The organism is Herbaspirillum autotrophicum, assembly GCF_001189915.1.
In the GTDB taxonomy this organism is placed as follows: Bacteria; Pseudomonadota; Gammaproteobacteria; order Burkholderiales; family Burkholderiaceae_D; genus Herbaspirillum; species Herbaspirillum autotrophicum.
This window is the reverse complement of record NZ_LFLS01000018.1, coordinates 56,543-113,943: the sequence shown is the minus strand read 5'-3', so window position 1 is coordinate 113,943 and position 57,401 is coordinate 56,543. Positions and strand designations below refer to the sequence as shown.

55 protein-coding genes (1 of these 55 cut by a window edge) are annotated in these 57,401 nt (G+C 59.4%); 27 read left to right on the top strand and 28 right to left on the bottom strand.

The window, feature by feature from the left end; all coding sequences use genetic code 11:
* From AKL27_RS15325 to AKL27_RS15235, 19 genes are all read left to right on the top strand, one after another.
* On the top strand, positions 1-347 hold the final stretch of the coding sequence (locus AKL27_RS15325) for an ABC transporter substrate-binding protein (protein WP_050463716.1). Its footprint begins 637 nt before the window's first position; 347 of the gene's 984 nt are visible here — the last part of the coding sequence; its start codon lies off the left edge, out of view; its stop codon occupies positions 345-347.
* Positions 347-1,195 (top strand): ABC transporter permease, encoded by an 849-nt coding sequence (locus tag AKL27_RS15320; RefSeq protein WP_050463715.1) that lies wholly within the window; start codon positions 347-349, stop codon positions 1,193-1,195. Before AKL27_RS15325 ends, AKL27_RS15320 begins: the two co-directional genes overlap by 1 nt.
* A 12-nt stretch (positions 1,196-1,207) precedes the next feature.
* Entirely contained in the window at positions 1,208-1,966 is a 759-nt protein-coding gene (locus AKL27_RS15315) for an SDR family oxidoreductase (protein ID WP_050463714.1), read from the top strand.
* A gap of 43 nt (positions 1,967-2,009) precedes the next feature.
* A complete protein-coding gene (locus AKL27_RS15310; protein ID WP_050463713.1) occupies positions 2,010-2,549 on the top strand; it encodes a cupin domain-containing protein in 540 nt (179 codons plus the stop codon).
* A 1-nt stretch (position 2,550) separates the two neighbouring features.
* Positions 2,551-3,423 (top strand): alpha/beta fold hydrolase, encoded by an 873-nt coding sequence (locus AKL27_RS15305; protein WP_050463712.1) that lies wholly within the window; start codon positions 2,551-2,553, stop codon positions 3,421-3,423.
* Positions 3,424-3,426: 3 nt separating this feature from the next.
* Positions 3,427-4,263: an IclR family transcriptional regulator gene (locus tag AKL27_RS15300; protein ID WP_050463711.1), complete on the top strand. Its 837-nt coding sequence runs from the start codon at positions 3,427-3,429 to the stop codon at positions 4,261-4,263.
* Positions 4,264-4,268: 5 nt separating this feature from the next.
* The gene (locus AKL27_RS15295; protein ID WP_157056940.1) at positions 4,269-5,060 is read left to right on the top strand and encodes an SDR family oxidoreductase; all 792 of its coding nucleotides are present in this window, start codon (positions 4,269-4,271) and stop codon (positions 5,058-5,060) included.
* Entirely contained in the window at positions 5,053-6,753 is a 1,701-nt protein-coding gene (locus tag AKL27_RS15290) for a thiamine pyrophosphate-binding protein (protein WP_050463710.1), read from the top strand. The genes AKL27_RS15295 and AKL27_RS15290 overlap by 8 nt, the downstream gene beginning before the upstream one ends.
* A 10-nt stretch (positions 6,754-6,763) precedes the next feature.
* Entirely contained in the window at positions 6,764-7,570 is an 807-nt protein-coding gene (locus AKL27_RS15285; RefSeq protein ID WP_050463709.1) for an aspartate dehydrogenase, read from the top strand.
* 12 nt (positions 7,571-7,582) lie between these two features.
* Entirely contained in the window at positions 7,583-9,058 is a 1,476-nt protein-coding gene (locus AKL27_RS15280; protein WP_050463708.1) for an aldehyde dehydrogenase, read from the top strand.
* Between the two features lie 54 nt (positions 9,059-9,112).
* Positions 9,113-10,075 carry a VOC family protein gene (locus AKL27_RS15275; protein WP_050463707.1) on the top strand — a complete coding sequence of 321 codons (963 nt, stop codon included), beginning with the start codon at positions 9,113-9,115 and terminating at the stop codon, positions 10,073-10,075.
* A 25-nt stretch (positions 10,076-10,100) separates the two neighbouring features.
* Positions 10,101-11,264, top strand: a complete 1,164-nt coding sequence (locus AKL27_RS15270) for an FAD-dependent monooxygenase (RefSeq protein ID WP_050463706.1) — start codon at positions 10,101-10,103, stop codon at positions 11,262-11,264.
* A gap of 3 nt (positions 11,265-11,267) precedes the next feature.
* Positions 11,268-11,603 (top strand): hypothetical protein, encoded by a 336-nt coding sequence (locus AKL27_RS15265; protein ID WP_050463705.1) that lies wholly within the window; start codon positions 11,268-11,270, stop codon positions 11,601-11,603.
* Positions 11,603-11,836, top strand: a complete 234-nt coding sequence (locus AKL27_RS15260) for a recombinase-like helix-turn-helix domain-containing protein (protein WP_050463704.1) — start codon at positions 11,603-11,605, stop codon at positions 11,834-11,836. The genes AKL27_RS15265 and AKL27_RS15260 overlap by 1 nt, the downstream gene beginning before the upstream one ends.
* A gap of 39 nt (positions 11,837-11,875) precedes the next feature.
* Positions 11,876-12,913 (top strand): aromatic ring-hydroxylating oxygenase subunit alpha, encoded by a 1,038-nt coding sequence (locus AKL27_RS15255; protein ID WP_050463703.1) that lies wholly within the window; start codon positions 11,876-11,878, stop codon positions 12,911-12,913.
* Positions 12,910-13,377: a RidA family protein gene (locus AKL27_RS15250; RefSeq protein ID WP_232311002.1), complete on the top strand. Its 468-nt coding sequence runs from the start codon at positions 12,910-12,912 to the stop codon at positions 13,375-13,377. Before AKL27_RS15255 ends, AKL27_RS15250 begins: the two co-directional genes overlap by 4 nt.
* 44 nt (positions 13,378-13,421) lie before the next feature.
* On the top strand, positions 13,422-14,372 hold the full coding sequence (locus AKL27_RS15245; protein WP_050463702.1) for a PDR/VanB family oxidoreductase: 951 nt from the start codon (positions 13,422-13,424) through the stop codon (positions 14,370-14,372).
* A gap of 231 nt (positions 14,373-14,603) precedes the next feature.
* Entirely contained in the window at positions 14,604-15,668 is a 1,065-nt protein-coding gene (locus AKL27_RS15240; protein ID WP_050463701.1) for a porin, read from the top strand.
* A 132-nt stretch (positions 15,669-15,800) separates the two neighbouring features.
* Positions 15,801-17,345: a methyl-accepting chemotaxis protein gene (locus tag AKL27_RS15235; protein ID WP_083439079.1), complete on the top strand. Its 1,545-nt coding sequence runs from the start codon at positions 15,801-15,803 to the stop codon at positions 17,343-17,345.
* Positions 17,346-17,390: 45 nt separating this feature from the next.
* On the opposite strand, the gene AKL27_RS15230 is transcribed toward AKL27_RS15235, so the two are convergent.
* Entirely contained in the window at positions 17,391-18,269 is an 879-nt protein-coding gene (locus tag AKL27_RS15230) for an alpha/beta fold hydrolase (protein ID WP_050463700.1), read from the bottom strand.
* A gap of 302 nt (positions 18,270-18,571) precedes the next feature.
* On the opposite strand from AKL27_RS15230, the gene AKL27_RS15225 reads away from it, so the two are divergent.
* Positions 18,572-20,053: a collagen-like triple helix repeat-containing protein gene (locus AKL27_RS15225; protein ID WP_050463699.1), complete on the top strand. Its 1,482-nt coding sequence runs from the start codon at positions 18,572-18,574 to the stop codon at positions 20,051-20,053.
* A gap of 150 nt (positions 20,054-20,203) precedes the next feature.
* Here AKL27_RS15225 and AKL27_RS15220 read toward each other — a convergent pair whose 3' ends face one another.
* From AKL27_RS15220 to AKL27_RS15130, 19 genes are all read right to left on the bottom strand, one after another.
* Positions 20,204-20,911, bottom strand: a complete 708-nt coding sequence (locus AKL27_RS15220; protein ID WP_050463698.1) for a DUF2968 domain-containing protein — start codon at positions 20,909-20,911, stop codon at positions 20,204-20,206.
* Between the two features lie 66 nt (positions 20,912-20,977).
* Entirely contained in the window at positions 20,978-22,351 is a 1,374-nt protein-coding gene (locus AKL27_RS15215; RefSeq protein WP_050463697.1) for a sigma 54-interacting transcriptional regulator, read from the bottom strand.
* 9 nt (positions 22,352-22,360) lie between these two features.
* The gene (locus tag AKL27_RS15210) at positions 22,361-22,735 is read right to left on the bottom strand and encodes a DUF4282 domain-containing protein (RefSeq protein WP_050463696.1); all 375 of its coding nucleotides are present in this window, start codon (positions 22,733-22,735) and stop codon (positions 22,361-22,363) included.
* Between the two features lie 28 nt (positions 22,736-22,763).
* Positions 22,764-24,881, bottom strand: a complete 2,118-nt coding sequence (locus AKL27_RS15205; protein ID WP_083439073.1) for a pilus assembly protein TadG-related protein — start codon at positions 24,879-24,881, stop codon at positions 22,764-22,766.
* Positions 24,882-24,891: 10 nt separating this feature from the next.
* Complete coding sequence (locus AKL27_RS15200) at positions 24,892-25,224, bottom strand: DUF3613 domain-containing protein (RefSeq protein WP_050463694.1); 333 nt, start codon at positions 25,222-25,224, stop codon at positions 24,892-24,894.
* 19 nt (positions 25,225-25,243) lie between these two features.
* Positions 25,244-26,029 (bottom strand): tetratricopeptide repeat protein, encoded by a 786-nt coding sequence (locus AKL27_RS15195; RefSeq protein WP_050463693.1) that lies wholly within the window; start codon positions 26,027-26,029, stop codon positions 25,244-25,246.
* A gap of 3 nt (positions 26,030-26,032) precedes the next feature.
* Positions 26,033-26,974, bottom strand: a complete 942-nt coding sequence (locus AKL27_RS15190; RefSeq protein ID WP_050463692.1) for a type II secretion system F family protein — start codon at positions 26,972-26,974, stop codon at positions 26,033-26,035.
* A 1-nt stretch (position 26,975) separates the two neighbouring features.
* Positions 26,976-27,914 (bottom strand): type II secretion system F family protein, encoded by a 939-nt coding sequence (locus AKL27_RS15185; RefSeq protein WP_050463691.1) that lies wholly within the window; start codon positions 27,912-27,914, stop codon positions 26,976-26,978.
* Positions 27,914-29,233 carry a CpaF family protein gene (locus AKL27_RS15180; RefSeq protein WP_050463690.1) on the bottom strand — a complete coding sequence of 440 codons (1,320 nt, stop codon included), beginning with the start codon at positions 29,231-29,233 and terminating at the stop codon, positions 27,914-27,916. The genes AKL27_RS15185 and AKL27_RS15180 overlap by 1 nt, the downstream gene beginning before the upstream one ends.
* A 68-nt stretch (positions 29,234-29,301) precedes the next feature.
* On the bottom strand, positions 29,302-30,549 hold the full coding sequence (locus AKL27_RS15175; RefSeq protein WP_050463689.1) for an AAA family ATPase: 1,248 nt from the start codon (positions 30,547-30,549) through the stop codon (positions 29,302-29,304).
* A 47-nt stretch (positions 30,550-30,596) separates the two neighbouring features.
* Positions 30,597-31,907 (bottom strand): type II and III secretion system protein family protein, encoded by a 1,311-nt coding sequence (locus tag AKL27_RS15170; RefSeq protein WP_083439078.1) that lies wholly within the window; start codon positions 31,905-31,907, stop codon positions 30,597-30,599.
* Between the two features lie 80 nt (positions 31,908-31,987).
* Positions 31,988-32,944: a Flp pilus assembly protein CpaB gene (gene cpaB, locus AKL27_RS15165; protein ID WP_050463688.1), complete on the bottom strand. Its 957-nt coding sequence runs from the start codon at positions 32,942-32,944 to the stop codon at positions 31,988-31,990.
* 31 nt (positions 32,945-32,975) lie between these two features.
* Positions 32,976-33,446 (bottom strand): TadE/TadG family type IV pilus assembly protein, encoded by a 471-nt coding sequence (locus AKL27_RS15160; RefSeq protein ID WP_050463687.1) that lies wholly within the window; start codon positions 33,444-33,446, stop codon positions 32,976-32,978.
* A gap of 16 nt (positions 33,447-33,462) precedes the next feature.
* Positions 33,463-34,008 carry an A24 family peptidase gene (locus AKL27_RS15155; RefSeq protein ID WP_157056939.1) on the bottom strand — a complete coding sequence of 182 codons (546 nt, stop codon included), beginning with the start codon at positions 34,006-34,008 and terminating at the stop codon, positions 33,463-33,465.
* A gap of 65 nt (positions 34,009-34,073) precedes the next feature.
* Positions 34,074-34,253 (bottom strand): Flp family type IVb pilin, encoded by a 180-nt coding sequence (locus AKL27_RS15150; RefSeq protein WP_050463685.1) that lies wholly within the window; start codon positions 34,251-34,253, stop codon positions 34,074-34,076.
* 118 nt (positions 34,254-34,371) lie between these two features.
* Entirely contained in the window at positions 34,372-36,057 is a 1,686-nt protein-coding gene (locus tag AKL27_RS15145; RefSeq protein ID WP_050463684.1) for a ShlB/FhaC/HecB family hemolysin secretion/activation protein, read from the bottom strand.
* A gap of 527 nt (positions 36,058-36,584) precedes the next feature.
* On the bottom strand, positions 36,585-37,295 hold the full coding sequence (locus AKL27_RS15140) for an aspartate/glutamate racemase family protein (protein WP_050463683.1): 711 nt from the start codon (positions 37,293-37,295) through the stop codon (positions 36,585-36,587).
* Positions 37,296-37,314: 19 nt separating this feature from the next.
* Positions 37,315-38,511, bottom strand: a complete 1,197-nt coding sequence (locus AKL27_RS15135; RefSeq protein WP_050463682.1) for a DUF917 domain-containing protein — start codon at positions 38,509-38,511, stop codon at positions 37,315-37,317.
* 14 nt (positions 38,512-38,525) lie between these two features.
* The gene (locus AKL27_RS15130) at positions 38,526-40,778 is read right to left on the bottom strand and encodes a sigma-54-dependent transcriptional regulator (protein WP_050463681.1); all 2,253 of its coding nucleotides are present in this window, start codon (positions 40,776-40,778) and stop codon (positions 38,526-38,528) included.
* Positions 40,779-41,450: 672 nt separating this feature from the next.
* Here AKL27_RS15130 and AKL27_RS15125 point away from each other — a divergent pair.
* Positions 41,451-42,206: a substrate-binding periplasmic protein gene (locus tag AKL27_RS15125; RefSeq protein ID WP_050463731.1), complete on the top strand. Its 756-nt coding sequence runs from the start codon at positions 41,451-41,453 to the stop codon at positions 42,204-42,206.
* Positions 42,203-45,322, top strand: a complete 3,120-nt coding sequence (locus AKL27_RS15120) for a bifunctional diguanylate cyclase/phosphodiesterase (protein WP_050463680.1) — start codon at positions 42,203-42,205, stop codon at positions 45,320-45,322. The genes AKL27_RS15125 and AKL27_RS15120 overlap by 4 nt, the downstream gene beginning before the upstream one ends.
* Positions 45,323-45,422: 100 nt before the next feature.
* Here the strand turns inward: AKL27_RS15120 and AKL27_RS27775 are convergent, their stop codons facing one another.
* The gene (locus AKL27_RS27775; RefSeq protein WP_157056938.1) at positions 45,423-45,674 is read right to left on the bottom strand and encodes a hypothetical protein; all 252 of its coding nucleotides are present in this window, start codon (positions 45,672-45,674) and stop codon (positions 45,423-45,425) included.
* 38 nt (positions 45,675-45,712) lie between these two features.
* Here AKL27_RS27775 and AKL27_RS15115 point away from each other — a divergent pair, with 38 nt between their 5' ends.
* Genes AKL27_RS15115 through AKL27_RS15105 form a run of 3 tightly spaced genes read left to right on the top strand, consistent with a single transcriptional unit; the run spans position 45,713 to position 49,657 of the window.
* Positions 45,713-46,429, top strand: a complete 717-nt coding sequence (locus tag AKL27_RS15115; protein ID WP_083439071.1) for a fimbria/pilus chaperone family protein — start codon at positions 45,713-45,715, stop codon at positions 46,427-46,429.
* Between the two features lie 35 nt (positions 46,430-46,464).
* Positions 46,465-49,044 (top strand): fimbria/pilus outer membrane usher protein, encoded by a 2,580-nt coding sequence (locus AKL27_RS15110; RefSeq protein ID WP_232311001.1) that lies wholly within the window; start codon positions 46,465-46,467, stop codon positions 49,042-49,044.
* Positions 49,034-49,657, top strand: a complete 624-nt coding sequence (locus tag AKL27_RS15105) for a DUF1120 domain-containing protein (protein WP_157056937.1) — start codon at positions 49,034-49,036, stop codon at positions 49,655-49,657. Before AKL27_RS15110 ends, AKL27_RS15105 begins: the two co-directional genes overlap by 11 nt.
* A 33-nt stretch (positions 49,658-49,690) precedes the next feature.
* On the opposite strand, the gene AKL27_RS15100 is transcribed toward AKL27_RS15105, so the two are convergent.
* The 4 genes from AKL27_RS15100 to AKL27_RS15085 all read right to left on the bottom strand — a co-directional run bounded on the left by AKL27_RS15100 (position 49,691) and on the right by AKL27_RS15085 (position 53,637).
* On the bottom strand, positions 49,691-50,395 hold the full coding sequence (locus AKL27_RS15100) for a DUF1120 domain-containing protein (protein WP_157056936.1): 705 nt from the start codon (positions 50,393-50,395) through the stop codon (positions 49,691-49,693).
* 22 nt (positions 50,396-50,417) lie between these two features.
* On the bottom strand, positions 50,418-51,035 hold the full coding sequence (locus AKL27_RS15095) for a DUF1120 domain-containing protein (RefSeq protein WP_050463677.1): 618 nt from the start codon (positions 51,033-51,035) through the stop codon (positions 50,418-50,420).
* A 234-nt stretch (positions 51,036-51,269) separates the two neighbouring features.
* Positions 51,270-52,769 carry a SulP family inorganic anion transporter gene (locus tag AKL27_RS15090; RefSeq protein ID WP_050463676.1) on the bottom strand — a complete coding sequence of 500 codons (1,500 nt, stop codon included), beginning with the start codon at positions 52,767-52,769 and terminating at the stop codon, positions 51,270-51,272.
* A 217-nt stretch (positions 52,770-52,986) separates the two neighbouring features.
* A complete protein-coding gene (locus AKL27_RS15085; protein WP_050463675.1) occupies positions 52,987-53,637 on the bottom strand; it encodes a DUF1120 domain-containing protein in 651 nt (216 codons plus the stop codon).
* A gap of 382 nt (positions 53,638-54,019) precedes the next feature.
* On the opposite strand from AKL27_RS15085, the gene AKL27_RS28165 reads away from it, so the two are divergent.
* Positions 54,020-54,196 carry a hypothetical protein gene (locus AKL27_RS28165; protein WP_198155980.1) on the top strand — a complete coding sequence of 59 codons (177 nt, stop codon included), beginning with the start codon at positions 54,020-54,022 and terminating at the stop codon, positions 54,194-54,196.
* A 150-nt stretch (positions 54,197-54,346) separates the two neighbouring features.
* Here the strand turns inward: AKL27_RS28165 and AKL27_RS15080 are convergent, their stop codons facing one another.
* Complete coding sequence (locus AKL27_RS15080; protein ID WP_050463674.1) at positions 54,347-54,601, bottom strand: hypothetical protein; 255 nt, start codon at positions 54,599-54,601, stop codon at positions 54,347-54,349.
* A gap of 188 nt (positions 54,602-54,789) precedes the next feature.
* On the opposite strand from AKL27_RS15080, the gene AKL27_RS28455 reads away from it, so the two are divergent.
* The gene (locus tag AKL27_RS28455; RefSeq protein WP_232311000.1) at positions 54,790-55,260 is read left to right on the top strand and encodes an aconitase family protein; all 471 of its coding nucleotides are present in this window, start codon (positions 54,790-54,792) and stop codon (positions 55,258-55,260) included.
* Positions 55,261-55,273: 13 nt separating this feature from the next.
* Here AKL27_RS28455 and AKL27_RS15070 read toward each other — a convergent pair whose 3' ends face one another.
* The gene (locus AKL27_RS15070) at positions 55,274-56,830 is read right to left on the bottom strand and encodes an MDR family MFS transporter (RefSeq protein WP_050463672.1); all 1,557 of its coding nucleotides are present in this window, start codon (positions 56,828-56,830) and stop codon (positions 55,274-55,276) included.
* Positions 56,827-57,261, bottom strand: a complete 435-nt coding sequence (locus AKL27_RS15065; RefSeq protein ID WP_050463671.1) for a MarR family winged helix-turn-helix transcriptional regulator — start codon at positions 57,259-57,261, stop codon at positions 56,827-56,829. The genes AKL27_RS15070 and AKL27_RS15065 overlap by 4 nt, the downstream gene beginning before the upstream one ends.
* Between the last annotated feature and the right edge of the window lie 140 nt (positions 57,262-57,401).

Sequence of the window (57,401 nt, the reverse complement as noted above, 5' to 3'; positions counted from 1 at the left end):
CGCAGGCAATTCTGGCTTCCGACGAAACCATCAAGACCAAACCTGAATTGCTCAAGCGTCTGGTGCGCGCCACCCTGCGCGGCATGGAAGACATCATGAAGGATCCGAAGGCAGCGGCTGCCGCTTACGTGGAAGCATTGCCCGCCTACAAGGGCAAGGAAGCCAGCATCGAAGCGACCTTCAACATGTACAAGAAATACGTCTACGCCAACCAGAAGGTACTCGGTCAGATCGATGCCAAGCGCATGGAAAGCGTTCAGCAGTTCTATGTCAGCGAAGGCATCGTGACCAAGGCAACACCGGTCAATGAACTGTTCACCAATCAATTCGTCGGAACCGCACGATAATGGAAACCACAACTAACGTGAGCAGCCTCGGCTCACCCGTCAGCGCGGTATCGGTGCCGCGGCGGCCGATGCTGAGCGAAAAGACGCGCACCGTCTGCGGCAGCCTGGTACTGCTGGTGATCTTTCTGGTGCTGTGGCAATGGGGCCCGGGCTGGCTCGGCATGCCGGAATACATCTTGCCGAATCTGTCGCGCGTATTGCGCGAATCGGTGGTGATGTGGAACAACAGCGATTTGCTGACCCACTTCGGCATTACCGCACTGGAAGTGGTATTCGGCTTCCTGTTCGGTGCCTTGCTCGGTCTGGGCGTCGGCGTCGCACTGGGTTTGTCGCCCCGCGCCGAAGCCATGTTGTCGCCGTACATCCTGGCCTTGCAGATCGCACCGAAAGTCGCATTCGCACCGCTGTTCGTGATGTGGCTCGGTTACACCATCTATCCGAAGATCATCGTCGCTGTCCTGATCGTATTTTTCCCGATCATGATCAACGTCCTGTCCGCCATTCGCACGGTCGATCCTGACATGGTCAATCTGGTGCGCACGCTGAATGCCGGTCGCTGGCAAATCTTCCGTCTGGTGGAATTCCGTTCGGCGATGCCGGCCTTGTTCTCCGGTTTGCGTATTGCGTCCACCTTGTCGGTGATCGGCGTAACGGTCGGTGAACTGGTCGGTGGCAACCAAGGCCTTGGTTATCTGCTGGTAGATGGCGAAGGCCAGGGCAACACGGCCGCAGTATTCGTCGCCATTTGCGCGCTGACCCTGATCGGTATCGTCACTTACGGTCTGGTGGTGTGGGCCGAACGCCGGGTATTGCACTACATGCCCAAAGCGGCAACCAGCACGGTTTAACGGGGCACCGACATGAGCAATCAATTATTGGCAGGACGCCGGGTATTCGTTACCGGTGCGGCACGCGGACTCGGACTGGCATTCGTCACGGCGATTGCCGAAGCCGGCGCCAGTGTGGCAATGGCCGATATCTTGCAAGAGACATTGACCCAATCGGTAACCGGCTTGCAGCAACGCGGCCTGAAGGTCGAAGGCTTTGCACTCGACCTGGCAGATCCGCAATCGGTCAAGCAATGTGCCGCCGCTGCCATCGACTGGCTGGGCGGACTGGATGGTCTGGTCAACAACGCCGCCGTCACCAACTCCGGCGGCCGCACTTCCGAAGAACTGGAAGTGGACATGTGGGATCTGGTCATGAATGTCAACGTCCGTGGCACCTGGCTCATGACCAATGCCTGTCTGCCGGCATTGCGCGCATCGGGTCGCGGCAGCATCGTCAATCTGTCGTCGGATACGCCGCTGTGGGGCGCGCCGAACCTGTTGGCCTATGTCGCCAGCAAGAGTGCAGTGATCGGCATGACGCGCTCGCTGGCACGCGAACTCGGTGGCGACAACATCACCGTCAATGCGGTGGCGCCGGGCCTGACGCTGGTGGAAGCGACTGCTTATGTACCGCAGGCGCGCCATCAGACCTATCACGACCGCCGTGCGATTCAGCGTGAACAGTTGCCGCAGGATGTGTGCGGTGCAGTGGTGTTTGCCTTATCCGACATGTCCCGCTTCTATACCGGACAAGTGATGGCCGTCAATGGCGGCTTCGTCATGAACTGATGTCTTACCTGTCTTATTTCTGAGAGAAAGCAAGGAGAAAACGATGACTGATTTATCCGAACAACAGAACGTCAAGCGCAGCTGGGATCAAGCCGAAGGCAGCAGCTTCAGCGAATGGATGGATACCCGTGTCGCACGCTTTTCCAGCCGCAAGTATGACTGGGACGCGCTGAAGTTCCAGGCTGACTACGATCCGAAATTCCGTCGCGCGCAAATGCGCTACATCGGCACCGGCGGCACCGGTGTTACCAACGACAGCAGCGTGATTCCATCGGAACATTTCACCTTTTCCACCATGATCATTCCGGCCGGTCACGAAGGCCCGCCGCACCTGCACGTGGATGTCGAAGAAGTGTTCTTCGTGCTGCGCGGCAAGCTCAAGCTGGTATTGGAAAAAGATGGCGAACGTTACGAAACCATCCTGACCGACCGTGATGTGGTGTCGATTCCGCCCGGCGTCTATCGCGAGGAAATCAATATCGGTGAAGAAGATGCACTGATGTGCGTGATGCTGGGAGCGAAGAAGCCGGTGACCCCGACTTACCCGGCCGATCATCCGCTGGCCAAGATCAAACGCGGTTGAGATGAGCATGACCGATTCCCTGTTGCAGACGGATGACATGAGCGCCGCCAGCCGCTTGCTCGACGCCGGCTTTGCCGAACGCAGCGTCAGCGTCGGCGACGCCATGGTGTCGTATCGTCAGTGCGGCAGCGGACCGGTCATCGTGTTGTTGCATGGTATCGGTTCGGGCGCGGCATCGTGGTTGCATTGCGGCATGGAACTGGGACGCGAAGCGCAAGTGGTGGCATGGAATGCACCCGGTTACGGCAACTCCACCGGCTTGCCGATGGCGCAGCCGAGCGCCGCCGATTATGCCGTTCGTCTGGAGCAGTTTCTGGCGGCACTCGGCATTCAGGAATGTCTGCTGGTCGGACACTCGCTGGGCGCGATGATGGCAGCGGCGTATGTCGCCGCCGGCCGGCGACGTGTTGCGCAACTGTTGTTGCTCAGTCCGGCACAGGGTTATGGCAGCGAAGCATTGCGTGAACGCGGCGCCACCATTGCCAGTGAACGCTTGCAGGCACTGGCCGCACTGGGGCCGCAAGGCATGGCGCAAAACAGTAGCGGTCGCATGTTGTCGCCGCAGGCAGGCGAAGCGGCCCGCGCCATGGTGCGCTGGAACATGGCGCGCCTCAATCCGGACGGCTACACACAGGCGGTGCACATGTTGTGCGGCGATGACATCCACCGTTACGTGCCGGCAGCAGTGCCCGCTGCGGTATATTGCGGCGCAGCCGACGTCGTTACCACGCCGCAGGCAAGCAGCACGCTGGCAGAGGCATTCCATTTGCCGTTCGGTCTGATCGACGCCGCAGGTCATGCCTGTTACGTGGAACAACCGGCAGCAGTGGCAGCGGTGATACGTCAACATCTTAAACAACTTTTCCAAGACTAGATCATGAACAAACCAGAACAGCCAGAAGAAGAATCCCAGGAAAAATATCTCGTGCCCGGACTGGAGCGCGGATTGCGTCTGCTGTGTGAATTCAGCCGCCAGGACAAGAGCCTGTCGGCGCCGGAACTGGCGCGTCGCCTGGATGTGCCGCGTTCCACCGTATTTCGCTTGCTGGCCACGCTGGAACGCATGGGCTTTGTCGAGCGCAACGAAGGTGGTCGCGACTATCGCCTCGGCATGGCGGTATTGCGTCTCGGCTTCGAATATCTGGCATCGCTGGAACTGACCGAAATCGGTCGCCCGTTGCTGGATCGTCTGCGCGATCAGATTTCCTATCCGTGCAACCTGGTGGTGCGCGATGGCCGCTCGATCGTGTATGTCGCCAAATCGGTGACGCCAACCGCGTTCGTCAGCTCGGTCAATGTCGGTACCCGTTTGCCGGCGCACGCCACCGTACTCGGCCGCGTCCTGCTGGAAGATCTGTCGCTGCCGGAATTGCGCGCCCTGTATCCGGAAGAACATCTGGAAGTGTTCTCCAGCAATACGCCGAAGACCGTGGTCGAACTGTTCGACATGGTGCAACAAGATAAACAGCGTGGTTATGTCTTGCAGGAAGGTTTCTTCGAAACCAGCATTTCCACCATCGCCGCGCCGGTCCGCGATCATTCCGGTCGCGTAGTGGCTGCCATGGGCGCCACCATCCCGTCGCCGCATATCGATGCCGGCCAGTTGGATCAGATCGTCGGTCTGGTTCGCGAAACCGCAGACGAATTGTCGCGTCTGCTTGACCATGCTCCGGAAAGCGCCGGTGCCAAGGTCGTCAACATGTGGCGGGAGTAATCAGCATGATCCGACTCGATACCAAGGTTGCGGTGGTTACCGGCGGTTCGTCCGGCATTGGCCTGGCAACGGTGGAACTGTTGCTGGAAGCCGGCGCTGCAGTGGCCTTTTGCGGCCGCAGCCAGGAACGTCTGCGTGCAGTGGAAGCGACACTGCGCGAGCGTTTCCCGCAAGCGCGTCTGTATTGCGCCACCTGCGATGTGCTGGATCAGGCGCAGGTGCAAGCCTTCGCCCACGCGGTGGAACAGCAGCTCGGCCCGGTATCGATGTTGGTCAACAACGCCGGGCAAGGCCGGGTATCGACTTTTGCCGATACCGAAGATGCCGCCTGGGCTGACGAACTGCGTCTCAAATTCTTTTCCGTGATTTATCCGACCCGGGCCTTCCTGCCACAACTGCAACGCACGAGCGAGGCGGCGGTGGTGTGCGTCAATTCGCTGCTGGCGATCCAGCCCGAACCGCACATGGTAGCCACCTCGGCCGCGCGCGCCGGGCTCCACAACCTGGTGCGCTCGCTGGCCACAGAATTCAGCCCGCTGGGCATTCGCGTCAACGGCATCCTGATCGGACTGGTCGAGTCCGGTCAATGGCGCCGGCGCTACGAAGCGCGTACCGAGCGCGAGCAGTCCTGGGAGCAATGGACGCAAGCGCTGGCGCAAAAAAAACATATTCAACTCGGCCGTTTGGGCCACCCACTGGAAGCCGCTCGCGCAATCGTCTTTCTCGCGACGCCGCTTTCGTCGTACACAACTGGTAGTCATATAGATGTTTCCGGAGGACTTTCACGCCATGCCTAAGCAAAATCAAGTTACCGTCGGCTGCGCCATCGCAGCTTTTCTCGAACAATGCAATGTCAAGGCAGCGTTTGGTGTCATTTCGATCCACAACATGCCGATCCTTGACGCCTTCGGCGAGCGCGGCAAGATCCGTTTCATTCCGGCGCGCGGCGAAGCCGGCGGTGCCAACATGGCCGATTCGTATGCACGTACCACCGGCGGTCTCGGGGTTTGCCTGACCAGCACCGGTACCGCAGCCGGCAACGCTGCCGGCGCCATGGTCGAAGCATTGACCGCCGGTACGCCATTGCTGCATCTGACCGGCCAGATTGAAACGCCGTACCTCGATCAAAGCCTGGCGTACATCCACGAAGCGCCGGACCAGTTGAGCATGCTCAAGGCCGTGTCCAAAGCCGCGTTCCGGATTCGCAGCACCGATACCGCCATCAGCACCATCAAGCTGGCGGTACAAACCGCACTGACGCCGCCGATGGGTCCGGTCAGCGTGGAAATTCCAATCGACATCCAGGCTGCCCTGATTCCGATGCCATCCGATTTGCGACCGCTGGAAATTCCGGTGCAGACGCCATCGGCACACGCGCTCGATGAACTGGCAAAACGCTTGCTCAAGGCCAAACGGCCATTGCTGTGGCTCGGCGGCGGTGCACGTCAGGCCAGCAAGCAGGTCAAGCGGTTGCTCGATCTCGGCTTCGGCGTGGTCACCAGCACCCAGGGTCGCGGCATTGTGCCGGAAGATGAACCACGTTCGCTGGGCGCCTTCAATCTGCACAAGCCGGTAGAGAATTTTTACCAGACGTGCGACGCCATCGTGGTGGTCGGCTCGCGTCTGCGCGGTAACGAAACACTGAAGTACGAACTCAAATTGCCGCGTCCTCTGTATCGCATCGATGCCGATCCGTCCGCCGAAGGCCGTTGCTATAACAGTGACCACTTTGTCTGCGGCGATGCGGCGCTGGCGCTCGAAGGTCTGGCAAATCGCTTGCAGGCGATGCAAGTCGATCCGTCGTTCATCGGCGATTTGCAGGCAGCACGCGAGAAAGCCGTAGCCGGCCTGATCGATGGCCTCGGTCCATACAGCGCGCTGGTCGAGCAAGTGCAAAAAGCGGCCGGTCGCAAGTTCAACTGGGTGCGTGACGTTACCGTATCCAACAGTACCTGGGGCAACCGTTATCTGCGCATTTTCGATCCGCTGGCCGGCGTGCACGCACTCGGCGGCGGTATCGGTCAGGGTCTGGCGATGGGTATCGGTGCTGCGGTCGGTGCTGCGGTGACGGCCTCGGGCAAGAAGACGTTCTGCCTGGCCGGCGACGGCGGTTTCATCCTCAACCTGGGTGAGCTGGCGACGGCGGTGCAAGAACGCGCCGACATGGTCATCGTGCTGATGAACGACAAGGGTTACGGCGTGATCAAGAATATTCAAGACGTGCAATACGGCGGTCGTCGTCACTACGTCGATCTGCACACACCGGATTACGCCCAATTGTCGGCTTCGCTCAAACTGCGTCACGCCCGTATCAGCAATCTGGCCGATGTCGAAGCCGGACTGCAAACAGCTTTGTCCGAACCCGGACCGTTCCTGCTGGAAATCGACATGCTGTCGATCGGCAGTTTCAAGACGGCATTCGCCGGTCCGCCGGTGACGGAAGAAGCGGCAGCCAAAGCGGCCGAAAAATCTGCCGTCACGACAAGCTGAGGAGAACTACATGCTGCATGTTTCGATGATTGGCTGCGGAGCGATCGGTATCGGCGTGATGGAGTTGCTCAAGAGCGACCCGGAAGTCACGTTCGATCTGATCATCGTGCCCGAAGCGCATATGGAATCGGCGCGCACTGCGGTGTCGGCACTGGCGCCGCAAGCGCGGGTGGTGGATCGCCTCAATGCGCAAGACCGGCATCCGGACTTGCTGGTTGAATGCGCCGGTCACCATGCGATTGAAGAACACATCATCCCGGCCTTGCAGCGTGGCATTCCTTGTATGGTGGTGTCGATTGGTGCGTTGTCGGAACCGGGTCTGGTGGAACGGCTGGAAGCAGCAGCGCGCGCCGGCAAGACCCAAGTGCAATTGCTGTCAGGTGCCATCGGCGCCATTGACGCCCTGTCGGCGGCGCGTGTCGGTGGTCTGGACTCGGTGGTGTACACCGGACGCAAACCACCGGGCGCATGGAAAGATACGCCGGCCGATGGTCCGTTCGATCTCGATCACCTGCAAACCGCGACCGTGATTTTCGAAGGCACTGCGCGCGAAGCGGCGCGACTCTATCCGAAGAATGCCAACGTCGCTGCCACCTTGTCGCTGGCCGGTCTCGGACTGGACCATACGCAAGTGCGTTTGCTGGCCGATCCGGCAGTCACCGAAAACGTGCATCACGTGGAAGCCAAAGGCGCATTCGGCGGTTTTGAATTGACCATGCGCGGCAAGCCGCTCGCGGCCAATCCGAAAACCTCGGCGCTGACCGTGTTCAGTGTGGTGCGGGCACTCGCCAATCGCGCTCACGCCTTATCCATTTAAGTGAAGACAGACATGAATCCAAACGACACTTTGCAGATTTGCGTGGCCGGCAACTGGCGTCTCGGCCAGGGTGACCGCTATGCCAGTCTTTATCCGGCGACCGGTGAACCGATTGCCTGGCTCAATGCCGCCAGCGTGGCGGACGTGGAAGAAGCCATCGTCGGTGCCGACCTGGCGTTTCGTACCAGCGGCTGGGCGCAGCGCAAACCGCATGAGCGCGCCGCCGTGTTGTACCGCGTGGCACAACTGATCCGTGAGCGTTCGGAAGTGCTGGCGCAACGGCAGCGTCTCGACAACGGCAAACCGATCAGCGAAACGCGTGGACTGGTCGCCAGCGCCGCCGCCACGTTTCAGTTTTTTGCCGCCGCGTGCGAAACGCTGGAAGAAACCATCACGCCGATGCGTGGCGATAACCTGACCATGAGCGTGTATGAAGCCATGGGCGTGGTAGCCGCGATTACGCCATGGAATTCACCGATTGCCAGCGAAGCACAGAAGATGGCGCCGGCGTTGGCGGCAGGCAATGCGGTGGTGGTCAAGCCGGCGGAAGTCACGCCGCTGATGGCGCTGGAACTGGCACGCATCTGCGATGAAGCCGGTGTGCCGAAAGGCTTGATCAGCGTGTTGCCGGGCAAGGGTTCGGTGATCGGCGATGCGATTACATTGCATCCGCTGGTGCGACGCGTGTCGTTCACCGGCGGTACCACTACCGGCAAACATATCGCGCATATCGCAGCGGACAAGATGATGCCGGTGTCGCTTGAACTCGGCGGCAAATCGCCGACCATGGTGTTCGAAGATGCCGATCTGGATCATGCAGTGGCCGGTGTGTTGTACGGCATTTTCAGTTCCTCGGGTGAATCCTGTATTGCAGGCTCGCGCTTGTTTGTGGCGCGCGGCATTTACGACACCTTCATGGAACGTCTGGCCGCCGGTGCCGCGGCACTGCGCGTTGGCGATCCGGCCGATGAGCGCACCCAGGTCGGCCCGCTGATCACTGCCCGTCATCGTGATTCGATTGAATCGTATGTGTCGATGGGCGTGGCTGACGGCGGCCGCATTCGTACCGGTGGCACACGTCTTGCTGGCGATGTCTTTGCGCGCGGCTATTACTACTCGCCGACCATCATCGAAGGCGTCACCAACGATCAGCGCATCTGCCAGGAAGAAATTTTCGGACCGGTGCTGGTGGCGATGCCATTCGACAATGAACAGGATTTGATCGCGCAAGCCAACGACAGCGTATATGCATTGGCAGCCGGTATCTGGACCCGCGATTACAAGAAGGCATGGCGTTTCGGGCGTGCGGTGCAAGCCGGCAATGTCTGGATCAACACCTACAAGCAATTCTCGATTTCGACACCGTTCGGCGGCTGGCGTGACAGCGGTCTGGGACGTGAAAAGGGACGCCTCGGCATTCTGCAATACATGGAGCAGAAGAGCATGTACTGGGGCTTGAACGAACAACCGTTGCCGTGGAGCGCCTGAGCGGATCACATCGGCCGCAGCAGCTTCCATTCAATGTAGTACCAGGAGAACAGCATGGATGTATTGGGTATTGATGAAATCACGTATGGCGCAGATGATCTGCCGGCGTGCAAAAAGTTTTTTTCCGACTGGGGCATGACGCTGGTGCAAGACAGCGATGCCGCACTGGTATTTGAAACCCAGAACGGCTGCCGCGTGATCGTCCGCCGCAGTGATGATCCGGCGTTGCCGCCAGCCATCGAAGCCGGTCCGACGTTGCGTGAAGTGGTGTGGGGCGTATCCGCCACCGACGTGCTGGAACGTTTTGCCTTGCGCATTGCCGGTTTGCCCGGTTTCGTGAATGACGGCCAGCGTCTCGGCTGTACCGATCCGAATGGTCTGGCAGTGCGCTTCCAGGTCACGCGCAAGCGCGAGATTGAAGTCGAGTGCGCCGAGATGAATACCTGGAATGAAAAGAACCGCATCAATCAGCGCAGCCCGGTGTATGACCGCGCCACGCCGATTGAAGTCGGCCACGTGGTGTTCTTCGTCAAGGATGTGCAAGCCTGCGAACGCTTCTACTGCGAAAACTTCGGTTTCGTGCCTTCCGATCACTATCCGGGTCGCGGCGCATTCCTGCGTTGCGCTGCCGATGGCGGTCATCACGACATCTTCTTGCTGCAACCGCCGGAAGCACGTTCCGGCCTCAATCACGTGGCATTTACCGTGCGCGACATCCACGAAGTCTTCGGCGGCGGCATGAACATGTCGCGTCAGGGCTGGGATACCCAGCTCGGCCCGGGACGGCATCCGATTTCGTCAGCCTATTTCTGGTATTTCAAGAATCCGGCCGGCGGCCTGATCGAGTATTACGCCGACGAAGATCAGCTCAATGAAGCGTGGGAGCCGCGTGATTTCGAGCCGGGTCCGACCGTGTTTGCCGAGTGGGCAATTGACGGTGGTATCGATGGCAACACCCGTCGCCAGAAAAATGCCGACGGTCCAAGCGGCAAGTTCCTGACCGATCGCAAATCCTGAAATCCTGATGCAAGGTTGACTCACCATGGCAAATTTTAAAATCGGTATTCTCGGCGCCGGCATCGGCGGACTGACTGCTGCCATCGCATTGCAGCGCGCCGGACATGAAGTGGTTGTCTATGAACAATCGAAACAATTCTTGCGCGTCGGCGCCGACATCAATCTGACACCGAATGCCGTGCGCGCACTCGACGGTCTCGGCATTCAGGAAGCCGTGCGCCGCACTGCCGCCCGTCCTACGCACCGCATCAGCCGGACCTGGGACAGCGGTGAAGAAACCTCGCGGCTGGCGATGGGCGACACGGCCGAAGAAAAATACGGCGCACCGCAACTGACCATCCATCGCGCCGATTTGCTGGCGGCACTGGCAGAAGTCTTCCCTGCCGAACAAGTCCGCTTCGGCAAGCGCGCCGAACAGATCACCGAAGGTGCCGACGGCATCACGCTCAAGTTCACCGATGGCAGCAGCGACCGCGTCGATGTACTGATCGGCGGCGACGGCATCCACTCGGCAGTACGCACGGCGATGTTCGGTGCCGAAAGCCCGCGCTTTACCGGCGTCGTCGCATTCCGTGCCGTGATCCCGGCCGGGCGCGTTGCCAACGTGCCGAATCTGCAAGCCTTCACCAAATGGTGGGGCCCGAATCCGGAAAGCCAGATCGTCACTTTCCCGCTCAATCGCGGCCAGGATATTTTCATCTTCGCCACCACCGCGCAGGAAAGCTGGCACCTGGAATCGTGGACGACTCAGGGCAGCGTGCAGGAATTGCGCGACAGCTATGCCGGCTTCCATGACGATGCGCGTGCCTTGCTGGCGGCTTGTGATGAAGTATTGAAGACCGCCTTGTATGAACGCGATCCGCTGCCGTACTGGTCCAAGGGCAACATGACGCTGCTCGGCGACGCCAGCCATCCGATGATGCCATTCATGGCGCAGGGTGCCGGCATGGCAATTGAAGATGCCGTGGTGTTGGCGCGTTGCCTGCAAGACGTCAGCGATATCGCCGACATCCCCGGCGCATTGCAGACCTATCAGGCATTGCGTCTGGAACGTACCAGCAAGATTCAGATCGGCTCGCGCGGCAACAACTGGTTGCGCGAAGGCGGCAATGCCGACTGGGTGTACGGCTACGACGCCTGGAGCGTGCCGCTGAGCGCCGCCACTGAAACTGCAACGGCAGCGGTGTAAGCCATGAGCGAACTTCAGGCAGCGCCGGAAACCATGTTGCTGACGATTGTGCTCAAGCACGATCAGTCAAAGAATCTGGCCGATATTCAGGCGCAGATGAAGCAGGTTGACTGGTGGGAGCGTTTTCCCATCGAAGGTTCGCGCGTGGTGTCGTGGACCGTGGCCATGGGGCTGGGGCAGATTGTGACGCTGGAACTGCCGCCGTCATTGCTGCCGCTGGTCAACGTCGAACTCGAACGTTCTGCCTGGGGCGTGTTTCGCACCGAATGTTATCCCACTTACGATTTTGTACCTGTGCGTGAGCGTATCCGCGAACGCGTTAGAAATGGAGGCCAGTAATGAGTGCAGCAAGCCAGGAAGTTTATCTCAATCCGCATCAGGCGCGACGCCGTCAGCCGACCCAGTATGAAGATTTGCTGGGCGATACCATCGAGCGCGCCTACGCCGCCGGCATTCACGATTTGCCGGGACTGGTGGCGCAACTGAATCGCACCGGGCCGAGTTGCCCGCATAACGGCGGGGTCTGGACCGAAGCCGTGTACCAGGAAGAAATCGCCCGCCTGGCCGCGTGATCCTACGCCGCCCAGCCAGTCAATTTTCAGGAGAATATGATGAGAACGACAGCCAATGATCCAGTCGATGCGGTACTCGCCGCTGGATTGAAAGATTTGTGGTATCCGATTTGCCCGTCCGATTTTGTGGCCGAACGTCCGGTCTCGCTGCGCCGTCTGGGGCGCAAGTTCGTGCTGTGGCGCGAAACTTCAGGCACGTTGCACGCACTGGAAGATCACTGCCCGCATCGCGGCGCGCCGCTGTCGATGGGAATCGCACTCGGTGATCGTATCGCCTGTGGTTATCACGGCGTGCAAGTGCGCTTTGACGGCGTCGTCACCAGCGTGCCCGGCAGCCCGGGCTGCAAGCTGGAAGGCGCCAAGGCGACACGGTCGTTCCATGTGACCGAAGCGGCCGGCGCAATCTTCTTGTACAACTCCACCCACGATGTCGCGGAACCGCCGCCGTTGCGCTTGCCGGAACAATTGACCAGCGACGAGTATTCGAATTTCCTGTGCTACACCGAATGGAAAGGCGACTACCGCTACGTGCTGGACAACGTCATGGATCCGATGCACGGCACCTTCCTGCACAAGCAGTCGCACTCGATGGCCGAAGGCGATAACACGGCAGCCTTCCGGGTCAGTGAAACCGATCTCGGCTTCGTGTTTGAAAAAGAAGGCCAGCGTGACGTCAACTTCGACTGGACCGAATGGGCCAGTACCGATCTGCACTGGATGCGTCTGGCAATTCCTTATCCGAAAACCGGCGGCCCGGGCGGCAGCTTCTACATCATCGGCAGCTATACCCCGATCACCGAAAACGTGGCAGCAGTATTTCACTGGCGTTGCCGCAAGCTGACCGGCTGGCAGCGCGACACCTGGCGCTTCCTCTATCGCAACCGTCTGGAAGCGCGTCACTGGGCGGTGCTGGAGCAAGACCGGGTGGTGCTGGAATTGATGGAACCGGATGCCAATCAGCGCGAGATGCTGTACCAGCATGACATGGGCATCGTGCGTCTGCGTCGCCACATGCGCAATCTGGCCAAGGAACAACTGGCCCGTGAAGAGCAGACCGCACAGGCCAGGACGGCATGACGCCGTACGCTAGCGCGAATGCCGCCGCCAAGTCTGTCGTGATGCAGAAAGTGCAGCACGTGCAGACGGACAAGGTTGCCGAACTGGCGACGGCGACCTGGTCGAATTGCCTGCGCATCGGCAATGAAATCAGCATGTCGGGCATGACCGCGCATCCGGCATCGCGCCAGGCACAACTGGACACCTACCAGCAGACGCTGGTGGTGTTGGGCAAAGTACGCGATCTGGTATTGGCGGCCGGCGGCAGTGTGGGCGGTATTTACAAGCTGGTGATTTATGTCCGTGACATCAATGACAAGGATGAAGTCGGACGCGCCCGGCGCGATTTTTTCCAGGCGCCGTATCCGTGTTCGACACTGGTCGAAGTCAGTGCTCTGGTGTTCCCGGAACTGACCGTCGAGATCGATGCGTTTGCCCGTCTCGACATCGACTTGCAACAAGCTGATGTGATGGTTGCGGCCTGACTGTCACGTCATTTTGAAATAGCTTCACTATTTATTTTTCAGCCATGAACAGCTCTCTCATTTCGGTCCGGGTCCAGGCCATGCGCTTTGAAGCGCAAGGCATTCTCAGTGTGGAACTGACAGCGCCGGACGGTACTGCCTTGCCGGCGTTCGCAGCCGGTTCGCATATCGATCTGCATCTCGGCAACGGCGTGGTACGCAGCTATTCATTGTTGAACCCGCCGACCGAGCAGCACCGCTATGTGGTGGGGGTACTCAATGATCGCAACAGTCGCGGCGGTTCGCGTTATGTGCATGAACAATTGCGGGTGGGCACAACGCTGACGATTTCGGCGCCGCGCAATAATTTCCCGCTCGATGAGTCGGCCGCGCATTCGGTACTGATCGCCGGCGGCATCGGTATCACGCCGATCTCTTGCATGCTGAATCACTTGCGCAGCCAGAACAAATCAGCGGAGTTGCTGTACTGCGCCCGCTCCCGCGCCGAGGCCGCATTCTCGGCGACGCTGCTGGCGCAGCCGGATGTCAGCGGCCATTTCGACAATGAACGCGGGGCACCGCCTGATCTCCGTGCCTATCTGGCGAGCAAGCCGCGCGACGCGCATTTTTACTGCTGCGGACCGACGCCGATGCTCAATGCCTTCGAAGCCATTTGCGCCGAACTGGATTTACCCAATGTGCACATCGAACGCTTTGCCGCCGCCGAACAGGTCGACGCCGTGCAAAGCGACGAGTACGTCGCCGAGCTGGCACGCAGCAAGAAAGTGATTTCCGTGCCGGCCGGGAAATCCCTGCTCGACGCTTTGCTCGATGCCGGACTGGATGTTGAACACAGTTGCCGCGAAGGGATTTGCGGCGCCTGTGAAACCAAGGTGCTGGAAGGCGAGCCGGAACATCGCGATGGCGTGCTGAGCAAGAGCGAACGTGCTTCCAACAAAACCATGATGGTCTGCGTGTCCGGCTGCAAGGGCCGGCGCCTGGTGCTGGACTTATAGCGCCCGATACAAAAAATAACGCTGTACCAAGCCCGTGATTGCCCCGGGCTTTTTTTGAGCATGATGATTTTTGTGGAACGTTGATTCATTGGTGAAACAAATGCCGGAAATCGACGCTCGCACCGGCGCGCCTTGAGGGCGAGCCAGACAGGATTCACCTCTCGTAGGCGTGGGGCATATGAGAGCAGTGGACGCGGCGCAGGTCGCGATTATTCGAGGAAGGGAAGTTCCATGAAGAAATTACTGATTGCCATCGCGGCAACAGGGTTGGCGGCGGGCGCGCAAGCGCAGTCCAATGTAACGATCTACGGCAGCATGGACGCGGGCGTGGCCTACGTTAACAACGTCGGCGGCAAATCCGTCATGCGTCTGGATCAGGGCACCATGCAGCCAGACCGTATCGGCTTTCGCGGCAGCGAAGATCTGGGCGGCAACCTGAAGGCCAATTTTCAATTGGAAACAGGTTTCTATACCGATACCGGCGCGCAGCCAGCGGGTGGAAAATTGTTCAACCGCATGAGCGTGGTCGGCTTGTCGGGTGACTTCGGTGCGGTGACGATGGGTCACATGCCCGATATCGTGTTCGATTATGTCGGCAAACTGAGCAACGGCTTTCAACTGACCAACTGGTATCTGTTCCATCCGGGCAATCTGGATAGTCTGGCCAGCACCTTTCAGCCTGACAACGCCGTGCGCTATACCTCGCCGACATTCTCCGGCCTGACATTGAGCGGCATGTATGGCTTCGGCGAAGTGGCCGGCGACAACAGCAAGAGCCGCAACCTGAGTGCCGGCGGTACTTACACCAACGGCGCATTGCGCGTGGCACTGGCGTACTCCAAGCTCAATGATCGTCCGGTCGGTTACGCCGCGCCATTTCTGGGCACCGTCGGCCTCGGCGCGGTCACTACCTTCAGCAGCCTGACCACGATTGCTACCGGCATCGGTTACACCATCGACAACGTTCGTCTGAATGCAGCGTACACCCAGGTCAAACTCGATTTGCCTACCGGCGTCTCGCCGAAGCAAAAGAATCTTGATCTGGGCGCTGCCTGGCGTTATGCCAAGGCGGACACGCTGAACTTCGGTTACAGCTTGTCGAAGCTGGAAGGTTCGCGCTGGAATACCTTCAGCCTGAGCAACGTGCATGCCTTGTCCAAGCGTACCGAGTTGTATGTGCAGGCGGCATATCAACGCGCCGGCGGCGATGCGCAATTTGCCTTCATGAACGGGACCGGTGCTTCCGGTGGTTCGAGCCAACTGGTGACTACGGTCGGCATGCATCACTCGTTCTAAGCAATCTCACCGGCTTGCGCGCCATCCATTGCGGTATTGCATGCAGGCCGGTTTTTGCCGTCCGTGGCCATCACGCTGCGGACGATCCGGCGCAATTTCAGGCTGCATGACGGCCTGCTCAAGAAGAACAACATGATTGCAAAAATCAAGCTTGGAACCCGACTGGGGTTGGGGTTCGGTCTGGTAGTGGCATTGCTGGTCGGTATTACGGCACTGGGTATCCAGAGTCTGGCAACGCTGCACGACGGCACGCAACTGATTGTCAAGAACCGCTATCCGCAAGTGGTGATCGCCAATGACATCGTATTGCAGATCAGCGAGAACGCGATTGCCATGCGCAACATCTTGCTGATCGATGACCGCGACAGCCTGTTGCAGGAAATCAAACGCATTGAAGATGGCGAAAAACAGATTGCCGCCGATTTCAACCGGTTGCAACAGATGCTGTCGAGCGACATGGGACGCAAATCGTTTGCGGAAATCGCCCGTTTGCGCGCGCAATATGAAAAGGGGCAAAAGACGTTTCTGCAAATGGCCGCGACCGGCGGCACCATGGAAGCCTCGGAATTATTGCTGACCACATTGCGTACCGATCAAAAAAATTACATCGATCGCGTCAAGGGTTACATCAAGGGCGGTTCGATCGTGATGGAAAAAAGCAGTGTCGAAGCCACTGACCAATACTACGGCAAGACGCGGCTGATGCTGGCCATGGCAGTGCTGGCCATTCTCAGCGCCTGCGCCTTTGCCTGGAAGATCACACAGTCGATCACCCGCCCGTTGCGGCACGCGGTCGCGGTAGCGCAAAGCGTGGCGGCCGGCCATCTCGATCATCAGGTGCAAGTGCATAGCCAGGATGAAATCGGTCAGTTGCTGACGGCCTTGCAACAGATGAACGGCAGTCTGACCACCATCGTCTCGGAAGTTCGCACCGGTGCCGATACCATCGCTACCGCATCGGCCGAAATCGCCAGCGGCAATCTGGATTTGTCGGCCCGTACCGAACAGCAGGCGGCGGCGCTGGAGCAGACCGCGTCGGCGATGGAGCAATTGACGTCCACCGTCAGACAGAATGCCGACAATGCGCAGCAAGCCAATCAACTGGCAGCGACCGCATCTTCGGTCGCCACCGACAGCGGCAACGTGGTGGCGCAAGTCGTGACCACCATGGCGTCGATCAGCGCCTCGTCGAAGAAAATCGTCGACATCATCGGCGTCATCGATGGCATTGCCTTCCAGACCAATATCCTGGCATTGAATGCATCGGTCGAAGCCGCCCGCGCCGGTGAGCAGGGCCGGGGCTTTGCGGTAGTCGCCAGCGAGGTGCGCAGTCTGGCGCAACGCAGCGCTGCCGCCGCCCGCGAAATCAAGCAACTGATTGCCGATTCGGTAGCCCAGGTGGGCAGCGGCAGCGAGCTGGTAACGCAAGCCGGCGCCACCATGCAAGACGTGGTCGACAGCGTGCGCCACGTCAGCAATATCGTGGCCGAGATCAGCGCCGCCAGTCAGGAACAGAGTCAAGGTATCGGTGAAGTCAATCTGGCGATTGCCCGCATGGATGAAACCACGCAAGAGAATGCGGCACTGGTAGAACAGGCCGCGGCGGCGGCGCAGTCATTGCAGGATCAGTCGGCGGGCCTGGCGCGCGTGGTCGGGGTATTTCGTTTGCAGGGCTAGCCTGAACATGATTCGCCTGCGGGCGGAGATGCCGGACCGGCGGTCTCAGCCGGCGAAGAACGGCAAGACTTCTGCCAGCAACGCCTCGGGCGCGTGTTCCGGAATATAGTGGCCGCAATCGAGCGCTTTGCCGCTGACCTTGTCGGCCAGTGCCTGCCATGCGCTGAGCGGCGTAAAACATTGCTCGATGACGCCTTGCCGGCCCCACAGCACTAATGTTTCACACTGGATTTTTCTGCCATGCGCCAGATCGTCACGCTCATGTTCCAGATCAATGCTGGCGCTGGCGCGATAATCTTCGCAGATGCCATGGATGGTGGCGGGATCTCGCAGACAACGCAGGTATTCGTCATAGGCTTCCGGCGTGAATGGCGTCAGGCCGGCACTGCGGCTGCCGATGGTGTGTTGCAGATACAGCTCGGGATGCGAACCGAGCAGCGTTTCCGGATAGGGCGCGGGACGAATCAGGAAGAACCAATGGTAATAAGCGGTGGCGAATTCCCGCGAGGTTTGCTCATACATGGCCAGGGTCGGCGCAATATCGAGCAATACCAGCTTGCGCACAATGGCCGGATGATCCAGCGCCATCCGGTACGCCACCCGGGCGCCACGGTCATGCCCCATCACAAAGAATTCGCGGTAACCCAGTTGTGCCATCAGTTCCAGCTGATCCTGCGCCATGGTGCGCTTGGCGTAATTGCTGTGATCCGGCAAGCCGGCCGGTTTGGCACTGTCGCCATAGCCGCGCAGATCAGCGGCGATCACGGTGAATTGTTGCGCCAGCTGTTGCGCCACCTTGTGCCAGATGACATGCGTCTGCGGATGGCCATGCAGTAACAGCAGCGCCGGACCATTGCCGCCACGCAGATAATGGATGCGGGTGGCATTGACTTCGGCAGTAGCGCGGGTAAATCCTGTAAACATGCATGGCCTCTTGTTCGTTTGCTGTCGATGCGGGTCATTGTAGCCGCGTTGCCGCCGCCGTGTTTTCCCGTCCTGCGGGCGTTCTTGTTACGTTACACGTAACGTCGCATCCACGTTTCGGGAACATCACGAAAACCTGTTGCGGATTCTGTGTTGTCATCCTTAGTCATTGATTATTAAAGACTTTTTCTGTTTTTGATAAAAGGTGAAGCACCCCGTTTCCCCCGCTTTTTGACTGGCACGCGACTTGCCATATTGATGTCATGAAGCCGCTCAGGGTGAGCGTCGTAAAGGGGAATATGATGATCAACAAGCCAAGTCACAACATGTTTTGCGCTGCTGCTATCGCTGCCGCTTTTGTCCTCACCGGTTGCGCAGGAGGCGGCGGATCGACCGGCTCCAGTCTGGGCGGTGGCGGCAGCAGCGGCGGTACGCCAACCACGACTAGCGGCACCACACCGACCGGACAAGTTGCCGGCGCCACCGGCAATATCGTGACTGCCACCGGCACCACCGTTTCCGGTCTCGGCACCACTGTCGCCAGCCTGCCGGTATTGAGCCCGGCCACCACATCGAGTCTGGCTACTACGGTGGCGGACACCGGCGGCATCATCAGCACACTGGGCAATGGTCTGAGCAGCGGCCTCGGACAAATGGGCAAGGTTGACGATCCGGTCGGCATTACCGTCGCCAATACCGGCAACGTGGTCGGCAAAGTCGGTACCGTCGTGCAGGACGGCGGCGCCGTGGTCGCCAGCCTCGGCACTGGTCCGTTGTCAGCACTGGCACCGGTGACCAATACCGCCGGCGGTCTGGTGACCAAAGTCGGCACCACGGTCAGCTCGCTGTCGGCACCGCTGACTACCGCGTTGTCTACCGGACCGGTACAACAAATCACGCAAACCGTCAGCCATGCAATTGTGCCGCTGACCAGCCAGGTCACAACGCTGACCCAAAACGTCGGTGGCGCGACCGGCCTCGGCAAGCCAGTCAACAACTTGCTGATCACCTTGGGTCAGCAAATCGCTGGCACCGGTGCTACCGTGACCGGTTCCAAATTGCCGGTGATCGACAGTCTGGGCCGGGTGGTAACAGCGACCGGTAACACCGTGTCGATTGCCGGTGTGGTGTTGTATGACAAGGGTGATGGCACCGGCCTCGGCAGCTTGCTCGGCGGTATCGGTGATGGCACTGCCGGCGGCACCGATCCGTTGAGCGGATTGCTGGGTGGTCTGACTGGCGGTCTCAATGGCGGCATCGGCGGCAGCACTGGCGGCAGCAACATCCTGGCCCCGGTAACCGGCTTGCTCGGCAGTCTGGGCGGCAGCATCACCGGCGGTGTAAGCGGTGGCACCAGCGGCGGCAATATTCTGGCCCCGGTGACTGGCCTGGTGGGTAGCCTGACCGGCGGCCTGACTGGCGGTACCACAGGCACTGGCAGCGGTAACGTGCTGGCACCGGTAACTGGTCTGGTTGCCGGCCTGACTGGTGGCATCACTGGCGGTACAAGCGGTGGCACCACTGGCGGCACCAACATACTGGCACCCGTCACCGGTTTGGTTGCCGGCCTGACTGGCGGTGTGACAGGTGGCGTCAGCGGTGGCAGCACCGGCGGCATCCTGGCACCGGTAACCGGTCTGGTCAGCAGCCTGACCAGCGGCCTCAGCGGATCGGCTGGCGTGGGTGTCGGCGCCGGCGCCAGTGGCAGCACCAGCAGCAATGGCTCGGCACTGGCCCCGGTAACCGGTTTGCTCGGTGGCTTGCTGGGCGGTGGCAAGAAGTAAGGATCGCCGGTAACCGACGGCAAATGCAAAATGCCCCGATCAGCAAGGTCGGGGCATTGTCATTGTGAGGCTGGCAGATACGGATGCGGTAGATCCGGATACGTTAGCGATGTGATTCAGGGCAAGCAACGGAGAGAGCAAATGATGATCTTATTCAGCGACTTTTTTCTTCTTGCGCTTGCGTTTCTTTACCGGTTCTGCGGCAGCAGTCTGTACCGTCAGTGCCGGCGACTCGGCCTGACCGCCTTCGAGCGACTGAATCTTGTTTTCCAGCGTAGTGAGCTGGGTGCGCGCGGTTTGCTGTTCGGAGGACAAGGCGGCCACTTGCTGGCGGTTTTGATCTTGTTGCTGTGCCATTTTTTCTTCTTGCTGTTTGCGTAGTGCCGCGTCATTTTGCAAGGCGCTCAAACGGCTGGCTTTCTGCGCAATCTGTTTTTCGGTAGCCTGACGTTCCGCTTCCAGTTTGATGCGGCGAATATCAGCGGCAGCCATGCGTTCGGTTTCCGCCATTTGTTCGCGATACGTTTGTTCGGCCCTGGTATCAGAAGTCATGCGCAACACACGCCAGAAATTCTTTTGCTGAAACGAGGCGATGTAATACGTCATCTCTTCAGAATTGAACAACAGACTGGTGCCGTAGGGGCCGTTGTAGGCAGTTCGCAATTCGACGACGCGCTGGTTTTTGATCAGGGTTTCCAGTTCGGCAATCGTGATCTTGTCGGTGCCGTCGGCGTCCGCAGCAGAAATGGCGGTCACCGGTTTGCCATCGGCTGCGATGGAGATGCCGTTGATGCCGCCGGCGGCGATCAGCAGACTCAGTGCGATGGTGTGGCGCAGGCGCAGCAGCTTTGGTGTCATCTGGTTTCCCGGTAACAGTGGCAGTAATGATGAAACGGATTGGCGGCACACCCTATGCTAAGCGATCTAATCAAGTTCTCCCAGCAATTCGGCATCGGTGTCGACAATCTGGAACTTGCGCATTTTTTCCCACAATACCTTGCGGCTGATGCCCAGGTAGTTGGCGGTATCTTGCCGGCGCCAGTTGTTGGTGTCGAGTGCCTTGACGATGCGGTCACGGTCGGCCATGTCCCATTTTTTTCTTGGCAGCGGCGGGTCCGACGTATCTTCCCGCATTTCCTTGAGCAAGGTGAATACGCGGTCGATGGCGCCGCGTTCCCAGTCGCCGAGCTGGCGATGAATGATGAGGACGCGTTCGGCAATATTGCGCAATTCACGCACATTGCCGACGAAGCGGGTTTGCGCCACCATTTGCAGCAACCAGTCGGGCGCTGCCGGTACTACCTCGCTGTCTTGCGTCTGCTTCAGCATGGCGTTGAAAATCGCAATCTTGTCGGCAGCGCCGCGCTCTTCCAGATTCGGCACGCGCAATTCGATGACGGCCAGCCGGTAATACAGATCGGCGCGAAACATTTCCTGTCGCACCAGTTCCCGCAGATTGCGGTTGGTGGCGGCGACCAGACGGAAATCCAGATTGACTTCGGTAGTCGATCCGAGTTTGGTGACCTTGCTTTGCTCCAGCACCCGCAACAGTTTGACTTGCTGATACAGCGGCAAGTCACCGATTTCATCGAGGAACAGGGTGCCGTTATCGGCTTGTTCGAAATAGCCCTTGTGCGCGAACATGGCACCGGTAAACGCGCCTTTGGCATGGCCGAAAAAATGCGATTCGAACAAGCCGTCGGGAATGGCGCCGCAATTGACCGCCACGAACGGCCCTTTGCCGTAGCGGCTGTGACGTTCATGCAGCAGACTGGCAACACGTTCCTTGCCGACCCCGGTTTCGCCCACGATCAAGACATTGGAATTGCAGTCGGCAAAGGCTTCGGTTTCCGCCAGCAAGGTCCGCATGATGTCCGATTGCGCAATGAACGGTTCGGCCGCCGCCGAGGTCGCCGCGCTCGACCGCAACTCGCCGGCCAGCCGAAATACCAGCCGGTGCAATTCGGCGCAGGTGAAATCGAGCATCAGAATATGCGAATACTCGGGTGGGTAGACGCGCGAATCAAATGCACGCGCCGCTTCCGCGACCCAGATCACCGGCATGCCATGCGCTCGCTGCCAGTCATCGGCACTGAAGCCGGCACTGTCGATCACGGTCACCGAGATGACCGCAATCGACAGTGAGGGGCCGTTCTGCTCGCGCGTCATATCGATATTGTCAGCGCGGATGACGTCGATCTCGAAGCTGCCGAGGCAACGTGCAATGCGTTCGGCGATATCGGACTTGCCTTCCCACACATAGACATCGATGCTTTCCTGTAGTCGCTTGCTTTTCATTACGTTCTCTCACAACTGAAGGTTCATCTGCACGGTATTGTCGGCATGCGTTGCAGATTCGGAAGGCAGCGGCAAATCCTGCGCGCTGCGGGCGGTCGATAACAGATTGCGGATATCCACCAGTTTTTCGTAAATGTTGAACATCAGGATCAATAACTCATTGAGCAGACGCCAGACCAGCAGCGCCAATATGGTCGAACCGAACACCATCAGCGCGCCGGGGCCAGTTTCCGAATTCGCGCTGGAAAACAGGATGCCGATACCGGCGCTGATGATTGCCACCAGGCCGATCCAGTAAATCAGTTTGATCAGCAGCGGTGCGATCAGATGATCGAATGCGAGTACCGGCATGATTCGGGAAAGTACAGTCGTGTGCGCGGTCATGACAGCTCCATAGTCGAGAGTAAATGCATCAGTAAGCCAGTGAGACGGTGGTACCGCTGCTGCAATTGAGATCGATCAGACTGACATCGACCAGACCCAGTTGCAGGCCGAGCAGCGTACTGAGTTGCGTCGCCAGCGCATCACCGACTAATTTTAGAATTGGTTGTAGTACATTGACTACCATGCCGAGCAGGGTCAGCAGCAGATTGCTGATGGTGGTGCCGTTCTTGGTCTGGCTGCCGCCTAGCTCGTTGCTCAGTACGCACTGGTTGTAATTTCCGCTCAGTGCGCAAGCAACATTCCCCAATAAATTACCGAGCAGATTGACGACGCTGGTCAACAAGCCGCCCACCAGATTGCCGACCGAACTCAGCACGCCGGTAACCAGCGTGCCCAGCGAATTGGTGAGACTGGCGTTATTGATCACACTGGTGACAAACGTCTGCAACACCGATGCTGCGGTATTGACCTGGCCGACGGCATTGTTCAGTGCACCGCCAACCGCGCTGACGGAACTCAGCAGATTTTGGGCCAACGTTGCGTTGGTGACGGTGCCATTGCCGCTGGTTTTCGATTGATTGAACAGGGCTGAAATCAGATTGGCTAGCACGCCGTTCATCAGATTTTTAATGGTGGTAGCTAGATCCAAGGGGTTGCTGCCGATGGTCGCGGTCTGGCCCTTGATCAGCGTGACGCTGCCATTGTTGGGCAAGGCCGCAGCCGAAAAACTGGTGTTGACGGTCAAGGCGCCGTTGAGCAGATTCACCATCTGCGTCGGCCCCAGGCCGGTGGTGCACGTGGCGGCGGTCGAAAAGATCGAAGAAGCGTTGATGGCGCCGGCGCACAGTTTGAGTATCGGTGCCTGCACTGCAATGGTGGCGGTGTCGTTGGTCCCCGATTTGACGGTGCACATGTCGGTGATGGTGCCAAAGCCGTCGACCACATCGATCACCATCGGAATATTGACCGCCAGCAAGCCGGCATTCAGTAAATTGCTGTTGATATCGGCATATACCCGGACCTGCGAGGTATAGGCGGTGGTGCCGATACCGCCGATGCCGATCGAGGGCGGTTCGACCAGGCCGATGCGCAGATCGGAATTGAGCAAGCCGGGGATATTGACCGGCGTGATGACATCGGCGAAACGATGACTGTTGGCGACGCCGATGCCGGCAGTGATCAGTTCCAGCGCATTGATGCTGGCAGTCAGCGCGGCCTGGCCGTTGGCGGCATCGAGCAGCGTGAACAGACCGCGGCCACTGGCATCGCTAAGCAACTTGACCGGCAACAGCAGTTGACCGGCCTGAATTCCCAGCAGATTGACCAGGTTGGTTTGACCACCGACCGTGGTAATCGCACCGAGCAAGGTCGACAACGGGCAGACCCCGGCATTGCAAGCCGGGGTGCCGGCCTGAATGATGGATTTGATGGTGCCGACATCGGCCGTCAGGGGTATCTGAAATCCGAGTGCGGCCAGCAGCCCGCTGGAACTGATGCCGACATTGGCCAGACCGCTGTAGCCGACGGCGCTGGCGTTGATATTGGCGCCGAGTACGGTGAGCAGACCGGGTACCACGCCGCCGTTGACTTGCAGCAATCTGGAGCCGACCGAAAATACCGCATTCGGTGCCGATACTGCCACCTTGGCGATGGACGAGGCGTTGACTTGACGTGTCACCCAGATACCGAAGAAGCTGCGATAGCTTTGCGTCAGGGTGACGCTGATGGCATTCGGCATCGGTTGGCCGGTGGGCGTGACGCCGCCGGCATAGACCGAATAGTAGGGCGCCGTGGTATATACCAATGGATCCCAGCGCCCGCAATGGGTCACCGTGGTGCCGCTGAATTTGTTGGATTGCACGGCATTGCCGGTGGCTACCGCGAATGCCTGGGCGCAGGTATTGCCGGTCACCATCTTGCCGATTTGCTGAGCGCCGGACAGCGCCGCCATATCTGCCGTCTTTTGCAATTCCCGTTTCTTGTAAAACAGATAGCCGATATCGATCGAGGCCAACAGGATCACTGCCAGCGCCAGAAAGATTGCCGTCATCAGTACCAGCGCACCACGCTGCCGCTGATGCCGGCCGCGCCCGGCGTGCGGCACGCGGGTGAGCATGACTGACAAGGCGGAGGAGGGCTGTGTCATATCGGCCTCGTTACTGTCCGGCCGGTGAGGCGGTGTTGGTCCTGACCCGGCTGCCGAAGAACTCAGGAATCTTGTTTTTGAAGCTTTCCTGATAGCGCAGCCAGCTGGCTTGTGCGGTAGCGCCCAGCATCGGCAAGGCGGGGCCGGCGGCAGTGCCGTTGACCTGGGTTGCCAGCAATGCCTGAGTCGCGTCGCCAACACGTACCCGCGCCGGTTTTTCGGTTGTGGTGGTATCGCTGGCGGCAACCTCGGCGGCAGGTGCGGCGGTTTCTTGCGCGGCTGCCGGCAACGCCCAGCAGGCAACAACCAGCATGGCTGACAATGACAGGGTGCGGTTCTTCATGGCGGTCTCCCGGACAATGCTATTTGACGGTGGCGAAACGTTCCAGCACCGACGGTGAAAGTACCGTCGGCCGCTGCGCAACCGTGATGGCGACGCTGTCGCCGTGACGCGCGATGATGTCGTCAGCCAGCGAAAAAATGGCGGCTCTGACGTTGGCCGGCAACTTGGCCTGTTCCATCAGCTCGCGTGCTTTCGGGCCATCGCCCGAGACCAGCAACAGCAACGCCAGATTGGCGATGGCTTTGCGGTTTTCCGGTGCCAGTTCGGCGGCCTGTGCAATCGGGATGCGGGCGGCAGCACTGTTGCCGCTTTGCAGCAGGGCATAACCGAGGTCGCCCAGCATGGTGGCATCGGTGGGTTGGCGGCGTACCGCTTCACGCAACGCCGTGACCGCTGCCACATAGTCATCATGCCGCGCGGCCAGCAATCCCAGACCATGCCAGGCGGCAGCTGCTTGCGAGGTCCCCAGCAATTGCCGGTAGGCGGTGTCGGCTGCGGCATCCTGTCCGGTTTCGCGCAAGGCGTCGGCGCGCAGGCGCAAGATCTCCGGCGATGTTCCGTACAGTTGCAGATAGGCTTCGACATGGGCCAGCGAGGCAAAATACAGCGAGCGATCCTGCATGGTGCGGATCATGTCCAGATACACCATCTGATTATCAGCCTTGGGGGGAGCCTCTTCCAGTTGCTGACGTTGTTGCGCCGCTTCATTCTGTTGCGCATAGAGACGCGCTGACGGCGCGGCACAACCGCTGATCAGAAATACCATGGCCAGCCAGAGAATGGATGCAAACCGTAATGTCTTCATGTCCTATCCCCCTATTTTTGATAACGCACGAATGATCGCCAGAAAACCGGAGCCACCGGTAATGATCAGCAGCGATGGCAACAACGTCAGCACCATGACACTGGTCATCTTGACGGTCAGCTTGCCGACCTTTTCTTTTAGGTATAGCTTGCGGCTTTCGCGGATGCGTTCGCCGAATTGTTTCAACGGTTCCTGCACGGCGCCGCCATATTGCGCAACCTGCACGATCAGCCGTGCGGTGGCGTGCAATTCCTGATTGTCGAATACGCTGGAAAAGCGCTTGAGCGATTGCTCGCGGGTGCGGCCGTTCATGTATTGGCGCGAGGCGATTTCAAGTTCCTTGCTCAGAATCGGCAGGGCATTGAAAAATTCGTTCTGAACCACGTGCAGACTTTGATCAATCGACAGGCCGACACCTTGCAGCAGGCGCAACAGGTCGATGAACAACGGCAGTTCTTCGGCCACTTTGCGGCGGCGGGCGGCGGCGACCTTCAGCATGAACCATTTGGGACTCATATAGCCGGCGGCCAGTCCGCAGAAGGCAATCGCCAGCAGCATTGCGCTGCTGCTTACCGGCGCCAGCAGCCACAGCAATACCGGCAGCAGCGCGCCGAGTGTCAGGCGCGCAATGAAGAACAAGGTTTTACCCTGATTGTCGTTGACGCCGCACTGATCCAGCAGCTGGCGGTCGTCTTCCGCCACCAGCTGGCGTCCCAGCGGGGTCTCCAGCCAGCTCGAGCAAGCGGCAATCAAACGCTCCCGCCAATGCAATGGCGCGGCGTCATCGGCCGGCTTGGCGGCCCGTTCCTGTTGCTCGATCAGTTGATCCAGAATCCGTGCCGAGCGGCTGCGACGCCAGCTCTGCGCCAGCAGAAAAACGCCCCCGAACAGAGCGATCAGGGACAGCAACAGCAAGCCGAGGATGGTCAGGGATTGTAGTGTCATGTCAGCTCTGCACCGATTTTGCGAGTCGATACAACCACCATGCACCGATCATTTCCAGCACGGCGGCACCTATCAGCATTTTTTTTCCGATCGGGTCTTGCAGCATCTGCATGAACATGTCGCTGTTGAAAATGATCATGAAGATACCCAGTCCTATCGGCAGCAGCGCCAGCATCCATGCCGACAATCTGATCTCGGCCGAGAGCGCCAGCAATTCCTGATAGGCATATTCGCGATCCCGCATGAAGGCCGCAATCCGCTCCAGAATCATGTCGGCGCGGCCACCAAAGCGCAGCGCAATGCCGATCACCGCGGCGACCAGTTCCAGTTCCAGCAGACGAAAGATGCGCGCTTCCTGACTCAATGCATCTTCCAGATCGAGCCGTGCCTGCACCAGCGAGTTGGCGCGCTCCAGCAAATCGCGCAAGGGCGGCTCCACGGTCAGCAGTGCAGCCTGGAATGCCGACTCCAGACTGTTGCCGATGGATACCAGACGCACCATCGAATCCAGGAAATCCGGCAACTGATGCAACATGCGTTGATGCCGGCGTACCGCCTTGAGCCAGTAACGGAAGTAGGTCAATACGACATACAGCACCAGCACCCCAAGCATCGACAGGAAACTGCCGAACAGGAGCGCTGCCGCTGCCAGGCAGACGCCGGGCACCAGCAGTTGCAGTATCAATTTGCGATCCGGATCGATGCCGGCGTGCAGGAAAAAGTGCCGCCACTGTTGCGCACCGCGTCGTGGCGCGATCAATTTTTCCTGCGACTGGGCAGATTCCGGCACGACTTCCTGTACGGCATTTCTGAGCTGGGTATCGACGAAGGTGGCAATCGCTTCTTGTTGCCCCTGCAACTGCACGCTGTGCCACAACAGCAGCGCAATCGCTACCAGCACCAAGGCGCTGGCGCCGAGCAACAGTACCAGCGGCGACATCAGCGACGCTCCGGCCGGTGGCTGCCAGCCGTTCCCGACAATTGCCGGCGGCGTTGCAGTTTGGGTGAATGGGGCTGGATGCCGAGCGCCACCCAACGGTCCTTTTCCTCGCCATCCTGGCTGTTGAAGCTTTCGTGGCGAAACAGTTCTTGCGTGGTGATGATGTTGTCGCCGACGCCGGTGACTTCGGTAATCGAGACGATGCGGCGCCGGCCGCTCGACAAGCGGCCGATCTGCACGATGAAATCGAGCGCACCGGCAATCTGCCGGCGCAAACTGCTTTCACTGCCCTGAAAGCCGGCGAAACCGGCCAGCATCTCGATCCGGTGCAGGCATTCGCGCGGGGTGTTGGCGTGGATCGTTGCCATCGATCCGTCATGGCCGGTATTCATGGCTTGCAGCATTTCCAGCACTTCGGCACCACGCACTTCACCGACGATAATGCGGTCGGGACGCATGCGCAGACTGTTGCGAATCAGATCGCGAATGGTCACCACGCCATTGCCTTCATAGCTGCCGATGCGGGATTCCAGGCGGACCACGTGCGGATGATTGAGCGACAGTTCCGCAGTATCTTCGATGGTCACCACGCGCTCGTTCTCGGGAATGAAGAACGCCAGGGCATTGAGCAGCGAGGTCTTGCCGGAACTGGTGCCACCGGAAATCAAGATATTGCAGCGGGCTTTTACCGCTTCTTCCAGCAACCCGTAGAGATCGTCGCTGAGCGTGCCCAGATGCAGCAAATCGACCGGCTTGAGCGGATCTTTGCGGAATTTCCGGATCGACACCATCGGTCCGTCCACCGCCAGCGGTTCGATCACGACGTTGAGACGACCGCCATCGGGCAAGCGTGCATCGACCATCGGATTGGATTCATCGAGGCGGCGTCCCAGCGGTGCCAGAATGCGGCGCACGATGCGCAGCAGATGGCTGTTATCGGTGAAACGCAGTACTTCCCGTTCCAGCACGCCGTTGCGCGAGACAAAGACATCGTTGTAGCCGTTGATCAAAATGTCTTCCACCGCGCCGTCGGCCAGCAAGTCTTCCAGCGGACCGAGGCCGGCCAGTTCCTTGGTCAGGGCGTCGGCGATCTGGCGCACTTCATCCTCGTTGAGCGGAATGCGCCGCAAGCGCACGAAGCCGTCGACATCCAGATTGACGAATTGCTGAATCGCCGAACGCGACCAGCGTCCGAACTCGGCCCCCAGTTCTTCGATCCGGGTCAGCAAGTTGTCGTAGGCGGCAGCCTTGATATCCTGGAATTTCTGGGTATTGCTGAAGGCTTGATCCTGCTCGCTAAATTCGGTTTCTTCATTCATCACGGACTACCTCTCAGTGAATGCCTGCTGCGTCAGCGGGCGGTACTGCCGATGCAATGACTGCCGGTTTACGAACCTTGCCGGGCAAAAAAATGCGGCAGCCAGTAAGTCCAGTTCTTGCGTTCGCCGACGCCGGCAACCGGGGCCGAAATCTTGTGTGCCAGTTCCAGCACGGCACGCACATACGGATCGCGTGGTGCGACATCGTGCAGCAGGCGACCTTGACTGGTGCTGCGCATCAGTTCCAGCGTGCGCTCCGGCACCACGCCGGACAGATGCAGATCGAAGCGTTGCGCGATTTGGGCAGACTCCATGCCGAACCGCGGGTCATAGCGATTGACCACCAGATGCAGCAGGCGGCGGTCAACCTGATTTTTTTCAAGGTCTTGCAACAGCGGCGGCATGGAGACCAGCGCGCCGACACTCTGGTCGGTAATCAGCCATACCTGATCAGAAACAGAAGCAATGCGGCTGGTGAAGATGCGATCAGAGAAGCCGCCAAGATCGACGATCAAGACATCGAAATAGGTACGCAGACGCTCCAGCAATGCGACCGAATCTTCCTGCGCCAGGGTGCGCATTTCCGCTGCGGTTTGCGGCAACGACAAGACCTTGATGCCGTTGCGGCTGCGACCCAGCGCGGTATGGATCAGCGTGGCGTCGAAGCGGCGCAGATTGCGTACCGCGTCGGCGAAATGAAAGCTGCTGCTGACATTCAGATAGACCTGGCCGTCACCGGCCGGCAGTCCGAGGTCGAGCAGGGCGACGCGATCCTCGGTGGTGCCGGGCTGCTGCGCTTCGGATTGCGGATGATCGGTTTGCAGCAGGTCGGCCAGATGCGCCGCCAGTGTGGTGGTGCCGACGCCGACGCGGGTTCCCAGCAAGGTCACCAGCCGGCCCCGCTTTTCCGGCCCCTGACCGAATGGCCGGGTCAGGATTTCCGCTACCGTATTGCGCGCTTCTTCAGGCGGCGAGGCGACGTCGATGAAATAATGGATGCCGGCGCGCAAGGCTGCTACCGCTCCTTCCGGAAAACTGATGCTGCCGACCGCGACCAGCGGCAAATCCGGAATCGTCTTGTGCAGTTCACGCGCCAGTTCGACGGTTTCGGCAATCCGTGCTGCGCTGTCGTTACCGGAAAAATCGAGCAGTATCAGGCGCGGCTTCAAATCGCCGACCCGCTGCAGCAGCAACGGCAACAGCGCCGGTTTCTGATACTGGATATCCCACTTGCCCAATGTAGTGTTGAGCCATTGCAAATAGTGATCGCTGGCGGCAACGAACAGAAATTTGCTTTCGTCGTTCATGGTGTTCATGCTGCTTTTTCGCTTGTCTATGGCTTGTTCCACATGTCCCTCCCGTATTACCTGGAAAATCCTGGCAAATCATCTTTGCTGCTGATACCCATCAGATACGAACCCCAGGCGTTGCCGGGTGAATTGCGTCGCTCTTGCTTCTCGCCGGGCAACGGCAACGGTGTATCTTTGGCAATCGGACGTATCAGATGCGGGGTGACGATGATCACCAGTTCCTTTTCATCTTGTGAGTAAGTCATGCTGCGAAAAAATGTGCCGATGATCGGCAGATCGCCGAGAAACGGCACTTTGCTGACATTGGAACGCGTCGTGCGCGATACCAGCCCGCCGATCACGAAGCTTTCGCCATCCCCGAGTTCCAGCGTGGTGTCGGCGCGCCGGGTAGTGATCGCAGGAATCGACACGCCTTCGCTGACGATGGCATTGCTGTAGTCGATTTCGCTGGCTTCCGGCGCCACCTTCAATGCGATGCGGTTGGCGGCCAGTACGGTCGGCGTGACGGTCAGGCCGATACCGAACGGCTTGTACATGATGGTGGTGGTGCCGAGCCCGCCGGCCACCGGAATCGGCAATTCGCCACCGGCGAGAAAGCTGGCGCTCTGGCCCGACAACGCGGTCAGTGACGGCGACGCCAGCACCCGTGCCAGTCCGTTGCCTTCAATCAGGCGCAGACTGGCGTTGCGGTTGCCGGATTTATTGCCGACCGTCAGATTGAATGCCGAGGCAATCGGGGTGGTGACGTTGCTGTTGGTCAGATTGCTGACCAGATTGAAGTTGAAACCGCCGGCGACCGCATTGAACAAGAAGTTGAAGCCGGCTTCCTTGAGTGCGGACTTGCTGAATTCGACAATCTTGACGTCGATTTGCACCACCGGACTGGTGGCGATGGTGGCGGTATCGACCAATTTCTTTTCGCCGGCGCTTTCCATCGCGGCGCTGGTGGTGGCGACGTGCGACAGCAGCGACGGCGACTGCCCGCTGATCACGGCGGCGTCACCGGCGACCTGCACGCTGGCGCCGGTTGGCGGATTCAGTGTCTGCAAATTGCTCAGGACGGTTACCCGGCTGGTGACGGCCGCACCGTTGCCGGACCAGATGGTCAGGGTGGTGGTGCCGGGTTTTTTGCCCACCAGCATGACAGCCGATTTCTGTTTGTGCGAAGGCCGCAAGATCACCACATCGGCAATTTCCGGGTCTGCTACGGCGATGCGCTCCAGCGTCGACGGCACATTCAGGTTGCGTTGTTCCTTCAGGCCCAGCGTGATGCTGGCCGGTTCCGCCTGCGCCGGTGTCAACATCAGCATTTGCATCAGCATCCAGGCACCGAGTGCGAGGCACAGCTTTGCAAGTAATTTCATATGCCGGCTCCGGTAACAGAAACTGGTTTCAGGCGTGGTGCGGGTCGTATCGCCGCGCGGGGTACAGGTCATGCATGTTTTCAAAACGGCACCGCTTCCCGTTGCGTACCGCGCACCACCTCAATGGTCGAACGTGGCGATGAAGCGCGCGCCGAGGTATTGGCCCGATATTCGGGCCGGGCCCGGGCCGGTGTTGCATCACCCGCCCATGACGGCAGGCCGACGCCGGCGAAGGCCTGATTTTCCGGCGTGGTGATGGCTTCTTGCTGGGCGCGCGTCAGGCCGCCTTTGACGTTCAGCAATGTGGCCGGACTGGCAAACAGGCTGGCATCGGCAACCTGCTGGTCGGCCGGCGAGCGCAGCGCCAGTACCAGGCGTCCGTTATGCGCTGCCAGCAACAAATCATTGACCTGGTTGACCGGTGTCGCCAAGACGGCGGTACGGGCGGCGACCGGGGCTGGCTGCACCAGACCGTTCTTGCCGTTATCGGTGTTTGGTTCACCGACGGCTGTCGCGCCGTAGGCCAGCACCCGTTGCCGCGATGCCAGCAGACGTGATTGCCCGCGATTGATTTCCGGCCCCTGACGCAAGGTGAAAAACACATCGACGTAATCACCGGGTTCGATCCGGTTGCCGGCGCCGATGACTTCATCCACGGCCACCGCAATGGCGCGTTCACCGGGCGCCAGTGTCAGCGCCAGACCATGGCGCAGGCCGGTTTCCATCACCATCGCGCCGGCGGCGATATCGATGCTCGGCACCTTGCCGATGACGTCTGCCGGCGTTTGATACGTGCCGGGTGCACCGGCTGGAAAATTGAGCACGGTGACATCACTGGCTGCAATCGGTTTGCCTTGTTCCAGTTTTGCCGCTGCCACCACCACCGGGTATTGCGCAGCGGGTACCACGGCGCCCCCCGGGGTTGCCGGGCGGACGATCACCGGCGGCGGCCGGCTGCCCAGCCACCACGCCAGCGACGCCAGACCGGCAGCTGCCAGCACCAGCAGCACGGCAATCCATTTGCCTATGTTGTTCATGGTGTTCCTTTGTTTTGTCCGGGCTGCCGTTTCAATCCAGTTGCACTACCGCGGTACTGCTGAGCTGGGTCGGTACCGCTACCCGCATCAGACCGCCCAGCAACAGCGGCACCAGCGGATTCTGTCCATAGTTGGCATAGGTGACCGTCGCCGTATAGCAGCGTCCGGTGACGGCGCCGCCGTTGTATGGGCAAGTGGCGGCGATGGTGCCGCTGAAACTGAGCCGGCCATTGAGCCAATAGGCGGTGCTGCCGTTGCCGAGCGCGGCATTGCGGGCATTGGTGGTGCGCAGGGCGTCGGTGGCCGCATAACGCAGCGCGGCACGCGCACCTTCGGCGGCCGCCATCGTGATGGATTGTTGGGCAATAAAGATCAGGCCATACGTCACGATGGCGTAGAAGACCATGAAAAATAGCGGAAATACGATGGCGAATTCGACGGCGGCAATACCGCGTTGTCGCTGCGGGCTGCGGGTTGTTGCGCAGGCATGTTCTGCATTCATCGTTGCCCCCTTATTTTTACCAATGTTGCCAACTGCTTACCATGACTGCCGCCAGCGCCAGATAGGCTGCATAGGGAATGCCGGCGCGGCCATTCCGGCGCTCTATCAGACGCTGATAAAAAGCGCTGTACGTCACCTGCTGTGCTACCTGACCCAGACGCGGCAACAGTGTCAGTACCTGGCGCCGTTGCAGATACCAGACAATGGCGTGCATACCGGCCAACAAACTGGCGATCAGCCACACCGGTATCAGTGCTGCCGGCCCGAGCAATACACCGAGCACGGCAAAAAATTTGACATCACCGGCGCCCATGGCACGAAAAGCATAGAGCGGTACAAACAGCGCCAGTCCGATCAGACCACCGGTCATGGCATCGGCCGCACTGATGCCGCCGATACCATGACCGGTATAAAGCATGCCGCCCGCATGCGCTGCCAAGGCTGCCAGCAGCAGTCTGTTGGGCACCCGCCGTACACTGACGTCATAGACGAATACGGCGCTACACAACGACAACAGCAGGCCCATCCAGAATATCAATGAGAAATTCTGAGCGTGCATCATGCTCTGCGAACGCAACGACAACAACGCCGGTCGTCATGCATAACGCCGACCGGCGTGTTGTCTGTTCAAGGAGTCGACGCCGTGGTCAGGGCGGTGCCAATGGCGGCAAAAATCGCAATCAGCTGGGTGCGAATCGTGGTCAGGCCCGCAATGATGGCGATTGCCACCATGCCGGCGATCAGGCCGTATTCGATTGCGGATGCGCCTGCTTCATCATTGAGAAATTTGATTACTGCTGCTTTCATAATGCTCTCCTGATTAAAAAAACGACGGGTACGACTGCTTCAACTTCGCTGCTTGCTACACTGCTGGTTGATCAAAAACACTTCAAAAAAAACACCGCAAAAAACCGTGCTGCGAATCTCAGTCGAACTGATACGAATACGTCAGATTGACGCGGGGCGAACGACTGCTGGCATTGAATGGCACATTCCCGACCGGCTGCGCGACTGACAGATCCAGTACGTAGTAACGCTGGTCGCTGAGCCGCACGCCCAGACCGAGCGACGCCAGCTGGTCATGGGTCAGCGGGCCGGCGTTGCTGTAGGCGCGCGAGCTGTCTGCCATGACATACGGTTGCAGACGTTTCAGATAGGTGGTGTCGAGCGTGAAGGCATGGTTCAGTTCCAGCGCCACGCCCCAGCCCTTGTCGCCGGCGATTTCGCCGGCCGGATAGGCCAGCCCGAACATGCTGGCGCCAAATCCGATTTGTTCCGAGGTCGCCAGGATATTGCTGCTGTACTGGCCGATGCCCGACAGCCTGATGCCGAAACCGGCCGGCAATTGCAGGGCGTAGGAAAACTGTGAACGCAGGCGCACGAAGTCGAGATCGACATTACTGTTGCTGACGCTGGCGCCGGCAGTATTGAAACCCTTGAAGATGCCGCCGCTGAGCTGGGTGGTCGATTTGTCACCGGCCTTGATCCACGATGCTTCGAGACTCAGGACCCGGACGTTGGAACGCACTTCCAGCACCGGATTGAGCGCCGGCACGGTGCGGTCGTAGCGGTTGCTGTTTTCGGCCGCGTAGACGCCGCCGCTCAGCGTCAGGTTTTCGCGATTGTTCAGAATCAGCGGATAGCTCAGATTGGCACCGACGCGCTGGGTCTTGGTGTGATAGCTGGACGCGAATTGCAGCGGAACCAGATCGGCATTGTCCGGATTGCTTTTGTAGCTCGACAGATTCAGTTGCGCCAGCCAGCCATCCTGTCCGATCGGCTGGGCGTAGTTGGCGGCGTAATATTGTTCGCCGCTGCTGCCGGTCGGTACCAGTGCGCTGACCGAAATCTGCTCGCCGAGTCCGATCAGACCATTTTCAGTCACGCCGGCGATGACCCGCAGGCGCGAGGTTGCGGTATCCAGACTGAGCGCCGCAGTGACCGGCATGCGCTTTACCTCCAATGTCATTTCGGTGGCGCCGTCCGTGGTGGTGGGCGGTTGTACCGTGGCGGCAATCCGCATGCCGGGTTGCAGGCCGAGAATGCCGGTGACGCGTTCGAAAGTCGCCTGGCGCAGTGGGCGGTCGCTTTTGAGTTGTTCCGCAACCTTGCGCAGCCGCTCTTCGGAAGCGCCGGGATTGCCGTTGATGCGAACCTGATCAACGTAGCCTTCGACGACATTGACGATCACGACATTGTCGGCAAACGATTGCACCGGTACGAAGGCGAACGACAAGGGGTAGCCTGCGGCCTGATACATGCGGGTCACCTGTTCTGCCGCTTGCAGTATCTCGGCAATCGTCACTTCACGATTGGCCAGCGGCGTGAACTGCGCCGCAATGCTTTCGAACGGCAAGGCCTTGACGCCGGCGATCTGGAAACTTGCGGGGACGATGCGCTTGGCCAGCAATTGTTGCAGCGCCGGCGATACTTCCGGTTGCTTGATATCGACCGTCACCGGTTGCGGCGGAATCTGATTGAGCTTGGGCAGCGTATCGAGCGGGTTGCCCTGGCCGGGCCCTTCCGCCGCACATATTGCGGGCATCCAGGCCAGCGCTTGCAATGCGCTGGCAAGTGCAACGACGGCGGTGCTGTTCGCGGCTCTTGGCATAGGTCCCCTGTTCAATGCGCGGTGATTTTCCGGAGAGATGACACTTCTCGTATTTGCGGATCACCGATTCGAAATAAGATGCTGCACGACAGCCCTTTCAGCAAATTCCATACCACCCGGCAACCCCGGGTAACCGGCCGTCAATTTTTTTGCGTAACAGGAGCGCTCCCGGGAGGCAGATTTGCGGCTTGCCGCCATCGCTTTTTTTTGCGGCGTTGATGTAACGTAACGACGGGAACAAAAGCTTGGCGTTGTGATATTGATGGTTTGTAAATCGCGCTAACGTTTCATCTGCTGCGTTACTGATCACCAGTGTTTTTTTATTTTCAGGATTTTTTTTTCGCCATTTTTTTTGGCGCGAGCGGTGGCCGAATGAGAAAAATGTGGACGATTTCGTCCACTGTCATGGCGCGAAATGGACGAAACGGGGTGTCTCGCGTCGCGGCAGCGACGGCAAAAAGAAGGACGGGAGAGTGACTTTGCGGGGCGCCGGATCGCCGCGTGGCGACGATCCGGTCAGGTAAAAATCAGGCTTTGCTGTAGCAAAGACGGCTGGGTCGCACCTTCATCCGCACCAGCGAAACCAGGAAACTGAACCCGGCCTGATTCGGATCAATCACCGGCACATAGGTTTGCAATGCCTCTTCCAGTAACGCCGATACCTTGGCGGCGACGCCGACAAAGCCGGTACAACCGAGCAGCAGCGATTGCGCGCCATCGTTGCGGATCGCTTCCAGTGCCGCCTGAAACGCCTTGCCGATCACGATATCGAGGTTGTCCAGTTGATCGACCGGACAATCGATGGCCTTGATGGAAGCAAAGCTGTCTTGCAAACCATAGGTCAGCACATGCTCTCTTTGCATCGCCAGCGTACTTTGCAGCACCGTGATGATGGAGAAGCGCCCGCTCAGCGCCAGCGCGCTGAAGGCAGAGGTTGGAAAGCCACCGATGATCGGTATGTCGATCACTTCCCGGGCGGCTTCCACCCCGCACATGTCGAAATCGCTGAGCCAGATGCCGTGAAATCCTTCCTGTTCCAGCGCTTTGGCGAGTTCCACCACGGGATAACCGTTTTGCAACCAGTCGGCCCGGTTTTCGATGCAGTTGTGGCCTTGCGTGATATTTCGTACTTCGACTTCCACATCGGGCGGAATTACCGGCGCGATGGATTCCAGCAGGCGGGCGTTGAAGGCGTCGGTGGCGACCGGCGCCAGGACGCAGATACGAATAGCTGTCATTGACAAATTCCTTGAGGATTTATTGGTTGGCGGACGCGGTCAGCGGTACATAGGGGCCGAGGTAGCCCATGCTGACCAGCAGGCTCATGAAACTGCTCAGAATCAGGCCGCGTTGCAATGCCGGATCGGCCAGGATGCCGATCAAGGTCACGGTGTGATCGAGCAGGGCCGGATTGAGCGAGCCATCTGCCAGCACCAGATCGCCATTGGAAAAGATTGACTGGCCTTCGCCCTCAACAAAGTAAGCAATGCTGTCGGGGGCCATGCAAACCGGTTGCGGCTGGTCGCTGACCCAGGTCAGCAGTGATTCGTTCTGGTACAACACGGTACAAATCGTGTCGCCGGCCTGCAGGCGTACCTTGCCGAGATCGAAGCCGGTACTGGTATCGAGTTCTGCCGAGATGAACCTGGCCGGCCCGAAAATGCGCCGCGCCGGCAATGTGAAGCGGGCCGACAGAAAATCCAGCAACTGTCCGGCGTTGGCGATGTTGCCCATCTGCAATGCCCGGCCCAGCGTCAGTGCCCGGGTCAGCGTACCGCGAATTGGCAAGGCGCTCTGCAATCTGGCGGGTTCCATGATCCAGATCGCGAGGCCGCCAAACTGGCCGAAATCGGATTCGGCCACGATCGGGCGCAGCATCTGATCGATGATGGCCGATACATCTTGCTGGTGCGAGGAGCAGCCATTGGCGTCGCCGCGCGGTTTGACGTCGAGTTCGACGCACAGTCCGCTTTGGCTGACCAGAAAGGTCGGACGCGGATTGACGCCGTCGGCGGCATAGGTCAATTGCGGCAGCGACGGCACCGCACGTCCGGCGCCGTCGGCATCGATCACCGCCAGATCCAGTTTGGCCGCCACCAGGCATGCCACCAGAAAACCGAGTGCCCCGCTTTCCGGCGGTACCACATACGCCAGCTTGCGTCCGCTGGCCGCCAGTCGCTGCTGTACCTGCTGCACGGCTGCTACCGGACCTTCCGGATAGGTCGCGCCGTTGATCGCGGCGGGTGAACCGAGATAGGCGACCATCACGGTATCCCCGGCATCGACTTCATCGACGCCGACGACCCGGACCCGGTCACTCGGGTAATAATCGCCGCGCTTGAAATGCGAGGCCAGACTGCGCGCCGAGGTCAGGGTCCCGCCGCCCCCGCTGCCAAAAAAACATCCCCCCAGCAATAAAGACTCTACATCGGCAGTAGTTAGCTCAAATGCCATACTTTTCTCCTTTGTCAGATTTCAGTGATGCCCGGAAAAACTTCCAGCGCATGCCGGATGTCCCATGCCCGGATCAGGGTCGGGAACGGTGTGTCTGTTTCTACCTCGCGCAGCGCGGTTTTCATGATGTCGAGCGCTTCCGGTTGGCGGCCGGAATCCCGCAGCAGATGTGCCAGGCAAGTGGCGGCTTCAATGCGTGGCGGTACCGAGCCGAGTACTTGCGCGGTTGACAAGGCGTTGCGCAAGCCGCCTTCGGCGCCGCTCAGATCCCCCATGGCTTGCCGGGCTCTGGCCTTGGCGATCTGCAGTTCGACCAGATAAGCGCGCTCGTTGGATTGGATCGCAATGTCCAGCGCTTCGGATACCAGCGCATCGGACTCCGCGGCACGGCCGGTGAGCAGCAACAGTTCGCCGCGCTTGCGGGCCTGGAAGGAATGGAACAGTTTGCCGCCGTCGCGCAGCATGTAGTTTTCATAGCCGTCGTGCATATGATGCTCGGCCTCCTCGAACGCATCCTGGAACACCAGATGCTGACCGATGAAGAATTTGCCGATGCCCTGATAGAAGGCATAGCCATGAATGCGCGCGATGGATTCCAGCATGGTGGCCAGCGGCCCCAGTTGCGCGGCATCTTCGAACAGGCACGCCAGCCATGCGGCGCCTTGCAGCGAAATAACGCGATTGAAGGTCAGTGCAGCTTCCCGCTCCCCGCGCAGACGCAGCTTTTCCATCGTGGTCCGGGCGCGCCGGAAGGAACCGGTCTGAAACAGCGTCAGGCCTTCCAGTGTCATGGCCAGGCCGACGATATCGAAGCCTTGCGCGCCGATTCGTTCGTCACCGTTCTCGGGTAACAGGTCGCCGCGCTGCAGGCAGGCCAGCACTTCTTCATTGTCACCCAGCCAGAACAGGGTGTTGGCCATCGCCAGGTGCGCTTCGCCGATGGCGTTGGGATTGCCGCCGGCCTGCGAACGCTGCAACATTTCCTGCGCCGTGGCGCGCGCCTTGCCCAGTTGCAGTGACATCAACTGCGCAGTCCAGAAGCCGAACAGCAACGATCCGAGGTCCACCAGATCGCCCAGTTGATAACCGAGCTTGAGTGCGGTTTCGTAAGAATGCATGGCATGGACGTCGAGCCAGCCATGGATGCTGCGGTAGCTGACGCCGCGCAACCGGTGCAATTCAAAGTGCAGCAACCGGTATTCGTCCTGATCGGCAACGCTGACCAGCGTTTCCAGCGCCCGCTCCAAAATCGGAATCGCTTCGCTGAATGCCGATTGTTCGACCAGGCTGCGGGCCTGGTTCAGATCGCGTTGGGCCAGCGTGAGCTTGTCTTCGCGCACGGCGTGACGCCGCTCGACACTTTTGCGGCCGACTCCGAGCAGGTTGGCGGCGGCGCTCTTGTTGCCACCGCATAATTGCATGGCGCGGTCGATCAGGAGCCGTTCTGCCGCTTCCAGCTTGTTGCCGCCCTTGAGCTTGAGCAGCTCGTCGGCCAATGTTTCCAGGGAGAAAGCCGGCAGGGATGGCGCCAGAAATGCCGTCAGTACATCAGTGGTGATGCGCGGGGTGTCCGACAGCACCGCCAGCCGGTCGATCAGGCTGCGCAGTTCTCTGACATTCCCGGGCCACGCATGCTGGCACAAATACTCCATCGCTTCGGCGGTAAAGCTGATCTGGCGCGCCTGCAGGGAAACGAAATGCGATACCAGCGCCGGGATATCTTCCTTGCGCTGGTCCAGACCGGGAATATCGAGCACGAAGTTGGCCAGCCGGTAGTACAGGTCTTCGCGAAACGTGTTGCCGGCGACCAGCGCCTGCAGATCGCGATGGGTGGCAGCGACGATGCGGCCCCTGAAATGGCGTACCTCGGTGGAGCCGACCGGGCGAAAGGTGCGCATTTCGAGCACGCGCAGCAGTTTTGGCTGCAATGACAGCGGTAGTTCACCGATCTCGTCGAGGAACAGGGTGCCGGCGCCGGCCAGTTCGAAATAGCCGACCCGGTTGGCTACCGCGCCGGTAAACGCGCCCTTGGTGTGGCCGAAGAACTCGGCCTCGATCAGATGCTCCGGGATGGAGCCGCAATTGATATCGATGAAAGGGGTATCCGGATTGCTGCTGAGGCGGTGGATAAGACGGGCAATAACCTCTTTGCCGGCGCCGGTGGGGCCGCATATCAAGACGGCCCGGTTGGTCGGCGCCACAAGGTCAACGATGCGCAGCAGGCTCTTGAAATTAGGGGCGGTTCCGATGACTGGCGGTTCGCTCATAGGATTTTTAACCGTGTTGATCTTTTGTCGTCGATAACTTCAGCTCTTGATCAGAGTCGGCATTGTGGTTCCGGGATCGGGTTATGCATATCGCTGAGGCGGCTCATTGATTTTGCCGGTATACCAGATGAGCAGTAAGGAGACGCGCATAGCAGCAATTTTTCTAAAAATGGCAGGCATGGCCAGAGACTTGAATTTGCTCTTTTTCGATTCTTTATTCGATCTGTTTATGCAAACATATCCAGTGAATTTGATCTGTTGTACCTCATTTTCAGCATTATTGCATCATGGAAATAGGAGGCAATTTCGGAAGTGTTATTGCTATCCGTTGCCTGTCTTGGTTTTGGCGGCCTTTACGCAATATTGACAGAGTGTTGTGCGGTTGCGGTTTGCGCCGCTGCCGGATACCATCAATTGCTGGCCGGCACCATTTTTTCGTGTGAAAATGGCGTCCGGAAAGCGCAAGAAGTGGCAATCGGTCGTGGTTGGATTTCGAAAAAAACAGCCAGGAAAAGTGAAAAGAACAGCTGTGAGAAGGTCTGAAACCGGATCCGCAAGCAGATCTGCAAGGTGTCCGAAAAACGGTTTCAAAAACGGGGTAAGGGATCCAGTTATGTTGACAGTTGTGGTGCCACGGTGATCGGCCGTTGTGTCGGTGTCTTGCTGCTGGTCATGTGCAGCCTGCGGGCGGTCGCGGCCAGCCCCGACTGTTCGCGTACTTTCACGCTGGCATTGCATGACCACGGCCTGCTGTACTCGGCCGACACCGATTCCGGGATCGACAAGGATTTCGCCGAGGAACTGATTCGCCGCAGCGGTTGCAAGGTCGGGGTCAGTCTCATGTCGCGCGCCCGCATCTGGCAACTGATCGAATCGGGCGCGCTCGATTTCAGCCTGTCGGGCATTGCCAGTCCGGAACGCAATCGCTTCGCGTCTTTCGCGTGGTACTTCAGCAATAAATACTATTTACTGGTGCGCAAGGATGCCGGCATGCAGCAGTTGGCCGATTTCGAGAACAGCGAACGCTTTCAGCTCGGTGTGATCCGCAGTTTTCGCTACAGCACCTCGGCCAATCGCCTGGTAGACCGTCTGGCTGCGGCCAACCGGGTCAGTCAGGCCGGCGGTCTGGCGCCCCTGTATCAGGCGCTGACGCTGGGCCGCATCCAGGGCATGATCATGGAACCGTTCGATTACCCGGCAGTGGAGCAGCGGGAAATCCGCGACGTGACGTCGATTATCGAATTCCCGGATCCGCCGGTGCCACATGGTTTGATCATGTCGAAGAAGGCATTGTCGGTCGCCGAACAGGAAAAATGGCGGGCGCTGGTCAATGAGATGCGGGCCGACGGTACGGTGCGTCGCATTTTCAGTAAATATTTCTCTCCCAAACTGGCCGCCACGCTGGTCGATTTTCAGGTCAATCCGTGAGCCGAAGCCGCCTTTTCATATTGCCGCTGCTGATTCTGGTCGCCGGACTCAGCATTACCTGGACCGCCTGGGAGCATGAGCGGCAGGTGGTGCGCAACGAAACCAAATCGCAGTTTGACTTTGCGCTGCGCGAAGCGGCCGGCCGGGTTGAGCAACGCATGGCCGCCTACGAGCAGATGTTGCGCGGGGTGCAGGGATTGTTTGCCGCGACCGGCGAGGTCAGCCGCAAAAACTTTCGTGACTATGTCGCCGCGCTCAACTTCGACGCCAATTTTTCGGGCATCCAGGCCATCGGCATCGACGAGTGGGTGCCGGCAGCGCGCAAGGATGCGCATATTGCCGCCATGCGCCAGCAGGGCTTTCCGGATTACAGCATCATGCCGGACGGCGCGCGCGAGGATTACGCGCCGATTGTGCAGCGCGAGCCGTATATCGGTCGCAATCGCAGTCCGTTCGGGTTTGACCACTGGTCCGAGCCGACCCGCCGCAAGGCCATGGAAAAAGCCCGCGATTCGGGCATGCCGACCGTGTCCGGCAAGGTGGAACTGAAGCTGACCGGCGACATGAACTCCTATCCGAGTTTCATCATGTATCTGCCGATTTATGCCGACGGTCTGCCGCAAGCGACCATCGATGAACGCCGCAGCAATCTGATCGGCTGGGTGCATGCCTCGTTCCGCATGCATGACGTGATTGCCAGTTTGTATGGCGATCAGCCGTTCGGCCTGGCGTTCGCCATTTACGACGGCGTCGAACCGACGCCGGCAGCATTGCTGTACCAATCCGTGATCCCCGACCTGCGGCGCAATGAAGACGCCATTACCGGCACCGAGTATCTGGTGGTAGGCGGCCATAACTGGACCTTGTCGATGCGCACGATGGATGCGTTCGATGCGCATTTCAGGCGCAATGCGGAAAGCCTGATCGCCGTGACCGGTATCGGTCTGAGTTTGTTGCTGGCACTGCTGGCCTGGGCCATGATTTCGAGCCGCAGTCGTGCCGTCAGCCTGGCCGCAGAGATGACCAAGGAGCTGCGCCAGAGCGAAGAACAATTCCGCGCCATCGCCGACTGCACCGTGAACTGGGAAGTCTGGTGGGGGCCGGATGGCAAGCCGCGCTGGATCAATCCTTCGGTCAAGGACTACACCGGTTATACGGTCGAAGAGTGCTTGTCGATGCCGGATCTGGCGCGCACCCTGATTTATGCCGACGACTTGCGCCGCATCGGCCCCAAACTGATGCGCGGCTTGCAGGGCGAACGCGGCGATGATCTGGAATTCCGGTGTGTACGCAAGGATGGTTCCCTGTTCTGGTTGTCGGTGTCATGGGTGCCGATTACGGATAACAATGGCATCTTCGCCGGTTTCCGCACCAGCGGCCGTGACATTACCGAACGCAAGCAGGTAGAGGCCGAGCTGCGCATTGCCGCGGTCGGTTTTGATTCGCTGGAAGGCATGATGGTGACGGATGCCGACTGCAATATCCTGCGCGTCAACCGTGCCTACACCACGATTACCGGCTATACCGCAGAGGAAGTCGTGGGGCAGGCGCCGCACCTGTTCAAGTCGGAACGCCACGGACCGAATTTCTTCCGCGACATGTGGGATATCATCCGGCGCGACGGCGGATGGCAGGGCGAAATATGGGACCGGCGCAAGAATGGCGAGGTGTATCCGATCTGGCTGACGATCTCGGCCGTCAAGAATGATGAGGGCGTGGTCGTCAATTACGTCGGCACCCATCACGACATCACGGATCGCAAGATCGCTGAGGAAAAGATCAAGGAACTGGCCTTCTTCGATGCCCTGACGCGTCTGCCGAACCGGACCTTGCTGCTGGATCGCCTGAAGCAGGCGATTGCGGTCAGCACCAGAAACCGCAGTTGCAGCGCCTTGCTGTTCATCGATATTGATCAGTTCAAGACGCTCAACGATACCCTCGGACATGACAAGGGCGATCTGTTGCTGAAACAAGTGGCGTTGCGACTGGCCGCCAGCGTGCGTGCCAACGATACCGTGGCGCGGGTGGGCGGCGATGAATTCGTGGTGGTGCTGGAAAGCCTGCATCGCGATCCGCAGGAAGCGGCAAGTCAGACCCGCACGGTCGGCGAAAAGATTCTGGCGGTGCTGGGCAATACCTATCAATTGGACGATATCGAATACCGTACCACTGCCAGTATCGGCGCCACGGTATTCAGCGGGCGACAGGCATCCATCGATGAATTGTTGAAGCAGGCTGATCTCGCCATGTACAAGTCGAAGGAAAGCGGCCGCAATGCCCTGCGTTTCTTCGATCCTGCGATGCAGGCGGTGGTGCTGGAACGGGTAGCGCTGGAAGCCGGCTTGCGCAAGGCAATCGAAGACCGGGAACTGTTGCTGCACTATCAGGCGCAGGTGCTCGACGACGGCCGCGTGACCGGGGCCGAAGTGCTGGTGCGCTGGCAACATCCGGAGCGCGGCATGGTATCGCCGGCGGCATTCATTCCGCTGGCCGAAGAAACCGGTCTGATTCTGCCGTTGGGTTGCTGGGTACTGGAAACCGCCTGTGCGCAACTGGCCAACTGGGCGCGACGGCCAGAGACCGCGCATCTGACGATTGCCGTCAATGTCAGCGCGCAGCAATTCCGGGAAGCCGATTTCGTCGATACGGTGCTGGATATCATCCGTAAAACCGGCGCCAATCCGGAACGTCTGAAGCTGGAACTGACAGAAAGCATGCTGGTGGACAACGTCGAAGACATCATCAGCAAGATGCATGCGCTCAAGGCGTGCGGCGTGGTCTTTTCACTGGATGATTTTGGCATCGGCTATTCATCACTGTCCTATCTCAAGCGTTTGCCGCTTGACCAGTTGAAAATTGACCAGTCATTCGTGCGCGACGTGTTGATCGATCCCAATGATGCATCGATTGCGACCACGATTGTCGCGCTGGCGCAAAGCCTGGGACTGGGGGTGATTGCGGAGGGTGTCGAAACCGCCGCGCAGCGTGACTTCCTGGCGGCGGCAGGCTGCCATGCCTATCAGGGATATTTTTTCTGTCGTCCGGTACCGCTGGCCGGCTTCGAGGAATTTGCCGCGCGCTTTGATCCGCAGATTGAAGCCGAGTTGGCGCAATAACGCAGTGGTTGTCAAAAGAAAATAATTCCACCGATGGCTGACAGCGCCATCCGGGCCGGTTCAACACGATTCGTCCGCAATGCCAGCCGCGTGATCATGGTCACTGGCCGGCTGCGCCTGCAGGATGGTGTGTCAACGACAAATCAAAAATACAGAGATGGCAAGGCGCGCAGCATCCATCAGCAATCCATGCGACCAGGTTAGCCGCAGCACCGGAGCCGGCAACCGCATCGCATCTCGGAATGTCTGCATTTTCCTGATCATTTTTCAACGTTCGTGTCTGGTCGCGATTCGATATTTTGAGACTTTTCTTGTGTACGACGATTTTCCAAATCGACACAATGATGCGCATTCGTCGGTGCATGACGCAACAGCGCAACTGGGGGATTCATGTCTTTCGCAAGCAAGAATATGTTGAAGTCGGTATTTTTTCTGGGCATGGCGACGGGCGGCGGGATTGCGCATGCCAGCGGCATGTTGCCGGAAACTTCGGTGGTGATCGTCAATGAAGCCGATGGCGAAGCCAGCATGAACGTGAAGAACACCGATGCCACGCCGACCTTGCTCTACACCTCCTTGCAGAACCTGCCGGAAGACAGGGAAAGCTTGCTGGTGGTGACACCACCGGTGGCGCGGGTGGATCCGGATGAGACCCAGCTCGTGCGTTTCATTCTGCAAACCAAAGAGCCGCTCAAGACCCAGCGCCTGAAACGGGTGACGTTTGAAGGCATACCGCAAAAATCGGCAGAAGGCGGCGTCAAGGTCACCATGAATGTGCGGCAAAACCTGCCGGTCATCATCCATCCGAAAGGCCTGGAAATGAATCGCGAGCCATGGAAATTGCTGACATGGTCGTTGCAGGACGGCAAACTGACCGTCAAAAATGACAGTCCTTATGTCGTGCGTCTGGCACAAGCGGTGGCGCTGCTGCCGAATCATGTCGATGTCGATCTGGGCCGGACCTATCTGTTGCCGGGCGAGCACATCGTCGCTGAAGCGAAATTGTCAGGCTCCGCAGTGCCGGTCACGGTCAGGCTGTCACCGGCCACCGTCTATGGTTTTTCGGTAGACAGTTTTGATGCGCCGTTGAATGCGGTCAAACGCTGAGTCCCTGGTTGTCCTGAGACGCCGGGGGAACATCGATGACAACGCCGCCGCAGTGCCGCTGCGTGCGCTCGGCGTGGCTGCAGCAATGCATGTTGCTGTCGTCGGTGCTGGCGGGTGGCTTGTGTTCGTCGTTGCAGGCGGCCGAGCCGGCAGCCGCTCCGGTATCTGCACCGGCATCGCCATTTGAAAAAAAAGCGGCTGCCGATTTCGATCTCGATATCTTGAAAGAGCGCGGCATCGACCCCCAGATTGCCGAATATTTCCGCGAAGCGCCACGGTTCCGACCGGGCCTCAGCACGGTTTCGCTGTTGGTCAATGGTCAGCGGCGCGGCCGGTTGGATGTGCGTTTCAACGATAAAGGCGAATTGTGTTTCGATAAGGATCTGCTGGACCAAGGCGGCTTGCGGATTCCAGAGCAGACGCTCGCTGCGGAGCAGTCCGGCAAAAAAGATGGCGCGGCGCAAAAAGCGGCGGCACCGCCGCTGTGTTACGACTACAAGAGCGCGTATCCGCAAACCGTGATTGAACTGCGGCCGGGCAAGGAAGAAATCGGATTGCTGGTGCCGACCGCCGCGTTGCGTCCTGCCGAACATGATTTTTCCGGTTTCAGCAGCGGCGGCAAGGCAATCATTCTGAACTACGATGTGCTGGGCCTGAACAACCGTTACAGCGGTGGCTCCGGTCGCTTCATCAGCGCCAATGCCGAACTAGGTTTCAATCTGGATGACTGGATCGTGCGGACCCGGGAAGTGTATTCGGCCCAGGATGGCAAATCGCAGCGTCAGCATTTGTTTGCTTACGGACAGCGGACGCTGGTCGACTACAAAACGATTGTTCAGGCTGGTCAGATCAATATCGCCAATTCGGCATTCGGTGGCGCCATCACCGGCATGCAATGGATGCCCGAATCTGCGTTGCAGAACAGCGATAAAAACAATGTGATGGTGGAAGGCATTGCGCAGTCGCAGGCGCGCGTGGAAGTACGTCAGAGCGGCGCACTGATTTACTCCACCGCAGTGCCGGGCGGGCCGTTTGCGTTGACGGATTTGCCGTTGCTCAGCGGCGTCAGCGATCTGGAGGTGAGCGTGACCGAAGCCAACGGTGCTCAGCGCCGTTTCACGGTGCCGGCGGCATCGCTGCATAACGGCTTGCTGGGCAGCCAGCGCGGTTATTCGCTGGCAGTCGGAAAATTGCGCAGTCTCGGCAACAGTAATGCACGCCAGCCATGGATCGTGACCGGCAGCGGTGGCTGGCGGCTGGGTAAGGACAGCAATCTGAGTGCCGGCATCATGAGTGCAGCCTCTTATCAGGCTGTCAGTTGGGGCATGGACACGCGGGTACTGTCCAATACCAGTCTCAGCGTGCAACAACGTCTCTCCAATGCCATGCGTGAAGGTGCGCGCGGCACGCAATTGAGTTTGTCGGGGAGCAGCATTTTGGACGCCGGCCTGTTTGCCGGCGCATCGGCCATGCTGCAGACGCCGGGTTATCGCGATCCCGGCGACACCACGCTGGATGTGCGCAATCGCACCGAGTGGAGCAATGCCCGCTACCGTGCACAGTACACGGCCTCGCTGGGATGGTCGGATGTCAGGTTCGGCGGCCTCAACGTTTCCTGGTCGCGCTCGACACAATTCAGTGGCGCCGGCACCCAGCGCATGATCGGTTCGTGGGGGAATACGTTTGGCTTCGGTACGCTGTCATTGAACGTCGAACATGCAATGGGCGGTGGCAGCGGCACTGCCGGTGCCAATACGTTTTATCTGACACTGAGCGTGCCGCTGGGCAAACGCAGCGTGCGGTCGTATGTCAACAATGGCAGTGGCAGCGCCAGGTTTGGCGCCTCGCTCAATGAACAAGTGAACGACTATGCGGGTTATTCGGTGTCCGCCGATCGCAGCACGCAAACCAGGGAAACCGATTGGTCGGGGCAACTCTCGATATTGCCGCGCTACGCCCAAACCAACTTCGGCTATGCCCGCAGCGGCAACGGCAGCACTTCCTATAGCGGCGGGGTGCGCGGCGGCATCGTTCTGCATCAGCAGGGACTGACCTTGTCGCCTTACCCGGTGCAAGATACTTTTGGCGTGCTATCCGTGGGCAATGTCGCGGGCGTCAAGGTCAGTACGCCAAACGGTCCGGTCTGGACCGATCCCTGGGGCCAGGCGGTGATTTCGCAATTGCCGCCCTACCTCAGCAGCCGGGTCGAGATTGCCACCAAGAGTCTGCCGCGCAACGTCGATATCAAGAACGGATTCAAGATCGTTGATGCCGGACGCGGATCGGTCAATTTCATCCATTTCGATGTGGTCACCGTGCGTCGCATTTTGCTGAATGCGACGCTGACGGATGGCAGAGAGGTGCCCAAAGGCGCGTTTGTGCTGGATGCAGACAAGCAATTCATCACTACCGTGGTCGATGGCGGACAGATATTCCTGATCAATGGCGTGCCGGATTCCGAACTGCATGTCAGTCTGGAAGACGGCAAGTCATGCACCCTGTATTTCGCGATCCCGGCCAACCCCAATCCGGATATGTTTTTCGAGGCGGCAGATGCGGTTTGCTGGCCATCCCTGCAGGTACACAGTAAAGATATGAAAAAACATGACTCATGAATCAGCCGCTTGCATGGCGGGACGACTGCGTCCTGCAAGACCCCAGCGCCGGCTGCAACGCGCGGGCCGGATGATGTGCGGCGTGCTGACCGCAATGGTGTGGCAGGGCATGGCGCTGGCGGCCGGTAATTGTCAGTTGCAGATCAGTAACCGGACCATCGATTATGGCCAGATGACGCGCGCCGAATTGTTGGAACGCCAGGCATCACCCTCCACCTTTTCGCTCGGCAAGCAAAGCATGACCTTGACCGCAACCTGTCGCCAGCCGGCATTGATCACGCTGTTTTTTCGCGGCGCAGCAGCCGATGGTGCCAGCTACCGGTTTGGCAATGGCGGCAGCTTCACGCTGCAATTGTCGGGCGCGCAACTGGATGGCAAGGCGGTAAATCTGGGCAAGGTGAAAGTGGCCGGGCAACAGCCCGAAATCATGAGTGCGGCGATGGCATTGTTGCCGAACGACGGCGCGGTGCCGGTGAGCGATGAGAGACCGGTCAAGGGCAGCAATTTTTCCATGAACGTGGAAATCGAAGCCTTGGTTTCTGCTGCCGGCAGCCGGGTTGCAGACCAGACGCTCTGGCGTGGCAATGGCAGTTTTGAGTTGATCGAACACTGACATCGTCGTTGCGGCGCAGGTGGTTGCCTGCCGTCAAAGGTAAGACAACTCCAGCGTCGCCGCACCATCGAGCTGAATTTCCTGCGACAACGACAACGCCTCCGGCCGGTTGAGGTAAGGATGCACGTTCACCGTTCCTGCAATATTCCTGAACGCCGAGGGGGCGGCGCTGTGACGCGCGCCCCAGGAAAACGTGCGGCCTTTGGCAACCGCCCCGTTGCTCGCCTGTTGCCAGGTGACGCCACCATCGGCGGAGGACAGCAATTGTGCCTGCTGATAATCGCCGGTATAGGAATGCGGGTCCAGCGTAATGGCATAACCGCCGATGTTCTTGCCGGCGGCAATGCCCAGGCCAAAATTGAAATGGTCGTTGAGCATGCTGTTGCCGGAGCCGGCGGCAACGATGCCGGCCACGATCGAATCGCGTCGGTTGTCGATGATGCGCAGCCCCAGTTTGACACCGGCGTCACAGCTTATCGTCAGTGTCAGAGATTTCGGCGACAGTGGCGTGATGCTGCGGGGTGTGAGAATGCTGGCCGGCATGGCGCCGTAGTCGGCGACACCATTGCCGGACAAGGTCGGGGTGCAGGCCACCGGTGTGATGGTGGCGATGACTTCCATGTCTGCCTTGGTAGCGGCCCGGGCCGGGATGGCGAGGCAGAATCCGAATGTGCACGCCGCCAGCAGTCTGGGAAAGCGGATCGGAAGAGACGGTTGCAAATGCGTTGAATGTTTCACGATGACTCCGGTGCTTTTCCATTCAAAGATAATTCAGCTCGAACGTAGCCGAGCCATCAGATGAGTGCGGCGCTGCCGCCGTGCCGCCGACGACTGGCTGGATATGGAATGTGGTGTGCGTCTCCAGTACCCGCCCCGGCATATTCCGGGCCGCCATCCCCCACGTGTAATAAGCGTCCTTGCGCAGCGCATGGTAATCGGTTGCGGCCCAGCTTGCGGCGTGGTTGTCCGCTGTCGATTCGAGCAGCGGCATGCTGTCACGATGGTGTGGCCCGAGCGAGATGAGATAGCCGCCGGCGTGTGCTCCGGCCGCGTCTTTTATCCCGAACTGGTATTGGTTGGGCGCAGCGGCATCGGCGACGGCCAGCAGGTGAGTCGGAAAGTGATGGATGCGGTTGTCGACCAGCTTGATGGTCAGACGGGTCGAGTGCACGCAGGATACCGACAGCGTGAGTGACTTTTTGTCGAGAATGGTGAATTCGCCCTGACGCTGGTCAGCCTCGGACAGGGCCTCGTATTGCACCACGCCGGCATTGGAAAATGTCGGCGTGCAGGCATCGGGGAGGATCGTGCCGACGACTCTCAGTTCGGCCGTTCCGGCGGCGCTGCAGAGAGTCGGTAACAGAAACAGCAAGTTCATACTGAACTTCGTTCTCGTCATCATTCCCCCATCGGAATCGGTATTTTTGTCAGGACAAAAAGTGCGGGTGCAATCGTGATGCCGGGATTGCCGAATTCATTGTAAAGGGGATTCGGAATTTGAAAAGTGGCAGAAGAGAATAAATTTCATCCGGGTACGGGCGTGCCGAACGCCGGCCAATGAGCGACGCAAAGAGTCGTCAGGAGGCTTGCATCCGGCAATGCCGCGACAGGTTTATTGCGAGGTTTTGATATCCGTGTTCCACGTCATGCCGATCCGTTGCAGCATGGCTTGATTGCGGGTTGATAAGTGGCCGATCTGCAATTGCTTGCCGGCTTTTTTATAACGCTCCGCCAGACTTTCCAGCGCCGCGATGGCGGAATGATCGGCCAGGTGCAGATGACGGCAATCGAGAAAGACCAGCGCCGGATCCTGTACCGGTTCAAACAAGTCGAGGAAGCGGGTGGTAGCGGCAAAGAACAAGGTGCCATGCGGAATATAGGTTTTGCGGCCGGGATGACTGAGATCGACTTCCGTGCGGATTTCCAGCGCATGCTGCCAGGCGAAATTGAGCGCGGCGATAACGATACCGCACAGCACCGCCACGGCGAGGTCGGTAAAGACGGTAATCACGGTGACGGCGATGATCACCAGGGCGTCGTGGCGCGGTACTTTTCCCAATACCCGCAGCGAACCCCAGGCGAAGGTTTGCTGCGCCACCACCAGCATCACGCCGGCCAGCGCCGCCAGCGGAATGCGTTCGATCCATGGCGACAGGAACAGAATGAACAGCAGAATCATGATGCCGCTGGTGATGCCGGACAGCCGCGACCTGCCGCCGGAACTGAGATTGATCATGGTTTGACCGATCATGGCGCAACCGCCCATACCGCCAAACAAACCTGAAACCACATTGGCCGCGCCCAGCGCCAGACATTCCCGATTGGGTTGTCCTTGCGTTTCAGTGATCTCGTCGGTGAGGTTGAAGGTCAGCAAGGTTTCCAGCAAACCGACAAGCGCCATCAGTATCGCGTAGGGAAAGATGATTCGCAGGGTTTCCATGTTGAGCGGGATGTGCGGCAGTTGCAGTTGCGGCAGGCCGCCGGCGATGTGGGCCATGTCGCCCAGCGAGCGGGTCGGCAAATGCAGCAGTTGCGTGAGCAAGCCGACGCCGGCAATCGCGACCAGTGCCGGTGGCACTGCTTTGGTCAGACGCGGCAGCAACCAGACGATCAGCATGGTCAGCCCGACCAGCGCGCACATCACCAGCAGTGCCGTGCCTTGCAACCATTGCTGACCGTGCGCGGTGGTTTGTTTGAAGTGTTCCAGTTGTGCCATCGCGATCACGATTGCCAGGCCGTTGACGAATCCAAGCATGACCGGATGCGGCACCATGCGAATCAGTTTGCCAAGTCGCAATGCGCCGAACAGGAGCATCAGCACGCCGCTCAGTATCACGGTTGCCAGCAGATACTGGACGCCGTGCTGCACTACCAGTGCGACGATGACGACGGCCATCGAACCGGCAGCGCCGGAAATCATGCCGGGCCGGCCGCCGAACAAGGCAGTGATGGTGCAGATGATGAAGGCGCCATAGAGTCCCATCAGCGGATTCAATTGGGCCACCAAGGCAAACGCGATGCATTCCGGCACCAGCGCAAAAGAGGAGGTGAGACCCGCCAATACATTGCTGCGGATGTCCGCAATTGGCTGGCGTTGAGGAACAGGATGCATTTTTTATCTGTCGTCTGACGCGTGCAACCTTAGCTGTAGCGGCAAGTTGACGCGGCATGCCGGGGCACGCGGCGGCAACACATGGTCCGGACAGACAGGGCGGTGCAGGCGAGGGAATAAGGGGATGCCGACCGGCAAATGCCGGTCGCAGCAGGCCGACATTTTACAACATCAGGCACCGGACCCCGGTGGCCGCCGCGGTCTGCGGCGGGCGTCGCTACAGATACACCACTTCCAGCGTGACCGAACCATCCAGCGGCACGCTGTGCGACAGCGGCAAATTTTCCGGCTTGTTCAGATAAGGTTCGACCGCGATGACACCCTGCACGGTACGGAAGGCGGCAGGTGTGTTGGTACCGCTGGCGGCCCATGACAGAATCCGGTCTTTACCGAGCATGCCGTCGCCGGTGCTGCTCCAGTTGCCGCCGTTGGCTGAAAAGATCTGCATCACCGGCATGCTGTCAGCCATGACCGTGGCTTGCGGAATGAACAGCCGGTAGCCGCCGACATTGCTGTTGGCCACACTGCCAAGCCCATAGACCAACGCATCGGGAACGCCGGCACCGGCGACGCCGCTCACGACCGAGGCCGAGCGGTTATCGATGGTCTTGAGCGCCATGTTGGCGGCGGCATCGCATACGATCGTGAATGACATTTCCTTGCGTGGCAGTCTGGTGTAACTGCCGCGCACCAGCGAACCGGCGGCGATGGTCCCGTAGTCGGCCACGCCGTCGGCGCCGAGACTGGGAGTACAGGCAGTCGGCCGGATGCTGCCGATGATTTTGAGTTCGACCATATTGCCGGCGCAGGCCGGCACGCTGGTCAGTGCGGCGGCAGCCAGAATCGTCAGGGTAATCGGCTTTTTCATCGTTGCTCTCTGCGCGCGACGTGCTCAGGTCTGCATGCCGTTGCACCAAAGGGTTTGTGTGAGAAATCGGTACTGTCATTGTCGTGGTCTGCGATTGACAGGGCTGTAAGAAAATTCTCAAAAGCCGCCGGTAGTGGAGGGACTGACGAGAACAGATGTGACCTGCAGATGATAATAGTGCCGGGTATCAATGCCGGTCGAACGACGCTCGCACAAGTACGGATGACGGCTTGCGGACCGGCGCATACAAGAGGCGCTGACATTTCCGACAGTGCTTGCCTACGCACGATAGAGAAGGACGCCGCTAACGATGCCGGTGCGAGATCACTACACTGGGTTCCGTCGCATCAATTCAGGTGCGCATCAACGCAAGGAGAAATTCATGTCTAGTGAAAATACCCGCGGTGGCAACCACGATCAACAGGTCAAAGCCGGTCAGCAAAGTCACAAGAACGCAAGCTCCGGTTCGTCCACACCACAACAGTCGGCGGGTGCCCGCAGTGGCAGCCATGAACAACCAGTCAAGGCCGGCCAGCAAAGCCACAAGAATACGAAGTAAGCAAGCCGTCACCACACCGGCACAGGGAATTGCTCCCTGACACAACGACACCGCCTCCCGGGCGGTGTCTTGCGTTTACGCCTGCCCCGATGCATGCCTCACGTCGGGCGCCGACGCATGACGGGCATTGCGATCATCACCGCTTGATGTTCAGGGCCATGGCATCGGCGTGACTTGCTCATAGTCGGCGTGCGCCGGCGGATTGCTGCCTTGCTGTCCAAGATGCAATCTGGCGCCCAGCAGCAATTGCAGTTCGCGGTCGGTCGCAATGAAGTCGGCGGCCGTCAGCGGTTGCGCGGTATTCGGCCAGTGTTCTACTGCCCAGCGCCGCAAATCGCGATAACGCTGCCGGAGTTCGTCAGCGTATTGCTGGCGTGCTTGTTGTTCATTGGCGTGAGCATCCATACGAAGCCTTATAGAGCGGAAGCAGAAAAAGTGGCGGCGCCATGTGGCAGCGGCTGGGCATAGTGTATGCCGCTCCGCCTCACGGCGTGGTCGGACGAATGCTGATTACGGCGTAGGAACAGCGCCGCCCGCGGTCGCTTCTCCGCTGTTGGCGAGGAAGCGGGACGAATCCGGCCGGAAGAAAGTTGTTGAACCGGCATCGCATATCGGGACGTCCGGTAGCGGCTTCGGTCAGGCTGGCATTGGTGGTGCCGGGTTCCGGCCCGGTCAAGGAACAGGCAGAACGGGAAGGACTCGACCGGATTTTCCGCGATGCTGGTTTCAGTTGGCGCGAGCCGGGTTGCTCGATGCATCTGGCGATGAATGATGACCGCTATGGCCTGTTGCCGGTGGCGCTCGGTGATGCGGCAATCGGCTACCTGTTCCGCAAAGCGGAGCAAGTGCCGGGTTATTGTCTGCATGTCGATCTGCAACAGCAAACCATCAGCGATGACGACGGCTGGCGTCAGGAGTTTGCGATCTCAGCGTTCACCAAAACCTGTTTGCTGGAAGGTTGGGACGACATCGGGCTGACGCTGGCGCACAGCGTGGAAATCAAGGCCTTCGAACAACGTCGTTTCGCACAACGGCCATGGTTGAAATCCGCGATCCGCATGTGATGCTTGCGGCCGCCTACTCCATGGCGGCATGATCGATTTCCAGCGGCGTATTTTTCCTGGGCGGCCGGATGAACAGCAGCAGCGGAATCACCGCCAGCGTCATCAGCATCATCAGCCAGAAATCATTGACGTAGGCGACCATCGCTGCCTGTCGGGTGATCTCGGCATTGAGCGCGGCCCAGCCGGCCGCAGTCGCCAGATTGAAACTCTGGGTCACGGCGCTGTCCTGCATCGCCGGTGATGCATAAGTGATATGTTGCACCAGCGTTGAATGGACGATTTGCGTGTTGCGCGTCAACATCGTTTGTACCAGCGCGATGCCGATGCTGCTGCCGATGTTGCGCACCAGACTATAGATGGCCGTGCCCTGCGCCCGCATTTCAGGCGACAGGGTGGCGAAGGTGGCGGCGCTCAGCGGGACGAATACCAGTCCGAGGCCGATTCCTTGCACCAGGCCGGGCCAGACGATCTGGCTTTGCTGGATGCCCAGCGTATAGCCGGACATTTGCCACAGCGAAAAGGCGGTGATCGAAAAGCCGGTCGCCAGCAATAGTCGCAAATCAACGCGGCCAATCAGCTTGCCGACGATCAGCATGGCCATCATGGTGCCGAGTCCGCTCGGCGCGGTCACCATCCCGGCCAGTGCCGCCGGATAATTCATCAAGCCTTGCAGCATGGTCGGCGTCAGCGCACGGGTGGCGAACAACACCACGCCGACAATGAAGATGAACAGCAGGCCGGTGATGTAGTTGGAATTTTTCAACAGACGGTAATCGAAGAAGGACCGGTTGACCGGTTGCGCCGCCGTATGCACGATGAAGTAACTCAGGCTGACGCCGAGCGTGATGGCTTCGATCCAGGTTTCGGTCGAGGAAAACCAGTCATTCTGTTCACCGCGATCCAGCAGCATCTGCATCGCGCCGATGGCAATGCTGAGGGTGGCAAAGCCGAACATGTCAAAGTACATGGTGCCCGGTGCTGCCGATTTGCGGATGGTTTTCCAGACGCCGTAAAAGGCCAGCAAACCGACCGGCAGATTGATGAAGAACACCCAGCGCCAGTTCAGGCTTTCGGTCAGCCAGCCACCCAGTGTCGGACCAAGAATCGGACCGACCATCACGCCCATGCCCCACACCGCCATGGCAGAACCATGCTTCTCGCGCGGATTGATATCGAGCAAGATCGATTGCGACAGCGGCACCAGCGCCGCGCCGGAAATGCCTTGCAGCAGACGTGCGCCGACGATGGCGCTGAGCGAGGTCGAGAGGCCGCACAAGGCAGAGGCAACGGTGAAGCCGGCAATCGAAGCCAGCAAGACATTCTTTTGACCGAAGCGGTCAGAGAACCAGGCCGTCAATGGCGTGGCAATCGCGGCGGCGACGATGAATGAAGTCAATACCCAGGTGATCTGATCCTGCGATGCCGACAGGCTGCCTTGCATATGCGGCAAGGCGACGTTGGCAATGGTGCCGTCCAGCGTTTGCATGATGGTGGCGAGCATGATCGAGATCGTGATCATGCGGCGGTTCAGCGTGTCTTTCTCAACCGGTAATGCGGTGCTGGCAGTCATGATGCGGCATCGGCTGCGCCTTGCAGTGTCTCCAGCAGGCGGGTCATGGCAGCGAGTGCGGCCGGATCGATATCCTTGAGCAATTCCGTGCGGAAAGCATCGGCTTCCGTTCTGACCCGGCCATACAGTTTCTTGCCGTCATCGGTCAGCAGCACTTGCTTGACGCGGCGGTCGGTGGTGGACGGTGCGCGCGTCACCAGTCCTGCTTTCACCAGGCGATCAACCATCGCCACCATGGTCGGGTTTTCAATCCCCAGCCGATCCGCCAGTTGGGTTTGCGACAGCGCTTGTTCGGCTTTGGCGATCATGGCGATGGTCATCCAGCCAGCCTGGCCGACGCCGAGGTCTTTCAGGCGCCGATCCAATGCATGGCGCCAGGCGCGGGCTGTATTGTGCAGCGCCAGGGAGAAACGTTCTTCGATGGAAGGCAAGATGGCTGCTCTGAAATTAGTTAGATGGCTAACTATAAGGTAGCATGGGTATTTGCCACATACAAGCCGGGAGTGAGTTGCTTGCCACTGCTGAAAGCGAGCAGGGTAGCGGGATTGGCGGCTGCGAGGTGGGTCTGGAT

Bases quoted from the DNA above. Each gene is read 5' to 3' on its own strand.
- AKL27_RS15215 (WP_050463697.1), bottom strand. From the start codon at position 22,351: ATGAAAAGCAAGCGACTACAGGAAAGCATCGATGTCTATGTGTGGGAA.
- AKL27_RS15280 (WP_050463708.1), top strand. From the start codon at position 7,583: ATGAATCCAAACGACACTTTGCAGATTTGCGTGGCCGGCAACTGGCGT.
- AKL27_RS15235 (WP_083439079.1), top strand. From the start codon at position 15,801: ATGATTGCAAAAATCAAGCTTGGAACCCGACTGGGGTTGGGGTTCGGT.
- AKL27_RS15095 (WP_050463677.1), bottom strand. From the start codon at position 51,035: ATGAACTTGCTGTTTCTGTTACCGACTCTCTGCAGCGCCGCCGGAACG.
- AKL27_RS15310 (WP_050463713.1), top strand. From the start codon at position 2,010: ATGACTGATTTATCCGAACAACAGAACGTCAAGCGCAGCTGGGATCAA.
- AKL27_RS15245 (WP_050463702.1), top strand. From the start codon at position 13,422: ATGAACAGCTCTCTCATTTCGGTCCGGGTCCAGGCCATGCGCTTTGAA.
- AKL27_RS15295 (WP_157056940.1), top strand. From the start codon at position 4,269: ATGATCCGACTCGATACCAAGGTTGCGGTGGTTACCGGCGGTTCGTCC.
- AKL27_RS15270 (WP_050463706.1), top strand. From the start codon at position 10,101: ATGGCAAATTTTAAAATCGGTATTCTCGGCGCCGGCATCGGCGGACTG.
- AKL27_RS15225 (WP_050463699.1), top strand. From the start codon at position 18,572: ATGATCAACAAGCCAAGTCACAACATGTTTTGCGCTGCTGCTATCGCT.
- AKL27_RS15205 (WP_083439073.1), bottom strand. From the start codon at position 24,881: ATGACACAGCCCTCCTCCGCCTTGTCAGTCATGCTCACCCGCGTGCCG.
- AKL27_RS15190 (WP_050463692.1), bottom strand. From the start codon at position 26,974: ATGACACTACAATCCCTGACCATCCTCGGCTTGCTGTTGCTGTCCCTG.
- AKL27_RS15170 (WP_083439078.1), bottom strand. From the start codon at position 31,907: ATGAAATTACTTGCAAAGCTGTGCCTCGCACTCGGTGCCTGGATGCTG.
- AKL27_RS15155 (WP_157056939.1), bottom strand. From the start codon at position 34,008: ATGATGCACGCTCAGAATTTCTCATTGATATTCTGGATGGGCCTGCTG.
- AKL27_RS15105 (WP_157056937.1), top strand. From the start codon at position 49,034: ATGACTCATGAATCAGCCGCTTGCATGGCGGGACGACTGCGTCCTGCA.
- AKL27_RS15135 (WP_050463682.1), bottom strand. From the start codon at position 38,511: ATGGCATTTGAGCTAACTACTGCCGATGTAGAGTCTTTATTGCTGGGG.
- AKL27_RS15290 (WP_050463710.1), top strand. From the start codon at position 5,053: ATGCCTAAGCAAAATCAAGTTACCGTCGGCTGCGCCATCGCAGCTTTT.
- AKL27_RS15110 (WP_232311001.1), top strand. From the start codon at position 46,465: ATGACAACGCCGCCGCAGTGCCGCTGCGTGCGCTCGGCGTGGCTGCAG.
- AKL27_RS15210 (WP_050463696.1), bottom strand. From the start codon at position 22,735: ATGACCGCGCACACGACTGTACTTTCCCGAATCATGCCGGTACTCGCA.
- AKL27_RS15130 (WP_050463681.1), bottom strand. From the start codon at position 40,778: ATGAGCGAACCGCCAGTCATCGGAACCGCCCCTAATTTCAAGAGCCTG.
- AKL27_RS15250 (WP_232311002.1), top strand. From the start codon at position 12,910: ATGACGCCGTACGCTAGCGCGAATGCCGCCGCCAAGTCTGTCGTGATG.
- AKL27_RS15275 (WP_050463707.1), top strand. From the start codon at position 9,113: ATGGATGTATTGGGTATTGATGAAATCACGTATGGCGCAGATGATCTG.
- AKL27_RS15180 (WP_050463690.1), bottom strand. From the start codon at position 29,233: ATGAATGAAGAAACCGAATTTAGCGAGCAGGATCAAGCCTTCAGCAAT.
- AKL27_RS15195 (WP_050463693.1), bottom strand. From the start codon at position 26,029: ATGAAGACATTACGGTTTGCATCCATTCTCTGGCTGGCCATGGTATTT.
- AKL27_RS15115 (WP_083439071.1), top strand. From the start codon at position 45,713: ATGTCTTTCGCAAGCAAGAATATGTTGAAGTCGGTATTTTTTCTGGGC.
- AKL27_RS15080 (WP_050463674.1), bottom strand. From the start codon at position 54,601: ATGGATGCTCACGCCAATGAACAACAAGCACGCCAGCAATACGCTGAC.
- AKL27_RS15125 (WP_050463731.1), top strand. From the start codon at position 41,451: ATGTGCAGCCTGCGGGCGGTCGCGGCCAGCCCCGACTGTTCGCGTACT.
- AKL27_RS15265 (WP_050463705.1), top strand. From the start codon at position 11,268: ATGAGCGAACTTCAGGCAGCGCCGGAAACCATGTTGCTGACGATTGTG.
- AKL27_RS15185 (WP_050463691.1), bottom strand. From the start codon at position 27,914: ATGTCGCCGCTGGTACTGTTGCTCGGCGCCAGCGCCTTGGTGCTGGTA.
- AKL27_RS15070 (WP_050463672.1), bottom strand. From the start codon at position 56,830: ATGACTGCCAGCACCGCATTACCGGTTGAGAAAGACACGCTGAACCGC.
- AKL27_RS15090 (WP_050463676.1), bottom strand. From the start codon at position 52,769: ATGCATCCTGTTCCTCAACGCCAGCCAATTGCGGACATCCGCAGCAAT.
- AKL27_RS15255 (WP_050463703.1), top strand. From the start codon at position 11,876: ATGAGAACGACAGCCAATGATCCAGTCGATGCGGTACTCGCCGCTGGA.
- AKL27_RS15145 (WP_050463684.1), bottom strand. From the start codon at position 36,057: ATGCCAAGAGCCGCGAACAGCACCGCCGTCGTTGCACTTGCCAGCGCA.
- AKL27_RS15230 (WP_050463700.1), bottom strand. From the start codon at position 18,269: ATGTTTACAGGATTTACCCGCGCTACTGCCGAAGTCAATGCCACCCGC.
- AKL27_RS15160 (WP_050463687.1), bottom strand. From the start codon at position 33,446: ATGAATGCAGAACATGCCTGCGCAACAACCCGCAGCCCGCAGCGACAA.
- AKL27_RS15285 (WP_050463709.1), top strand. From the start codon at position 6,764: ATGCTGCATGTTTCGATGATTGGCTGCGGAGCGATCGGTATCGGCGTG.
- AKL27_RS27775 (WP_157056938.1), bottom strand. From the start codon at position 45,674: ATGCGCATCATTGTGTCGATTTGGAAAATCGTCGTACACAAGAAAAGT.
- AKL27_RS15300 (WP_050463711.1), top strand. From the start codon at position 3,427: ATGAACAAACCAGAACAGCCAGAAGAAGAATCCCAGGAAAAATATCTC.
- AKL27_RS15320 (WP_050463715.1), top strand. From the start codon at position 347: ATGGAAACCACAACTAACGTGAGCAGCCTCGGCTCACCCGTCAGCGCG.
- AKL27_RS15175 (WP_050463689.1), bottom strand. From the start codon at position 30,549: ATGAACACCATGAACGACGAAAGCAAATTTCTGTTCGTTGCCGCCAGC.
- AKL27_RS15200 (WP_050463694.1), bottom strand. From the start codon at position 25,224: ATGAAGAACCGCACCCTGTCATTGTCAGCCATGCTGGTTGTTGCCTGC.
- AKL27_RS15220 (WP_050463698.1), bottom strand. From the start codon at position 20,911: ATGACACCAAAGCTGCTGCGCCTGCGCCACACCATCGCACTGAGTCTG.
- AKL27_RS15085 (WP_050463675.1), bottom strand. From the start codon at position 53,637: ATGAAAAAGCCGATTACCCTGACGATTCTGGCTGCCGCCGCACTGACC.
- AKL27_RS15240 (WP_050463701.1), top strand. From the start codon at position 14,604: ATGAAGAAATTACTGATTGCCATCGCGGCAACAGGGTTGGCGGCGGGC.
- AKL27_RS28165 (WP_198155980.1), top strand. From the start codon at position 54,020: ATGTCTAGTGAAAATACCCGCGGTGGCAACCACGATCAACAGGTCAAA.
- cpaB (WP_050463688.1), bottom strand. From the start codon at position 32,944: ATGAACAACATAGGCAAATGGATTGCCGTGCTGCTGGTGCTGGCAGCT.
- AKL27_RS15140 (WP_050463683.1), bottom strand. From the start codon at position 37,295: ATGACAGCTATTCGTATCTGCGTCCTGGCGCCGGTCGCCACCGACGCC.
- AKL27_RS15260 (WP_050463704.1), top strand. From the start codon at position 11,603: ATGAGTGCAGCAAGCCAGGAAGTTTATCTCAATCCGCATCAGGCGCGA.
- AKL27_RS15150 (WP_050463685.1), bottom strand. From the start codon at position 34,253: ATGAAAGCAGCAGTAATCAAATTTCTCAATGATGAAGCAGGCGCATCC.
- AKL27_RS15305 (WP_050463712.1), top strand. From the start codon at position 2,551: ATGAGCATGACCGATTCCCTGTTGCAGACGGATGACATGAGCGCCGCC.
- AKL27_RS15315 (WP_050463714.1), top strand. From the start codon at position 1,208: ATGAGCAATCAATTATTGGCAGGACGCCGGGTATTCGTTACCGGTGCG.